Raw genomic sequence first — 56,382 nt, 5'->3', positions numbered from 1 at the left:
CACCAGGGCCCCCTCGTGGTTGGACTGGAAGAAGGAGACGGACGCGCCCAGCCGGTCCGCCTCCGCCCGGATCAGCGCCTTCAGGTCCTCATAGGTCTCATGGCCGTAGATCTCCGGCTGGCGGATTCCCAGCATGTTCATATTGGGGCCGTTAACTACCAGAATGTGCACAAAAATCCCTCCAGATAGCGGCGGCGGTGTCCTCCACCGTGCCGCTGTTGTCAATCTCCACGTCCCGGAATCGGGCGTACAGGGGCGCCCGCTCCCGCCACATGGCGGCCAGATCCGCCCCCTGGGACAGGGGCCGGCCCTCGGTGGGCAGCAGGCTGAGATCCCGCACCAGCTGATAGATGCGGCCGTTCTGATGGAGGGCCGCGTAGTTTTCCGCCGTCTTGATGATACCGCCGCCGGTGAGGAGGATGACGCCTGTGCGCTTCCCAGCCTCCTCCGCGGCGGCCCGCTCCCGGGCCCGGAAGCCGGACTCGCCTTCACGCTGGAAGATCTCCGGGATGGAACAGCCGGCGGTGGTTTCGATCATCTGGTCCAGATCCACGGCCTCCCGGCCGGTGAGGCGGGAGAGCGCCTCCCCCACCGTGGTCTTGCCACTGCCGGGCATGCCGATCAGGATGAGGTTGGTCATCTCCCGCCGGAGCTGAACCAAAATCCGCTCATTCTCACCGGCGGGAATGGACCTGTTGAAGAACCGCTCCTCTGCCGCCACCGCCTGGGCCACCAGCATGGGCAGTCCGTCAGAGCAGGGGATGCTCCGCGCCTCCGCCTGCAGCAGCAGGGCCGTGCGCCGGGGATTGTAGATGACGTCCAGCACCCCCTGACAGACCGGAAATACGGACAGGTCCACGGGAGACTGGCCGTTGCCGGGGTACATGCCCACCGGAGTGGCGTTCACCAGGATCTCCGCGTCAGCGTGGCGAGAGAGGTTGTCATAGTTGTCCGGACCGAAACGGGATACCACCACAACCTCCGCCGCGCCCCCCTGCCGGGCGGCGGTCTGGGCCGTCAGAGACGCCCCGCCGCTGCCCAAAATCACGACTTTTTTCCCTGACAGGGAGATACCCGCCCGGCAGGCCATATAGAGGAACCCGTCGATGTCCGTATTATAGCCCACCAGCTTGCCGTCTGCGCACCGGACGATGGTGTTGACGCTGCCGATGGCCTCCGCCGCCGGGTCGATCTCATCGCACAGGGGCATCACGTCCCGCTTGTAGGGGATGGTGACGTTCAGGCCGCCGATGTCCTTCCGGTGAAGAAAGGGAGCCAGTCCATCCGGCTCCAGCTCGAGAAGGCGGTAGGCGCCGTTGCCCAGGGCGGCATGGATGGGGACGGACCAGCTGTGGCCCAGCTTCCGGCCCAGCAGGCCGTAAATCCGCTCATCCATGGCTCAGACTTCCGCGTAGTTGCCCAAGAACTGGAACTCGGCACAGCTGCGCTCCATCTCCTCCAGCATGGCCAGGACGCTGGGATCCTGGACGGAGGCGTCCAGCTCCAGGAAGAAAACAAACTCAAAGTCACTTCCCGCCACGGGGCAGGACTCCAGCTTCGTCATGTTGATGTCCAGTGCCGCCAGCTTGGAGAGGATTTCATACAGGGCGCCGGGCCGGTTGTCAAAGGCGATAATCAGGCTGATCCGGTTGGCGCCGGCATAGATCACCGGATCCTTGGTGATGCAGATGAACCGGGTGTAGTTGTTGTCGCTGTCCTGGATGCTGTCGTTGAGGCAGGTCAGGCCGTACAACGCCGCGCAGGGGTGGGAGGAAATGGCGGCGGCGTGGCGGTCGCCCTTCTCCGCCACCATCTTGGCGGCCATGGCGGTGTTGTCGCAGGGGATGACACGGACGCCGTTGAGGCTGTTCAGGAACTTGCTGCACTGGCCGATGGCCTGCTCGTGGGAGTAGATCTCCGTGATGTCCTCCATCTTCACGCCGGGCAGCGTCAGCAACTCGTGCCGGATGCACAGCCGGGTGGACCGGACGATGGAGAGGTTGTGGTCCTGCAGCAGCTCGTACACCGCCCGGACGGAGCCGTTGGAGCTGTTCTCAATGGGCAGCACACCGAACCTGCACAGGCCGGACTCCACAGCGGACACCACAGCCTGGAAGGTCTTCACATACACGATGTTGCCCCGGGGCAGCAGCCGGTCACAGGCCACCTGGGAGTTGGCCCCCTCCACGCCCTGACAGGCCACCAGGCCCGTCTGGGGAAAGACCGAGGTACCGGCCTCCAGAGAGGCGCGGACTTGGGCGGCCACCTTGGTGGGGGCGGAGATCAGCTCTGCCTGCCGGGACCGGGCCAGCTCGAACAGGGTGGAGAACAGGTGGTAGGCATACCGCTCCCGCTCCCCGGATTTCTCCGTCACCTTGGCCAGGATGGCCCGCTCCCGTTCTTTGTTCAAAATGGGCAGATGGTGCGCATTCTTGTAGGCAGCCACCTCGTCGGACAGGTCCATGCGCTGCAGGAACAGGTCCAGCAGCTGCTCGTCCACTGCGTCGATCTTCTCTCGAATCTCAGAAAGTTCCATGATGTCCCTCCAATAATAAATCTAACAGCACGGCGGCAGTAACCGCCTCCACCACCGGGACCGCCCGGTGGGCAATGCAGGGGTCGTGCCGCCCGTGAATCACAAGCTCCGCATTCTCTCCGGCGGACAGGCTGACCGTCCGCTGGGGCTGGGCGATGGACGGTGTGGGCTTCATGGCCGTCCGCAGGACGATGGGCATTCCGCTGGTGATGCCCCCCAGAATGCCGCCCGCGTGGTTGGTCTCTGTCTGCACCCGGCCGTCCTCCATCACAAAGGGGTCGTTGTTTTCGGACCCCCGGGACCGGGCGGCGGCGAAGCCGTCCCCAAACTCCACGCCCTTCACGGCGGGAATGCCGAAGAGGGCGGCGGCCAGCCGGTTTTCCACGCCGCCGAACATGGGCTCCCCCAGTCCGGCGGGAAGGCCCGTGGCGGCACACTCAACGACGCCTCCCACAGAATCCAGATTTTTCCAGGCCTCCAGAATCAGCGCCTGCATCCGCTCCCCCGCCTGGTCGTCCAGCACCGGGAATGGCTTGGCAGCCACGGCGTCAAACAGCTCCTTCGTGGGCCGCAGGGGGAATAATGCATCCGCCACCGTCCCCACGGACTGGAGGTGGGCCCCTACGTATACGCCCCGGCGGGAGAGAATCTGCTTGGCGATGCCGCCGGCGATACACAGGGGCGCCGTCAGCCGGCCGGAGAAGTGGCCGCCGCCCCGCATGTCCGCCTGCCCGCCCCACTTGACAAATGCAGTGTAGTCTGCGTGGCCGGGCCGGGGCTTGTCCTGCAGGGCATCATAGTCCGATGAGTGCTGGTCTCCATTTTCGATGACCGCGCACAGAGGGGCTCCACAGGTGACGCCGTTTTCCAGGCCGGAGAGGAACACCGGCGCGTCGGCCTCCCTCCGGGCGGTGGAAAGGTGGCTCTTCCCCGGCTTCCGCCGGGCCAGGAAGGCGTTCAGCTCCTCCAGGTCGATGGCCTCCCCGGCGGGCAGGCCATCCACCACCACGCCGATGGCCCTTCCATGGGATTGGCCGAAGACAGAGATTTTCAGGAGACTGCCGAATTCAGAGGACATGGATATCACCTCCCAGGTTCTTGTACACCTCCCAGAAATCCGGGTAGGACTTCTGCACGCATTGGGCCCCCAGCACCGTGACGGGGCCGGTACAGGCGGTGGCGGCGATGGCGGCCGCCATGGCGATCCGGTGGTCGTTGGCGCAGTCCACCATGCCGCCGGTGAGCGTCCCGCCGTGGACTGTCAGAAAGTCCGGCCCCTCCTCCGCCCGTCCGCCCAGGGCGGTCAGCAGGGCGGCGGTGGTGGAAAGCCGGTCGCTCTCCTTCATCCGCAGCCGGGCAGCGTTCACAAACCGGGTGGTACCGGAGCGGGCCGCCGCCATCACCGCCAGAGGCGGCAGCAGGTCGGGGCATCCGGAGACATCGATCTCCGTGTCCCCCGGCCGGGCCAGCCGCCAGTAAAGTTCGCTGACTGCCTTGTCCCCCTGCGCAGAGTCGGGATTCAGGCCCCGGATGTCCACACGGCTGTCCAGGAAATCGGCGGCGTACCAGAACCCCGCCTGGGACCAGTCCGCCTCCGCCGTGGCCTCAAAGGACTGGTAGGTCTGGCCGCCAGGGACGAAGAGCGTGTTTTCGTCCAGCCACCGGCTGGTGACACCGGCAGCGGCCTGAGCCTGCCGGGTCATCTCCAGGTAGTCCCGGCTCTCCAGGGGTGTGGTGGACACCAGGGTAGAGTCTCCCTCCAGCAGGGGCATGACGAACAGCAGCCCTGTGAAGAACTGGCTGGATACGTTGCCGGGCAGGCGGTATGTCCCCGGGTCCAGGGCCAGGGTACCGTATCCCCGACCGCCGTTTACGGTGAGGACGTTGTCCGCCAGCTTCCAGGCGATGCCCTTCTCCCGGAACAGGTCCTCGTAGGGCTTCAGCGGGCGCTCCATCAGCCGGCCTCGGCCGGTGAAGGACGCCTCTCCCTGTATCAGCAGGCCCACGGGGATCAGGAAGCGCAGGGTAGAGCCCGATTCCCCGCAGTCCAGCAGGGCATAGGGAGGTGCGATGACGATGCCGTTTCCCAGTCCGTGGACCCGGAGGGTGCCATCCGGCAGATCCTCCATCCCGGCACACATGGCAGACAGGCACCGGCGGGTGGCCCGGATGTCCTGGGAGTCCGCCAGGCCGTGGATGACGCTGATCCCGCCGCTGAGAGCAGCGGCGATCAGCAATCGGTGGGCCTGAGACTTGCTGGAGGGCGGCGTCACGGCGCCGGAGAGTTTTTTCGGGGTGATTTGAAGGTCCATTTACGCCTCCAGTCCTGCCCGGATGATGGGCAGCAGGTCCGCTACCGGGACCTTCCGCAGCTCGCAATGGCCGATCTTCCGGGGGACCACCAGGGTGATATCCCCACCGGCGCGCTTCTTGTCGGAAAGGGCTGCCTCCGCCAGGGCTTCAGCAGAGTAGTCTGTCCCGGTGGGCAGGCCATTTTTAGAAAGGCAGGCGGTGATTCGCGCCGCCAGGGACTCCTCCGTCCAGCCCAGGGCCTCCGCAGCCCGGGCGATGACGGCCAGCCCCGCCGCCACGGCGTGGCCATGGGGGATAACATAGCCGCTGCACTTCTCGATGGCGTGGCCCACAGTATGGCCCAGGTTCAAAAGCTTCCGCTCCCCCTGCTCCTTCTCGTCCCGCTCCACCACGCCGGCCTTGTAGGCGACGCACCGGGCGATGACCTCGCCGGGGTCGGCGGTGAGGGTGCCGTCCTCAAACAGGGCGAACAGGGCTTCGTCAGAGAGCACGCCGGTCTTGACGGCCTCGGCGGCCCCGTCGGCAAACACGTCGGGGGGCAGGGTCTTCAGGCAGTCCGTGTCGCAGATCACGGCGGCAGGCTGGCAGAAGGCCCCGGCCAGGTTCTTCCCGGCGGTCAGGTCCACGGCGGTCTTACCCCCCACGGAGGAGTCCACCGCCGCCAGCAGGGTGGTGGGCAGCTGGACATACCGGATGCCCCGGAGGTACACGGCGGCAGCAAAGCCCGCCATGTCCCCAGTGACGCCGCCGCCCAGGGCGGCCACGCAGTCCGTGCGGGTCAGATGCTCCGACGCCAGGAACTCCAGCAGCTCTGTCAGGGTGGAGAGATTCTTGCGCCCCTCCCCGGAGGGGAAGATATGGGAGCAGACGGCAAAGCCCGCGTCCTCCAGAGCGGCGGTGACGGTGTCCAGGTACAGGGAGGCCACGGTGTCGTCGGCCAGAACGGCGATCCTCCGCTGTCCCAGCAGCGCGGCCAGATAGTCCCCGCACCGGCCAAGCAGGCCGCTGCCAATGCGCACATCATAGGGCGGCCGGACCCGGACGGGAATGGTTCGGATGGAGTCAAACATCGAAAAACTCCTTTTATAGAATCATGTCGCGCAGCGGCGCCGGAAATAGGTCAGTTGCCGCCGGCGGTGGCCTTCAGCTCCCGGCCCTCCTTCAGCAAATCGTGCAGCCGCTGAGTATCCTTGGCCCGCAAGGCGTTGCGGTAGTCCGTCAGGTGGCCGATCAGCTCTTCCAGCTCGGCGGTGAGGAAGTCCTCATCGTCCAGAAACAGCTCTGTCCACATGTCCTCATCCAGACGGGCCACCCGGGTCATATCCTGAAAGCTGCCGGCGGAAAAGCCTCGGCGCTTCTGGGCCTCCGGCGACTTCACATAGGCGCTGGAGACGATATGGGCCAGCTGGGAAGTAAAGGCGATGATGCGGTCGTGCTCCTCCGGCGTTGAGAAGGTGAGGCCCGCAAAGCCCAGGTCCAGAAAGAAGGCCTTCAGCGTCTCCAGCAGCCGCATGTCCGTCCGCTTGTCCGGCGTCAGGATCATAGATGCTCCCACGTACAGGTCCTCTGCGGAGGCGGTGAAGCCGCCCCGCTCCTTACCGGCCATGGGGTGGCCGCCGATATAGGAGAAGCCGCGTTCCTCTGCGATGGGGGCGATGGCCGCCACCACGGTCCGCTTCACGCCGCACAGGTCCACCAGAATGGCGGACTTGGCGATCTGCGGCGCGTGCTGCCGGACCCACTCGATGGCGGCGCCGGGCCGGATCGCCACCAGGATCAGATCCGCCTGGGGCAGGTTCTCCTCCGTCAGGGGGGCGTCGATGGCGCCGCACATCCGGGCCATGGTCATGGTCTCCGCGTTCAGGTCTATGCCCCAGACGGTGTGGCTGGTGCGGTTCTTGATGCTCTTGGCCATGGACCCGCCGATGAGGCCCAGGCCGACGATGGCAACATTCATGTCTTACTCCTCCACCGTCTTCATAAAGTCATGGAGCTTCAGCAGCTTCTTCGCCAGGCCGTCGAACACCTCCGGCTTCAGGGACTGGGGGCCATCGCACAGGGCATGGGCCGGGTCGTTGTGGACCTCGATCAGCAATCCGTCGGCACCGGTAGCCACGGCGCCCATGGCCAGGGGATCTACCAGCCAGCTCTTGCCGGTGGCATGGCTGGGATCGATGATGATGGGCAGGTGGGTCAGCTTCCGCAGCACGGGGATGCAGGCCAGATCCAGGGTGTTGCGGGTGTAGCTCTCAAAGGTGCGGATACCTCGCTCGCAGAGGATCACATTCTCATTGCCGCCGGCCATGACGTACTCGGCGCTCATCAGCCACTCCTCGTAGGTGGCGGACATGCCCCGTTTGATCATGACGGGTTTGTCCTGATGGCCTACGGCCTTGAGTAGGTCGAAGTTCTGCATGTTCCGGGCGCCGATCTGGATCACGTCCACATCCTTGAAGAGGGGCAGCTGGCTCAGGTCCATCAGCTCCGTCACGATGGGGAGGCCGGTCTCCTGCCGGGCCACCTTCAGGTACTCCAAACCCGTGGCCCCCAGGCCCTGGAAGGAGTAGGGGGAGGTCCGGGGCTTGAAGGCGCCCCCCCGCAGCATGGTGGCGCCGCTGGCCTTCACCGCTTTGGCAATGGCCACCACCTGCTCCTCGCTCTCCACAGAGCAGGGACCCGCCATCAGGGTCAGATTGCCGCCGCCGATCTGGGTGTTGCCCACCTGCACCACCGTGTCCTCCGGGTGGAACTTCCGGTTGGCATTCTTGTAGGGCTCCTGGACCCGTTTCACATCCTCCACGATGTCCAGGGCGGCAATCAGGTCGATGTCCAGCTGGCTGGTATCACCCACCAGTCCTAAGATGGTGTGGGCCTCGCCGATGCTGGTGTGGATGATGATCCCCTTTTCCTGGAGCCAGGCGATCAGGCTCTCCAGCTGGTGCCGGTTGGGGTTTTGTTTCAGAACGACGATCATACTGTATTCCTCCTAAAAATGATGGGGCTGGTACAAAAAAGACCCGCAGCCGGTTCGGCTGCGGGTCGTCATGCACTGATAGCCTTTTCCTGGCGTCAGACACGATCACACACATTTTCAGCCAAACCGAAATAAGCCTTACCATAAAAATAGGTAAAGCTAAAGTAACGGTATTCGGCAGAACGGGTGATGTTGGTCATGACTGGGTTCCTTTCCGAGTCCTTTGATAGTTTCAGGATAACACCAGAAAAAGCAAATGGAAATTGACAATGATTCCAAAGAATGCGCCGAAAGGGAAACCGCTGCTGTGCGCTTTTCCCAAAACAGGGTTCAGACAGCCGCTGCGGCGCTGGCAGGCAGGCAGCCGGCCATCAGCAGGGAGGTGGCCTTCAGGATGAACTGCACATCCTTGCGCATATCGGCCACGCCGGCCATGTACTGCCGGTGCAGCTCCTGAAGGGCGTCCGCCACGTCCTGACGGAACTTCTCCCGACGAAGGGCGCGGGTGGCCAGATACTCCTCCAGATAGGCCCGCAGGTCCGTCTCATACTGGTGGTGGCAGAGCATACTGTCGGGATAATTCTCGTTATGGGGATAGGTGAACGCATCCGCCAGATAGTGGGTCAGTTTGCCCAGGGTGTAATACTGCCAGATGGTCCAGCGCTGGCGGCGCTGGAGCCGGGAGATGCGGGAGTAGATGTAGTGCTGGGAGTTGGAGTAGTTATGCCCCCGGAACTTATAGGCCCGCAGGGAGCCCTTCAAATAGGTCAGGGGGTTGCAGTCCGGCTGAAAGGAGCCGAACAGGAAGGCGAGCTCGAATCGTCTGGCCTGAAATCCCTGGGTATTCTCCAGCAGGGTGGCGGCCAGCAGTTTGTGACTGCGTTTCTGCAAGATGCACCTCCATGGAAAAAATCAAGAACAACGCCAGTATAGCACGGCGAAGCGGCCGGGCGCAAGCAGAAAAAAACAAAATTTCTATTAACTCGTCCGCGGAAAAGAGGATTGTGCGGAAGCGGAATGTGCGGTACAATAGACGGGAAAGGGAACCGGCGGCCGCGGCCCCCACGGCGGGCTGTACAAACCGCCGGAGACACCGCCCCGCAGAGGGGCGCGGCAAAGGAGAATGACGATGACAGAACTGACACCCATCCGCCGGGGACGCTGCGCGGGAGCGGGCAACTGGCAGACCCAGTATCAGGCCCTGCAGATGACCGCCCGGGAGGCGGCGGAGCTGATCCGGGACGGGGACACGGCGGCCTTCGCCGCCATGTCCAACTGGCCCTGGGAGCTGGACGGGGCGCTGGCGGAGCGCCTGCTGGAGACCGGCGGCCATATCGCCATCTACGGGCACTTCATCCCCGCCGGGACCCGGCTGCTGACGCCGGAGCTGGCCGGACAGGTGACTTATGACTCCAACTTTTACGGCGTGGAGCGGGGCCTGGAGCCCATGGGCAACGTCCATTACGCCCCCTCCAACCTGAGTCAGACGCCCGCGTGGCTCCTGGCCCGGCGCCCCCGGGTGGCGGCGCTGACCTGCTCGCTCCCGGATGAGAACGGGTGGATGAGCCGCTCCCTGTGGGGCACGGCCCTGAGCCGGAAGGTGCTGGAGCAGTGCGAGCTGGTGCTGGCGGAGGTGAACCCCCGAATGCCCAATATTCCCAGTGATGGGGAGGCCCACACCCGCATCCATGTATCAGAGGTGGACGGGATCATCGAATCCAGCCGTCCTCTGGTAGAGACGCCCATCGCGGCGGGAAACGAGACGGACAGCCGCATCGCGGGCTACATCGCGGATCTGGTGCCAGACGGCGCCTGCATCCAGCTGGGACTGGGAGGGCTGGCCAATACTGTGGGCGAGTGTCTGGCCCATGCGGGAAAGCGGGATCTGGGCGTCCACACAGAGATCCTGAGCACCGGCGTCATGGAGCTGATGCGCCGGGGCGTGGTGAACAACAGCCGCAAACAGACCTGCCCGGGGCGGAGCGTATACGCCAACATGGTGGGCGGGCCGGAGCTGTGGGCCTTCGCCCATGAGAATCCCGCCTTCTGCCAGAAGGAGATCGACTGGGTGAACGATGCCCGGAACATCGCCCGGAACGACCATGTGGTCTCCATCAACAACGCCATGGAGATCGACCTCACCGGCCAGGTGAATGCCGAGAGTATCGGCCCCCGGCAGTACTCCGGCACCGGCGGACAGCTGGAGTGGGTGGTAGGCTCCCAGTGGTCCAAGGGCGGAAAGAGCATCCTGGCCCTCCGGTCCAGCTACCGGGACAAGGCGGGGGTCCTCCACTCCAAAATCGTGCCGCAGCTGGCCCCCGGCAGCGTGGTGACCACCCCCCGCACCTGCGTCCAGTATGTGGTGACGGAGTTCGGCGTGGCGGATCTGAAATACAAGAGCACCGTGGAGCGGGCCCGGGCGCTGATTGCCATCGCCCACCCGGACTTCCGCCGGGAGCTGGAGCGGCAAATGCCCCTCTGAGTCCCCCGGCCTCCTGCGGATGCTTGGATGACCTGGACAAGGTCCCGCTCTTTCCCGGCGGGGCCTTGTACTGTTTTGCCGAATTTTGCGGCGGCGGCAGAAAAAGGAGCCGGAAGGATTTGACATTCCCCGGCCGTCTCCGTAGAATAAAAAAGTTGAAAAGAATCCGCGCCCTTGTGTGAATACGGCGCAGAGTAACGCGGCGGGGGACCGCCGGGAGAGGCGGTTCACTTTGAAACTTCTAACGCAGATCGGCATCATCTTCGGCATCTGCTGGATCAGCACCTGTATTGAGCGGGTGTTGCCCTTCACCCTGCCTGCCAGCATCATCGGGATGCTGCTGCTTCTGGCGCTGCTGCTGGCACGCGTCATCAAGACAGAACACATCCGGGAGAAGTCGGACTACCTGCTGGGGAATCTCCCCTTCTTCTTCATCCCGGCCAGTGTCAGCATCATCAACTATGCAGATGTGTTACGGGAGAACCTGCTTGCCCTGGTGGTCGTCTGCGCGGTCTCGCTGATTGCCACCTTTGCCGCTACAGTGGGAGCGGTGCGGCTCACCTGCCGCCTGCTGGAGAGGGGGAAGCGGAGATGAGCGCGCTGTGGGAGTCCCCCTTTTTCGGGGTGACGCTGACGATCCTGGCTTACTGGGCAGGCTGCAAAATCCAGAAGCGGACCGGGCTTGTGATCTGCAACGGCCTGGTGCTGGCGGTGATGATGATTATCGCGGTGCTGGCGGTGTTTGACATTCCCTATGCAGCGTACAACGCCGGCGGCAGCCTCATCAACCTCTTTCTGGGGCCGGCCACGGTCTGCCTGGCAGTAACCATCTACGCCCAGATCGACCTGCTGAAAAAGAACCTGCTGCCCATCCTGGCGGGATGCGCGGCCGGGGCGGTGACTTCGGTCCTCAGCATCTGGGGCCTGTGCCGCCTGTTCGGCCTGGACCGGACACTGACCGTCTCCCTCCTGCCCAAGTCCGTCACCACACCCATCGCCACCGCCATTGCGGAGGGGCAGGGCGGCATTGTCTCCATCACCGTGGCGGCGGTGATCTTCACCGGCATCCTGGGCAACCTGTGCGCCCCCGCGCTGGCACGCCTCTTCCGGGTGAAGGATCCGGTGGCGGCAGGGCTGGCCATCGGCGCCTGCAGCCACGCCATGGGCACCGCCCGCGCCCTGGAGCTGGGGGAGACGGAGGGGGCCATGAGCGGCCTTGCCATCGGCCTCTGCGGCCTCGCCACCACTATTTTGGCGCTGTTCTTCGACGTGCTGGTGTAACAGATGAATCCAAGAGGGCCCCGGCCGATGGCCGGGGCCCTCTTGCGCACTTTATACGTAGAACAGCAGGTCGCTGTATACCGGGAAAGGCCAGGACTTGGAGGCAGTCAGCGTCTCCAGCTGGTCGGCGGCCTTCCGGGCCTCTGCCATGTCGGGGATCAGCACCTCATGGCAGTAGTTCATGGCCTTGATAGAGCCCACGGGGATAGCGGCCAGATCCGCCTCCAGCTTGGCGCAGTCCGCCTGCAGGGCGTCCGTCAGGGTGCCGATCTGCATGGCTGTGGAAGTCTCATACTGGTGGGGCACACCCATGGCGTCCTTGTGATAGGCCCGCTGGCACAGCTGGTCGGCGTAGTCGGACACCGCAGGCAGGATCTGGTGGCGGATCATGTCCGCCATAGTCTTGGCCTCAATGGTCAGGACCGTGGTGTAGTTCTCAATGTGGATCTCCGCCCGGGCCTCGATTTCCTCCTTGGTGTAGATGCCGTGCTTGACAAACAGATCCACGTTTTTGGGAGCGGTGTACATGGGCAGAGCGTCAGCGGTGGAGGTCAGGTTGGAAAGGCCGCGCTTTTTGGCCTCCTCCAGCCAGGCCTCGTCATAGCCGTTGCCGTTGAAGATGATCCGCTGATGCTCGGTGAATACCCGGCGGATCAGCTTGGGCAGGTCCGCCTGGAAGTCCCGGGATGCCTCCAGCTCGTCCGCGAACTGTTTCAGCTCCTCGGCCATGATGGTGTTCAGGGCGATATTGGGGCCGGAGATGGACTGGGATGCGCCCAGCATCCGGAACTCGAACTTGTTGCCGGTAAAGGCCATGGGGGAGGTGCGGTTCCGATCCGTGTTGTCCTGGCGGATGGCAGGCAGGGCGTCCACGCCGATCTCCAGCGTCCGCTTGCCGGTGCTCTGGAAGTCCGTGTCGTTGATGATGGAGTCCACCACAGCGGAGAGCTCGTCTCCCAGGAAGATGGAGAGCACGGCGGGCGGTGCCTCCTGGGCGCCCAGCCGGTGGTCGTTGCCGGGGAAGGCCACCGTGGCCCGCAGGAACTCCTGATAGTCGTCCACACCCTTGATGAAGGCCGCCAAAAACAGCAGGAACTGGGCGTTCTGCCGGGGGGTGGAGCCGGGCTTGAACAGATTTTTGCCCGTGTCGGTGGAGAGGGACCAGTTGTCGTGCTTGCCGGAGCCGTTGACGCCCGCGAAGGGCTTCTCATGGAGCAGGCACACCAGTCCGTGGCGGTCGGCCACCTTCTTCATCATCTCCATCACCAGCTGGTTCTGGTCGCAGGCGGCGTTGGCGTTGGTGTAGATCGGGGCCATCTCATGCTGGGAGGGGGCCACCTCGTTGTGCTTGGTTTTGCTGAGCACGCCCAGCTTCCACAGCTCCTCATCCAGATCCTTCATATAGGCGGCGACCCGGGGCCGGATGGCGCCATAGTAGTGGTCGTCCAGCTCCTGTCCCTTGGGGGGCTTTGCGCCGAACAGGGTCCGGCCGCACATCCGCAGGTCCTCCCGCTGGGCGTACTGGGCCTTGTCCACCAGGAAGTACTCCTGCTCCGGCCCCACCTGAACCACCACCCGTTTGGTCGTCGTGTCCCCGAACAGGCGCAGGATTCGCACCGCCTGGCGGCTGATCTCGTCCATGGACCGCAGAAGAGGCGTCTTCTTGTCCAGGGCCTCGCCGGAGTAGGAGCAGAAGATGGTGGGGATGCAGAGGCTGCCCTCCTTGATGAAGGCAAACGAGGTGGGATCCCAGGCGGTGTAGCCCCGGGCCTCAAAGGTGGCCCGCAGACCGCCGGAGGGGAAGGAGGAGGCATCCGGCTCACCCCGGACCAGCTCTTTTCCGGAGAATTCCATGAGGATCTTGCCGCCGCCGGCAGGGGCAATGAAGCTGTCGTGCTTCTCCGCCGTGACGCCGGTCATGGGCTGGAACCAGTGGGTGTAGTGGGTGGCGCCCTTTTCCACGGCCCACTGCTTCATGGCCTGGGCGATCTCATTGGCGGTGGAGATATCCAAAGACGTTCCGTCTGTAACGCACTTCTTCCACGCCTCATAGGACGCAGAGGACAGGCGCTCCTTCATGGTGTCCTCATTGAAGACCATGCTGCCGAACAGATCGGAGAGTTTCGTGGTGGTACTCATGCGTTTCATCCTCCTGTATTTATAAAATGTATCGTATCACATCAGATATGGAAAACTCAACAGGAAATGCGGATTTTCCGCCTCATTTGCCGCTCTCGCCGTCATCGGAGGGGCCCCGGGCACAGAGGCCGTCCGCGTCGCATCCCCCAGGACCGGTTGGGCATCCGGAAGTCCCGAAGCATCCAGTTCCGGCCGGAATGGTGTTGCCCGAAGATCTCCCGGTCCAGCAGGCTCACCTTGGTAAAGGGCGGACGACGGCCGCCCTTCCTCCGCAGCGTCTCAAAGTCAAAATACGTCCGGCCGAAGAGGGGCAGCAGCTCTTCCTTGGTACAGATCTTTTGAAAAAACCATGGCCCCGCACATGGGCAGAAGCGCCTCCCGGATGAATTTGCGCATCAGCCGCCGACTGCCCAAAGGGCAGGGTACTGGCGCAGAGCACTCTTTGCTATGGAGCGTATAACAAAGAACGCAGCTTTCTCCTAAAATCTTAGGATGAATAGCTGCGATCCGCGGTACCACCTAATTTGCTCCCATGATGGGATCCCTTTCAAAGCTCCAACAAGCCCGTGTGAGATAACGATCACAACTCGTCGCACTTACTAGCGGAGATCCGCGTTCGGAATGCAGCTGCAGAGTCTTCTTCCCGCGGACTCTTTGTACGGGCTTCCCACTGCCCCCGCTCACTGAACCGGAATTTCCACGATCCTTTTCTCCATCAATGCCTTCTGATGGTTGGATTTGGCCTCGATCTCGAAAGCGATGGTAGCAGTGTATCACCGCCAGCAGCGCACTGTCAACGTCAAAACCCACAAAATCGGCATTCCATTTCCGGCAGCCTTCCCGGCTCCTCCGCTCCGGGACAGCCGAAGGGGTTCCGCCTGAAAAGCGTTCCGGCGCCCCTCCCGCCGCAGGCACGGCGGGCAGGGCGCCCGGACGGTATGAAACGGTCAGAGACTGATCTCCGGGACTTCCCGGCTGGCGCCGGAGAGCAGGGGCCTCACCTGGGCCAGGAAGGCGTCCACCTGCTCCGGACAGCGGCCGATGTACAGCTTCGGGTCCAGCACGGCCTCCATCTCCGCCTCGGTCATGCCGAAGGCAGGCTCCGCCGCCAGGCGGGAGAGCAGGTCGCAGGGCTCCCCCTCCTTCATCCGGGCGGTGGCGGCCATGGAGCAGGTGCGGATGATCTCGTGGAGCGCCTGCCGGTCGCCGCCCCGCTTGACGCCCTCCATCATCAGGTTCTCCGTAGCAATGAAGGGCAGGTACTCCCGGCAGGTCCGGTCCACGATCTTCTCGTTGACGTGGAGCCCGTCGGTGACGTTCTGACTGAGACGCAGGATGGCGTCGGCGCAGAGGAAGCCCTCTGGCATGGAGATGCGGCGGTTGGCGGAGTCGTCCAGGGTCCGCTCCAACCACTGGACGGAGGCGGTCATGGGGGCGTTCATGGCGTCCGCCATCAGGTAGCGGCTGAGAGAGCAGATCCGCTCGGACCGCATGGGATTGCGCTTGTAGGCCATGGCAGAGGAGCCGATCTGGTTCTTCTCAAAGGGCTCCTCCACCTGCCGGTCGTGCTGGAGAAGGCGGATGTCGTTGGCCATGCGGTAGCAGCTCTGGGCAATGGCGGAGAGGCAGTTCAGGATGCGGCTGTCCGCCTTTCTGGGATAGGTCTGGCCACAGACGGCATAACACTGCTCAAAGCCGAATTCTGCGGCGATCTGCCGGTTCATCTCGTCAATCTTGGCGCCGTCTCCATCGAACAGGTCCATAAAGCTGGCCTCTGTGCCGGTGGTGCCCCGGCAGCCCAGGAACTTCATGTGGTCCAGGACGAAGTCCAGCTCCTCCAGGTCGGAGAGCAGGTCCTGCATCCAGAGGGTGGCCCGCTTGCCCACCGTCACCAGCTGGGCGGGCTGATAGTGGGTATAGCCCAGGGTGGGGGTGGCCTTGTATTGCTCTGCAAATTTACTGAGGTTCGCCACCACAGCCAGCAGCTCTCCCCGGAGATACCGCAGGCCCTCCCGGTAGATGATGAGATCCGCGTTGTCGGTGACATAGCAGCTGGTGGCCCCCAGGTGGATGATCCCCGCGGCGGAGGGGGCCGCCTTGCCGTAGGTGTAGACGTGGGCCATCACGTCGTGACGGACCTCCTTCTCCCGCGCCGAAGCCGTCTCATAGTCGATGTCGGTGATGTGGGCCTCCAGCTCCGCCACCTGCTCCGCGGTGACGGGCAGGCCCAGATTGTGCTCTGCCCGGGCCAGGGCCACCCACAGACGCCGCCAGGTCTGGAAACGCGTGTCCGGAGAAAACAGACACAGCATAAAATCAGAGGCGTATCGGGACGCCAGAGGGGATTCGTAACGATCTTTGGGCATAAGTGGGCCACCTTTCTTTTGTTTCAAAGTTTAGGAGGCACCGCAACAGGTGCCTCCAGAGGGTGCAGTCTGTTTCGCCGGAGGCGAAGCATTATGAAGTGGGAAGCGTGTTAAAGACTGTGAGCAGCCAGAGACAAAAATCCAGGCTGAACAGGGCCAACAGGAAGCACTCGACACCCGCGGAACGATCCTTCGATGCTTTTGAAATGATCCGGTAAAGGAGAAACGGCCAGCAGAGGGCACCTGCCAACGCGATCCACCCGAATACGGCAAACAGCATCGGATTTCCTCCTCACCGAATGATGATGGAATCTCTTTCCGGTCCCACAGACACATAGGTGATATGGCAGCCGATCTCCCGCTCCACGTATTCCACATAGTTCCGGGCCGCCTCCGGCAGGTCCTCCCACTTCCGGACGCCGGAGATGTCGCACTTCCAGCCGAGCATGGCGGTCATGACGGGCTTGGCGTCCGGCAGCACGGCGGGGAAGGGGAACGCGTCGGTCTCCTGCCCGTTCAGCTCATATCGGGCGCAGATGGGGATCTCATCCATGTAGCTGAGCACATCCAGCTTGGTCAGGGCGATGTCCGTGGCTCCCTGGCACTGGATGCCATAGCGGGTGGCCACGATGTCGATGGGACCCACCCGGCGGGGCCGGCCGGTCTTGGCGCCGTACTCACCGCCGGCCTCCCGCAGCTTCTCCGCCTCTTCACCGAACCACTCGCAGGTGAAGGGGCCCTCTCCCACGCAGGAGGAGTATGCCTTCACCACACCGATGATCTTGTCCAGCTTGGCGGTGGGCAGGCCGGAGCCCACAGGGGCATACGCCGCAATGGGGTTGGAGGAGGTGGTGTAGGGGTAAATGCCGTAGTCCAGATCCCGCAGGGAGCCCAGCTGGGCCTCAAACAGGATGTGCTTGCCCTCGGCCTGGGCCTGGCGCAGGAAGGCGCCGGTGTCGCAGATGAAGGGCTTGATCTTCTCGCCAAACTCCGTCACCCATGCCTTCAGGTCATCCATGGTGTAGGGCTTGGCGCCGTAGACCCGCTCCAGCGTCAGGTTCTTCCACTCCAGAATGCCCGCCAGATGGTCCCAGAGCTTTTCCGGGTACAGCAGCTCGCCGGCCATGATGGTCTTCTTCTGGTACTTGTCCGAATAGAACGGGGCGATGCCCTGCTTGGTGGAGCCGTACTTCTTGTCCGCCAGGCGGGCCTCCTCCAGGGAGTCCAGGTCCCGGTGCCAGGGCAGCAGCAGGGACGCCCGGTCGCTGATTTTCAGGTTCTCCGGCGTGATGGCCACGCCCTGGTCCATGACGTCGGACATCTCGGTCCACAGGCTCTCGCAATCCAGAGCCACGCCGTTGCCCAGGATGTTCACCACACCCTTGCGGAAGATGCCGGAGGGCAGCAGGTGCAGGGCAAACTTGCCGAACTCGTTCACCACGGTATGGCCGGCGTTGCCGCCGCCCTGATAGCGGACCACCACGTCGTAGTCCGCGGTCACCAGGTCTACCATGCGGCCCTTGCCCTCGTCTCCCCAGTTGATTCCCACGATGGCACAATTTGACATATCCAAAAACCTCCCGGTTTTGATTTACAGACACTCCGGTCAGGTCGACCTTTTCTCCAAAGATGCCCAACCTTAGTTATTATATCGGCTGATTTTCCATAAGTAAAGCCTGAACTTGTAATAATAAGCATTATTTTTTCTGATAAGGTCGACCTTTCAATTCTGGAAATGCCTCATCCCTGGGGAGCGGCGGGGATCCCCACATAGGCCACAGTCTCGTTGGGCTGAATCAGTTGCCCGCCGGAGGCGAAAGTGTCGAACAGCGCCTCCAGCGCCGCCCGAAAGGCTTCGTAATCCGCGTCTCCCTCCCGCAGGGCATAGGAGCTGGAAAAGCACCGCCGGAGGAATCGGTCCCGGTCCAGCGTCAGGGGATTGGGGAACCGCCGCTTTTCATACGCCCCGCCGAAAAAATCCCGGATGCGGGGGTCGTCCTCCCCCATCCCGCCGGTGAATCCGTGAAAGCTCGGACAGTGCTCCCGAAAGACCTGGGCCAAGGCCTGGTTCATCGGTGCAGACCCGCGGACGTTCCAGACGAGAACGGCCCGCCCGCCGGGACGCAGGATCCGGCGGCACTCCCGCGCAAAGGCAGGACCGTCGAACCAGTGGAAGGCCTGGGCCGCTGCGACCATGTCCACGGACCGGTCCGGCAGCCCGGTATCATGGTCCGTTCCATTTGAGGAGGAGAACCGGGGATCGCCGCCCAGAAGCGCCTCCGCCGCCCCCCGCATATCCGGATTCGGCTCCACGCCGCAGACGCGGAAGCCCGCTGCCAGCAGCTGGGCGGAGAGCTTGCCGGTGCCGGATCCGATGTCCGCCGCTGTATAGCGCTCCGGCGGCGCGTACAGCTCTCCCAGCCAGTCCAGGAATTCCTGGGCATAAGAAGGTCTGGCGGCCTGATAGTCCTGGTGCCGGCCATTGAAGCGGTCAAAGGTGTTGCGCATCTGGATCCCCTCCCTGCAAATTCTCCGCTGATTGTACCATGGGAGCTGGCCGCCTGCAAGATGCAGGGCGCGGCGGAAAAGCCTTGGTTCTCCACTTCCAAAACGGGACAGGGTGTGGTATACTATCACCGGATTTTGAACAACCAGAGAGAAAAGGGGAAGATCGTATGCCGGCCATCGGTTTTGACAATCAGAAGTACCTCACCACCCAGTCCGAGCAGATCAAAAAGCGCATCGCCCAGTTCGGCGGCAAGCTGTATCTGGAGTTCGGCGGCAAGCTGTTCGACGACTACCACGCCTCCCGGGTGCTGCCGGGATTCGAGCCGGACAGCAAGATCCGGATGCTCCAGCAGCTGCAGGACGACGTGGAGATCCTCATTGCCATCAACGCCGCAGACATCGAGAAAAACAAGGTCCGGGGGGACCTGGGCATCACCTATGACGACGACGTGCTGCGGCTGATCGACATCTTCCGGGGCATGGGCTTCTATGTGGGCGGTGTGGTGATGAGCCGGTACAGCGGCCAGGGGGCGGCGGACGCCTTTTTGAAGCGGTTGACCACCCTGGGCATCCGGTGCTACCGCCACTACCCCATCGCGGGCTACCCCTCCGACGTGCAGCACATTGTCAGCGACGAGGGCCTTGGAAAGAATGAGTATGTGGAGACCACGCACCCGCTGGTGGTGGTGACGGCGCCGGGCCCCGGCAGCGGCAAGATGGCCACCTGCCTCTCCCAGCTCTACCACGACTACAAGCGGGGCATCGCTGCGGGCTACGCCAAGTTCGAGACCTTCCCCATCTGGAACCTGCCCCTCAAGCATCCGGTGAATCTGGCCTACGAGGCGGCCACGGCGGATCTGAACGACGTGAACATGATTGACCCCTTCCATCTGGAGGCCTATGGCAAGACTGCCGTCAACTACAACCGGGATGTGGAGATCTTCCCGGTGCTGAACGCCATCTTTGAGAAGATCCAGGGCACGTCCCCCTACCAGTCCCCCACGGACATGGGAGTGAACATGGTTGGCAACTGTATCTGTGACGACGCGGTGTGCTGCGCCGCCAGCCGCATGGAGATCCTGCGGCGCTACTACACCGCCTGCGTGGAGCGGCTGCGGGGCAAAGCCGGGGACGAGCCGGTGCGGAAGCTGGAGCTGGTGATGCAACAGGCGAGCGTCACACCGGACATCTGCCCGGCGGTGTCCGCTGCCCTGCTGAAGGCGGAGACCACCGGCGGCCCTGCCGGCGCCATGGTGCTGCCAGACGGCCGGGTGGTCACCGGCAAGACCTCCGACACCCTGGGGGCGGCCTCCGCCCTGCTGCTGAACGCGCTGAAGGCCGTGGGCGGCATCGGTGACCAGTTCGAGCTGATCTCCGCCCAGGTGCTGGAGCCGGTGTGCCGGCTGAAGACCCAGTACCTGGGCCACAGGAATCCCCGGCTCCACACGGATGAAGTGCTGATGGCGCTCACCATCTCCGCCCTGACCAACCCCCTGGCGGAGCTGGCTCAGCAGCAGTTGCCCAAGCTCCGGGGCTGCGACGCCCACTTCACGGTGATCCTCAGCGAGGTGGACGAAAACCTTCTGCGCCGCCTGGGCATCAACGTCAGCTGCGAGGCCCGGTACGAGACGAAGAAGCTCTATCATAAGTAAAACAGGAATCAGATTTCCCGGGCCGCGGTCCATGTTACCTGAAACATGACCTCCAGCTCCATGAGATGGAGGTCGGAGCAGGCGTCCCAGAACTGCTCCGGCAGCTCCTGCTCTTCGGCAGGTAGTGCCTGGCGCAGCTCATCCATGCACTGTTCCACCCGTATAATAGCTCGCCGGTAATCCGGGCAGGAGAGAGATGCTGAAAATCGGCTCTCCAGAAGATTCCGGTAGATGGCAGACAAGATGTCGTTCATAATCATGCACCTCGAAGAACTTTATGTTCCCATTATACTAGGAACTTTAAGTTCCGTCAAGGAGAATATATGGAAAGATTTTCAGAGCGTTTGCAGGAATTGCGAAAAGAAAAAAATGCCACAAAAGAGGATCTGGCAGCCCATTTGGGAATTACTGTGCGGGCCTATCGCTATTATGAAGAGGGGAAGCGCTATCCTGATTTTCAAGGGCTGATTGCCCTGGCAGACTATTTTGGCGTCACTTTAGATGATCTGGTTGGCCGCACGGCCCCAGGGTTATAAAGACGGACGGGCTGCCCCGACAGGATACCCAGCAGCGGACCAGAGGAAGAGGTAATTCGGTAGCCACACCTGTGCCGCCAGCATTCCCGGCATGGGGCAGCAGCTGTACGCCCCGCAAAAAGAACAGCGCACCCGAACCTCAGACATGATTGGCGCAGATACCGATATGCCGCTTCCTGCCGGCGAGGAGAACCACTGCACCGGAGCGCATCCAAAAGCGGTCCTTTGGGGACGTGGCCGCACACGCCCCGTTGTGCAAGCCCTTCTTTGAGAACAGCGATCCCTTCACCGCTATCCGGCATCCGGCGGCACCCGCCCCCAGTATCGGGTGTATCTGCCCGGTTATCCCATAGCTGAATTTCCCGGGCAGCAGACTGCCGCCCTATTTCACGTAGAAAAGGAAGAATCATAACCCATGCAGGATCTCATTCAACAACTGGCATCTGAGCTGGACAAAGACCCCCGCCATGTGGAAAACGTGGTCCGCCTTCTGGACGAGGGCAACACCATTCCCTTCATCGCCCGCTACCGCAAGGAGCTTCACGGCGCCATGGACGACACCGCCCTGCGGAATCTGGAGGAGCGCCTCCAGTACCTGCGGAACCTGGCGGAACGCCGGGAGGCGGTGAAGCGGTCTATCGAGGAACAGGGCAAGCTGACGGAGGAACTCTCCGCCGCCATCGACGCCGCCCGGACGCTGGCGGAGGTGGAGGACCTGTACCGCCCCTACAAGCAGAAGCGCCGCACCCGGGCCACCATTGCCCGGGAAAAGGGCCTGGCGCCTTTGGCGGAGCTGCTGTTTGCCCAGGGGCCGGACTGCCCGGACCCGACGGCGGAGGCCGCCCGGTATGTGGATGCCGAAAAGGGCGTGGAGACGGTGGAGGACGCCCTCTCCGGCGCCTCCGACATCATCGCCGAGACCATCAGCGACGACGCCGCCCTCCGCAAGACCCTCCGCACCCTCCTGGAGCGGGAGGGAAAGCTCTGCTCCCAGGCGGCGGTGGAGGAGGACTCTGTCTACCGGCTGTACTACGACTTCTCCCAGGCCCTCTCCCGGCTTCAGGGTCACCAGATCCTAGCCGTCAACCGGGGGGAGAAGGAGGGCTTTCTGAAGGTCCGCGTGGAGCTGGACCGGGACCGGGCCCTCCAGGCCGTCCGGCGGCATGTGATCGTCCCCGGCAGCGCCGCAATGGAATTTATCAAGTCCGCGGCGGAGGACGCATACGACCGCCTGATCTTCCCCGCCCTGGAGCGGGAGGCTCGCTCCGACCTGACGGAACGGGCGGACGAGGGGGCCATCGGCCAGTTCGCCCTGAATCTGAAGCCCCTGCTGATGCAGCCCCCGGTGAAGGGCAGGGTCACCATGGGCCTGGACCCGGGGTACCGAATGGGCTGCAAGGTGGCGGTGGTGGACGGCACGGGCAAAGTGCTGGACACCGCCGTGGTATACCCCACCTACGGCGAGCGGCAGGAGAACGAGGCTATCGCCGCCCTGGCAAAGCTGATCCGAAAGCACGGCGTGGAGCACATCGCCATCGGCAATGGCACAGCCAGCCGGGAGACGGAGCAGATGGCGGTGAAGCTGATCCGGCAGGTGAATGAGGCCGGCGCCCATGTCAGCTACATGATCGTCAGCGAGGCCGGGGCCAGCGTGTACTCCGCCAGCCCCCTGGCGGCGGAGGAGTTCCCCCAGTACGACGTGAATCTCCGGTCTGCCGTGTCCATTGCCCGGCGCCTCCAGGACCCTCTGGCGGAGCTGGTGAAGATCGACCCCAAGGCCATCGGCGTGGGACAGTACCAGCACGACATGCCCCCCAAGCGGCTGGACGAGGCTTTGAACGGTGTGGTGGAGGACTGTGTGAACGCCGTGGGCGTGGACGTGAATACCGCCTCCCCCTCCCTGCTTCAGCGTGTGGCGGGGCTGAACGCGACCACGGCGAAAAATGTGGTGGCCTACCGGGAGGAAAACGGCCCCTTCACTTCCCGGAAGCAGATTTTGAAAGTGCCCAAGCTGGGGCCCAAGGCCTTTGAGCAGTGCGCCGGCTTCCTGCGGGTGCCGGAGAGCCGCTCCGTGCTGGACAACACCGCCGTCCACCCGGAGAGCTACGCCGCGGCGGAGAAATTGCTCTCCCTCACCGGCCACACCCTCACGGACGTGCGGGATGGGAAGCTGGGAGATCTGAACGCCCAGATCAGGACCTACGGCGAGGACCGGGCGGCGGCGGACTGCGGCGTGGGCGTGCCCACATTGCGGGACGTGGCGGCGGAGCTGATGAAGCCCGGCCGGGACATCCGGGACGAGCTGCCCAAGCCCATCCTCCGCACCGACGTGCTGGAGATGAAGGACCTGAAGCCCGGCATGGTGCTGACGGGCACGGTGCGGAATGTCATCGACTTCGGCGTGTTCGTGGACATCGGCGTCCACCAGGACGGGCTGGTCCACATCTCCCAGGTGTCCCAGAAGTTTATCAAACACCCCTCGGAGGTGGTGTCTGTGGGAGACATCGTCCAGGTGGTGGTGCTGGAGGTGGACGAGAAGAAAAAGCGCATCGGCCTCAGCATGAAGCAGGTGCCCAAGGCGTGAGGAGGGAAACAGCCATGATCCTGACCATCGACCGGGTGAACGACCTGCTGGACGACATGGCAGACAGTTTCCCGGCGGCGTTGTTCGACGGCCTCAACGGCGGGATCAACCTGCTGGAGGAGGCCAAGCCGGACCCGGAGTTCCCGGAGGGCGAGATGTATATCCTGGGGGAGTACTGCGACGACCTGCTGGGCCAGTATATCAACCTGTACTACGGCTCCTTTGCCGCCCTTGCAGAGCGGGAGGACTGGGGCCAGGAAACATGGGAGGACGAGCTATACACCACCCTGTCCCATGAGCTGACCCACCACATGGAGGGCCGGGGCGGCCTTCACGCCCTGGATGACCGGGACGCGGAAGAGCTGGAGGAATACCGCCGGGAGTACGGCGGAGAGATGTGATATAAAAGGACCGCCCCGTGCCTGCGGCACGGGGCGGTTTTGATATCCGGAGGGAGATCAGCCCTTGTCCTGCCGGATGATCCGGCGCAGGGCTTCGATGGCGGAGAGGATGGGCTTCTGGATGCTGTCGGTGGGATAGACGTCGGCGCTGTTGCGCTTGGAGACGGACCCGTCGAAATTGGTGGCTGATACCAGGATGGAGGCGGTGCGGATCCCCAGGCTGGAGCCCACAGAGAAGAGGATGGACTCCTCCATGGAGGTGCAGACGGCACCGCCCCGGACATAGCTCTGCCAGCGGCGGATCAGATCATCGGACACCGGCTTCGTCTCCGGCTCCGCCTGCGTGTAAAAGGAGTCCTTGGTGATGCTGACGCCCACCGTGGTGTGAAAGCCCAGAGACACAGAGCTCTCCTCCAGAGCCTTCAGCAGCTGGTAGCTGGGGACGGCAGGGAACTCCATGGGCAGGTAGTGGAGGCTGGTGCCGTCCATGCGGACACTGCCGCTGACCACCACGATGTCCCCGCACTGGACGTCGGCGCAGGTGGAGGCGCAGGTGCCCACCCGGATGAAGGTATCCGCCCCGCACTTATGGAGCTCCTCCACGCAGATGGCGGTGGAGGGCCCCCCGATACCGGTGGAGGTAACGGTGACCCGCTCTCCATCCAGCGTGCCCTCCCAGGTGGTGAACTCCCGCTTCCGGGTCACCATGCGGGGGTTGTCCAGGTGGGCGGCGATCAGCTCGCACCGGTCCGGATCCCCGGGGACGATGGCGTAGCGGCCCGCCTCTCCGGGGGCCAGATTCACATGGAGCATTTTGGCTGTTTCAGACATGGTTCTCATTCTCCTCATCATATCATTATTGGTGTGAAATCCGGATGGAGGCCGTTCCCCGCATCCTCAGCAGTCCGCTTCCGCCTGGATCTCCTGCCGGAACATCAGAAGAAAACTGACGGCCAGCAGCAGACAGCTGGCCCAGATGGCCCCTGTTCCCCAGAGCTGGGAGGCAACGCCGCCGAATCCGGCCCCCAGGGCAAAAATGAGGATGACGGCGAAGTAGCGGCCGGCCTTCCGCAGGGCGGTCCGGTCCCGGGTGTCCCAGTAGGCGCAGAAGGCGTCCACCCCGCTGCGGAGATTGCCGATGCACATGGTACTGGCGTATGCGCTGCCGTTGACCTTGCGGAACGCCTGGACCTGCATGGCGCAGGTGAAGGACACCAGCGCGTTGGCCGGCGCATCCCAGGACGATGGGAGGAATCCCACGCCCAGCAGCAGGCCGATCTCAGCCAGCACCACCATCTGCCGCCAGTGGAGCCGGGAAATCTCCTGACAGCGGCGGCGGACCATCTCCGCAGCAAAGACGCCCAGCGCAAAGGCCAGCAGCGGGATCAGATACCGGAGGACGCCGGCCAGATCCCCGGCAAAGGCCCGCTGGCTCATAAGAACGATGTTTCCCGTCTGGGCATTGGCGAAAACCTGTCCCCGGACGCAGTAGGTGTAAGCGTCCTGCAGCCCGCCGGACAGGGTCAGAAAAACCATGGTGGAAAATGCCTCGGACATCTGCCCATGGCGGAGGGCGGACCTGGCTCTGTACATCCCATCAGCTCTTTTCCTGAGAATTCCGTGAACAGTATAATATAGGCGCGGGAAAAAGACAAGCCTGGAGAGAAGCACCTCTCACATTCCCGGAGCAGTATCATCTGTCATAAGTGCTTTTAATGGAAGCGGTTACATTTCTGCCGATCTATACAAGGAATGTTAGAGCTTTTCTACACCTGTGTAAAATGTACATTAAATACAAAGAATCCCTTGCTTCCACCGCAAAAAAGTGTTAAAGTTGACTTGATCCAGGAAAACACTGGAAGCTTTACAACAAAAAAACTGTTATTTTCCTACGAAAAATATGAAAACGCTTACGTGAAAAGGGGCGTGACCGTGAATCCAACCATCTATGATGTCTCCAGACTGTCCGGAGTTTCCATCGCCACCGTGTCCCGCGCGTTCTCCAATCCGGAGCGGGTCCGGGAGGACACCCGCCGGAAGGTGTTTGAAGCAGCGGAAGTGCTCCACTACTCTCCAAATGCCATCGCCCGGGCCATGGCCCGCCAGCGAACGGACAAGATCGCCTTCCTGATCTGTAAGGAGGGGGCCACGATCCTGGACGAATTCTACGCCGGCATCTGCACCGGGATCATGCGGGAGACGAACCGAAGTGACTTTGAGTTGGTCATTTCCACCGCTGCGGACTGGGACACGGCCTCCAACACCTCCAAAAACAAACAGGTGGAGGGTGTGATCCTGGGCGGCAATGCCCGACCGGATATGATCGCAGAGCTCCAGAACCGGGATCTGGCCGTGGTACTGGTAAACAACCGCATCCAGGGACTGGACATTCCCTGCGTGGTGTCGGACGAATACGGCGGGGTCCGCCAGGCGCTGGAGCACCTGATCGGCCGGGGTCATCGGAACATCGCCATGCTGGCAGGGCGCTTCTCCCCCTATATACTGGGAGAGCGGTACCGGGCCTTTCTGGAAGTCACCCAGGCCCACGGCCTGCCGGCAGACACCCGGCACATCAAGCTGTGCGATCCCACGGTGGAGAGTGCCGCAGAGGCCTGCCTGGAGCTGCTGTCCCGGCAGGACCGGCCCACGGCCATCTTCGGCGGAAACGACGTGATGGCCGCCGGAGCCATGAAGGCCGCCCTCCGCCTGGGCCTGCGGGTGCCGGAAGACCTGGCGGTGACGGGACTGGACGACAGCTCCGCCTGCGGGATGCTGGAGCCGGAGCTCACCTCCGTCCACATCGACTGCCGCCGGATGGGGGAGTTGAGCGTGGCGCGGCTCCAGGCGCTGCTGGCAGGGGAGACGGACGTCCCCCAGGTCACGGTGGTGCCCACAGAGCTGCGGGTGCGCGGCTCCAGTTGACCCGTACTTTGGAAAAATACAGAATGCCGCGGGTGCGCGGCGGGAATTTTGCCATGCGCAAAAACGAGGAGGAGAGGATATGAAAGCGAGAAAAAGAGCCGGGACAGTGGGAAAAGTCCTGGGCTGCGCCCTGCTGTTGGTGATCGCCCTGTTTCCCATCTATTGGCTGGTGGCCATGGCCATCCGCCCTACATCGGAGATGCAGGGGCATATCTCCCTGATCCCGCAGTCCCTCACCATTGAGCATTTTATCAGCCTGTTTGTCAGCAAGGGCTTCGGCCAAGCCGCCATCAACAGCCTGCAGACCACGCTGAGCTCCCTGGTGCTGTCGCTGATCGTGGGAGTCTGCGCCGCCTATATCCTGGCCCGGCGGAGATTCCGCTTCGGGCTGAAGCGGCCAATGACCTATTGGGTGCTGCTGGTCCGCGTGCTGCCTCCGGTGGCCTTCACCATCCCCCTGTACACCATGTTCAGCAAGATCGGCCTGTTGAACACCAAGATCCCGGTGACGCTGGCCTGCGTGCTCATCAACGTGCCGCTGATTATCTGGTTCCTCATCAGCTTTTTCCAGGACCTGCCGGAGGAGGTGGAGGAGAGCGCCAAGGTGGACGGCGCCACAGAGTGGCAGCTCTTCCGCAAGATCGTCCTGCCCCTGGTGGCGCCGGGTATCGCCGCGGTAGCCATGCTGTCCTTCATGTACGCCTGGAATGAGTACACCTACACGGTCATCTTTACCCGCAGCCCCAGCAACTACACCGTGCCCCTGGCGCTGTCGGTGCTGAACACGGAGGACAACCTGACCAACTTTGGCCTGGTGGCCGCAGGCGGCGTGGTGTCTGTCATCCCCATCACCCTGTTTGTGATCTTTGCGCAGAACTACTTGATCTCCGGATTGTCAAGCGGTGCTGTCAAAGAGTAACAAAATACATCGCACTTCCGATCCCTGACACAACATCAAGCGGAAAAGAGTAGGAGGAAACGAAATGAAAAAACTGCTTACCCTGGTCCTGGCGCTGGCCATGACGCTGTCTCTGGCGGCCTGCGGCGGCGGTGGAGAGGACACGGCCGATGAAGGCAGCGAGGGCAGCACTTCCGGCGAGCCCACCAAGATGACCCTGATCCTGCGGGGCGGCGCCTACGGCGAGTCCCTGGAGGCCAGCCTGGCCCCCTTTGAAGCGGAGCACAACGTGGACATCGAAGTGATGCTCATGTCCTTCGACGACCTGCACACCGGCATCGCCCTGGATGCCGTCAACGAAGTTGGCACCTACGACCTGTGCATGGTGGACGGCTCCTGGATGGCCGAGTTCACTGAGAACGGCGTACTGGCCAACCTCAGCGAGATGGGATACAGCTTTGACGACGACATCATTCCCGCCACCACCACCATCTGCAAGGTGGGCGAGGACATCTACCTGGCTCCCTACTACGGCAACGTGACGGTCATGATGTACAACAAGCAGCTGCTGGCGGACGCCGGCTACGCCCCCGAGGATATCGACTCCTTCGCGGATCTGATGGACATCGCCCAGAAGACCAAGGCGGCCGACTCCAACAAGAACGGTTTCCTGATCCGCGGCGGCAGCGCCGACAACATCCTGTCCGACTTCCTGCCCCACCTGGTTGTCCACGGCGGCTGGGTCGTGGATGAGAACAACAACCCCACCGTTGACACTCCCGAGTTCAAGGCCGCCATGCAGGAGTACCTGGACCTGTACGCCCTGGGCAGCACCCTGGACAAGGACGACATCGTGGCTTCCGTGACCTCCGGCGAGACCGCCCTGGCCCAGATCTGGCCCGGCTGGTACACCCCCACTGCTGACGGTCCTGCCAACTACACCACCATCCCCACCAAGCTGACCGACGACTCCGCGCCTGTGGACGCCGTGGCCCTGCAGGGCGTGTGGTGCATCGGCATCCCCGACAACGCCCCCCACAAGGACCTGGCCCTGGAGCTGCTGGAGTACGTCATGAGCCCCGAGGTGCAGCTGGCCTCCATTGAGAACAACGGCGTGCCCTGCCGGTACAGCTGCCTGACCGATTCCACCGTGCTGGAGACCTATCCCCACCTGCAGACCGTCTGCGGCGCTCTGGAGACCGGCGTGTACCGCCCTGTGATCGAGGAGTGGACGGAGTTCACCAACATCCTGGGCACCGAGATGGACAACATCATCCAGGGCACCAAGACCATGGACGAGGCGCTGGCCTACGCCCAGGAGCAGCTGGAGCAGCTGATGGCCTGAACCCAGCCTCTCTAAAACAGAAATGACACGGCCGGCCGGGGCGCCGTCTGGCGCCCCGGCCGTTGTTCCAAAAGCCCCGGAGCCGGGCCCTGGGGCCACACCTCTCGAGTTTGTGAGGCCAATGTATGAAGAGAAACGAGATTGCAAAACTGAATAGCGCCCAGGCGGCCACAAACCGGTTCGGGATCGGAATGCTCACGCCCACCCTGATAGTCCTGCTGGTCATGACGGCCTATCCCCTGATTTTCACATTTGTATACAGCTTTACCGACTACAACTACCTGAAGGGCACGGAGAACGCCTCTTTTGTGCTGTTCGATAACTACGTCTCCCTCTTTAAAAACGGATATTTTCAGCAGGCGGTGTGGAACACCATCAAGTTCACTATCCTGGCGGTGGTACTGGAGATGGCCCTCGGCCTTCTGATCGCAGTATTTGTCAACTCCCTCAAGCGAGGGCAGAAGATTATGCGGACGCTGCTGCTCCTGCCCTATCTGCTGCCCGCCGTCACGGTGGCCCTCAGCTGGCGGATGATGCTCTCCGCCAACTACGGCATCATCAACCAGTTCCTGAAGGGACTGGGCCTGCCGGTGTTCAACTGGTTCATGGACACAAAAACGGCCTTCGGCACGATCCTGCTGATCGACGTGTGGCAGAACGTCCCCTTTGTGTTTCTGCTGCTGTACGCCTCCCTCCAGTCCGTGTCGGAGAACCAGTATGAGGCCGCCCGCATCGACGGCGCCGGCTTCTTCCAGCAGTTCTGGTACATCACCCTGCCCAACATCAAGGGCAGCCTGGCCCTGTGCGCCCTGCTGCGGACCATCGACACCTTCCGCCTGTTCGAGAAGGTGAACGTCCTCACCGGCGGTGGCCCGGCGGGCACCACCACGACCATCACCCAGTTCTTGTATACATACGGTATCAAGTCTCTGGACTTCGGCTTCGGCAGCGCCGGCGCCATCGTGATGACATTGCTGGTGCTGATCCTGTCCAGCTTCTACATCAAGCGGGCCATGGGTTGAGCGCCTATGGAAGAACTGAAGCTGACATTCGTCAACGTGGGCTATGGGGAGGCCGCCCTGCTGGAATGTCCCGACCCGGCCTTCCCCGGCGGCACCTTTGTCATGGTGATCGACGGCGGCAGCGCCGAAGCAGAAGAGTACCGGGACAGCGCCACCGGCCGTATCCCCTTGGACCAGTACCTCTCCCTGCGGGGCGTGGACCACATCGACCTGATGGCAGCCACCCATGTCCATGAGGACCACCTGTGCGGCCTGCTGCCCGCGGCGGAGAAGCTGCCTCCCGCGGCCCTCTGGCAGACGCTGCCCCCGGAGTTTTGCCGCTCCATGCGGACGCTGGACATTCCGGCGGAGGGCCTGACGCCCTCCCGGAGCAAGTTTCTCCGGGCCCTGAACGACTACCGCCGCCTCTGCCTGGGGCAGAGCTGCCCGCGCCACCGGCCTCTGGCCGGAATGGAGCTCCGGCTGTGCCGGGATCTCTTGGTTCGGGTGCTGGGCCCCTCCCGTGCACAGGCGGAGAAGCTGGCGTCCTCGTGCCGGGCACTGTATGAGGAGGCGGACCCGTCCGCTTTCTGGCAGCGCCTGGACCAGCTGGACGCGGCCATGAACAATTACAGCCTGATCCTCCTGCTGGAGTACCGGGGGACCCGGATCCTACTCCCCGGCGACACCAACTACATGGGCTATGGAGGGCTGGACCCCGCCTCCCTGCGGGCCGACCTCTTCAAGGTGGGCCACCACGGCCAGCGGGACGGTATTTCTGCAGAACAGATCCAGGCCATCGCTCCCCGGGCGGTGGTGTGCTGCGCATCCAGCGACCGCCGCTACAACAGCGCCGATCCGGCCATCCTGCAGATGATGGCGGACAGCGGCGCACGGCTGTACTTTTCCGACTGCCCGCCCGGTCCGGACGGCGCAGTCCCGCCCCCCCATCAGGCCCTGACGTTCACAGTAGGCGCCGGCGGCGCAATGGAGGGCACATACCTGTCCATCCCGGATTGAGTCCCCGGTCAAATACGACATATCCGTCCGCTCCGGCACTCCACATTCTGCCGGGAGCGGGACGAAAAAAGGAGGAGAACCCCGCCTGGCTCGCGGTGCGGCAGTGTGGAGACCTGCCACAGAGGCGGACCGGCCCCGGCCGGCCGTGAGGGAACAGCTGCGGAGGCGCTGTTTCCAGAGCCTGATATCATGGCAGAAGTTATTCTGAAAAACATCAAGAAGGTCTATCCCCACCAGGAACCCGCCAAGAAGAAAAAGGGCTCTGAGGAGAAGAAGACGAACCTCCAGATTACGGATGAGGGCGTGCTGGCAGTGCAGGAGTTCAGCCTGAACATTGCGGACAAGGAGTTCATCGTGCTGGTAGGTCCCTCCGGCTGCGGCAAGTCCACTACCCTGCGGATGGTCGCCGGCCTGGAGGAGATCAGCGGCGGCGAACTGTATATCGACGGCAAGCTGATGAACGATGTGGCACCCAAGGACCGGGATATCGCCATGGTGTTCCAGAACTACGCTCTGTACCCCCACATGACTGTGCGGGAGAACATGGCCTTCCCCCTGAAGCTGAAGAAGTACCCCAAGGAGGAGATCCGCAAGCGGGTGGATCAGGCGGCGGAGGTTCTGGGCATCACGGAGTATCTGGACCGCAAGCCCAAGGCCCTCTCCGGCGGCCAGCGCCAGCGGGTGGCCATTGGCCGGGCCATCGTGCGGGAGCCCAAGGTCCTGCTGATGGACGAGCCGCTCTCCAACCTGGACGCCAAGCTGCGCAACCAGATGCGGGCGGAGATCATCAAGCTGCGCCAGCGGATCGACACCACGTTCATCTACGTGACCCACGACCAGACAGAGGCCATGACACTGGGCGACCGGATCGTCATCATGAAGGACGGCGTCATCCAGCAGATCGGCACGCCCCAGGAGGTGTTCGACCATCCCACGAACCTGTTCGTGGCGGGCTTTATCGGCACGCCCCAGATGAACTTCTTTGATGCGGAGCTGGTGAAGGAAGACGGCCGCTATGCGGTGGTTCTGGAGAACGCCCGGGTGGAACTCTCCGAAGCCAAGCAGGCGAACCTGGCCCGGAAGCAGGTCCAGCCCGGCCCCATCACGCTGGGCGTCCGGCCGGAGCACATCTCCCTGGCCGGGGATGCGTCCCAGGCGGTGCGGGGCACTGTGGACGTGGCGGAGATGATGGGCTCTGCGGTCCATCTCCACGTGGACGCCTGCGGGCGGGACACCATCGTCATCCTCCAGACCATGGATCTCCAGGGGGCGGGGCATCCGATTCCCGCCACCGGCAGCGCCCTGCCGTTCACCTTCGGCGGGAACGTGGCCCATGTCTTCGACCGGGAGACCGGCCGGAATTTGGAGGTCTGATCCGCCGCCCTGCCGTGCCGGATGCACCACGGTCAAACTCTGCTGTAAAAGGAGACGCGCTTTTCAGCGCGTCTCCTTTTTTTAGTTTCAATCAGGGCGCGGCCAGCGGCACGGCAGTGGCTGCGGGACCGTGGAAGCACAGAAGGGGACCGGCCGTTTGGAGCCGTTCTCTGGCCGCCGAACGTCAAAAAACGGCGGCCTCTGGATATCGTTCTTTTTGGGCGGGAACGGTTCGGTCAAAATCCACATTTTCAGCACCGCCCTTCCAGTCGGCACGGGCGGCGGGCAGGTGTTTTCCCGGAAAGCGGATGCCTAGCGCAATGCAAATTCATTCACCCGCGTATTTTAGAGCATCGGAGGGCGGAGCCATCCCTCCGGACAGCGAAACCCGTCAAAAGGGACATCCCAAAAAGATGCCCCTTTTGATGGCAGGGCCGGTTGGAGTCGATATTGCCTCGTGAGTAAGATAAAATCGCCGCAAAGCAGCAGACCCAAACCGAAGCCCAGTGAAGTTGGTTCAGTTTGAAATCGAGAAGCAGCAGAACGAGCGCACGATAAGCTCTGCAATGAAATGAAAAAGCTCACCGCAAGCGATATAACGCTTGCGGCGAGCTGGTGCGGGTAACAGGACTTGAACCTGCACGGTTGCCCAATGGAACCTAAATCCATCGTGTCTGCCAATTCCACCATACCCGCAGAGATGATGCCGGGATAGTTGCAGTATATCACATCTCTTCCTCTTGAACAATAGGAAAATCTACGATACAATGAAATGCAGTCTGTTCAAAACCATTGAAAAGAGGAAGCGTACCATGATGACCCCACGCGTTGCTGCCATTCATGACATGTCCGGCTTCGGCCGGTGTTCTCTCACTGTGGCCATTCCTATTCTCTCCGCCATGGGGGTCCAGTGCTGCCCCCTGCCCACGGCATTTCTCTCCACCCATACCGGCGGGTTCGAGGGGTTCACCTTTCTGGACATGACCGACGAAATGTCCAAGGTGGCGGACCACTGGGCCAGCTTGGGCCTGACATTCCAGGCTGTATACAGCGGCTTCCTGGGCAGTGAGCGGCAGATCGGCGTGGTGGAGGACTTTATCTGCCGGTTCCGGGGACCGGACACCGTGGTGGTGGTGGACCCGGTGATGGGGGACTACGGCCGGGTCTACCAGACCTACACCGCCGCCATGTGCAGCGGCATGGCCCGGCTGGCGGAGCTGGCGGACGTCATCACCCCCAACCTGACGGAGGCAGCTCTGCTGCTGGGCCAGCCCTATGAGACGCTGCCCGCCGGCGAGGCGGGCCTCCGGGAGATCACGGAGCGGCTGAGCCTGGGAGGGCGGCGGTCTGTGGTGCTGACGGGCGCCTCTCTGGCCCCCGGCCGGACCGGCGCCGTCTGCTTCGACGCCCGCACCGGGAAGACGGAGGCCGTTCAGACCGCCTATGTGGCCCATGAGTTCCACGGCACCGGGGACGTGTTCTCCAGCGTCCTCACCGGGGCCCTGGTGCGGGGGGAGTCCCTCTCCTCCGCCGCCGGAGAGGCGGCGGCGTTCGTCCGTGCCTGCGCGGAGCGGACCGCGGCGGAAGACCTGCCTATGCGGGAGGGCGTAGATTTTGAACCCCTGCTGGGTCTGCTGATTCCCGGAAAGGAGACCGTATGACCGAATTCCCCTCTCTGCGGCGGCTGAACGTATCCTATACGCTGGTCCACGTGGTCTACTGGGCCATGTTTGCCATCTTCGCGGGCTACCAGACCTCTCTGCTGCTGGGGCGGGGCTTTACCAGCGGGGAGGCGGGGATCTTTGCCTCCATTCGCTGCTTTGCCGGCATTTTGGCTCAGCCGTTGCTGGGAGGCTGGGCGGACCGCCACCCGGAGGTGCCGATCAAACGCCTGCTGAACGCCTGTCTGGTGCTGGCCCTGGGGGTGAATGTGGTATTCTACACCACCCGCCCCGGCTTCTGGGGCACCGCCCTGATCTTCCTGACCCTGGGCATTCTGGAGCTGAACGCCTATCCTCTGCTGGACTCCATGGCGGTACAGTTCATCGCCGCCGGGGTGGACATGTCGTACAGCCTCAGCCGTGGGCTGGGGTCTCTGTCCTATGCCCTGGCCTGCGTTGCGTGCGGCCAGCAGGCGGTGCGCTTCGGAACAGAAAGCCTGCTGCTGACCCACATGGCGCTGCTGGTGCTGATGATCGCGGTGGTGGCCCTGTACCCTGCCTTTCCCAAAGATGCCTTGCAGGCCCAGGGCGGGGGAGAGCGGCCCCACTCCATATTGTACATTCTGAAAAGCAGCCGCCCCTTCACCCTGACGCTGGTGAGCCTGTTCTTCACCCTGGCGGCCATTATGCCCATCGTCAGCTTCATGGTGAACCTCGTCTCAGACCGGGGCGGCGACGAGGGGCACCTGGGTCTGGCACTGTTTCTGATGGGGGCGTCGGAGCTGCCCGCGGCGCTGCTGTTCACGCCGCTGTTCCGCCGCTTCGGCGCGGCGGGGACCCTGCGGATGTCCATCTGCTTCATGGCGGTGAAGCCCCTGCTGTTCCTGCTGGCCCCCGGCCTCTCCGGACTCCTGCTGGTGCAGCCCGTCCAGCTGCTGGGGTACGGGCTGTTCACCCCCGCCTCGGTCTACTACGCCAACGCAAACGTCTTCCCGGTGGACCAGGTGAAGGGCCAGTCCATTATGATGATCGCCTCCAACGGCCTGGGGGCCATGTTCGGCAACTTCCTGGCGGGGTACGCCATCGACTGGGGCGGCGCCGACGCCATGCTGGGGATGTGCCTGGTCTTTGGCGTCATCGGCGTGCTGTTCATGCTGGCGGCAGGGCGGAGCAAGACATAAAAAGAGCGGCACGGCGGTTGCCGTGCCGTTTTCTATATGGCGAGAAACTCTGGAAAGCCCTTGATTTTCCATTCTCCATCGGTTAAACTGAATGCGGAAGCATAAATTGCGGCAGGGCATAGCGGGCGGCCACCCGCTATGTCCCTGTGATGAGTGTCATGACCACTCAACACAACAGTCATCTGACTGCACCGTATTTCCCATTATACCGGCGGGGTGCGCTTTTTTCAAGTGCGAACCGGGGAGTGGGCGTTGTGTTGCGCTTTGATCCAGAAGATCAGGCGGTGTTGAGTCCTGCGCTCAACACCGCCTTTGTGTTTCCGGCAGACACCGGGGACGGGTATCCGTCCCCGGGAACGTCTGTTGGACCGGATCTTTCCGGATTTTTTACTTGACCTTCCCCTGGGGGGAAGGTGTATCCTGGCACTGTCATCTCGCCGGAGCGTCCGGCACAAACGCCCTGTGGGGCGGGAAAGGAACTGTTATGAACGTACTTCACACTCGCTGGAGAGCCCTGGTTCTGGCCCTCCTCCTGGCCGTGAGCCTGGCGGTCCCCGCCGCGGCGGCGGAAACCGAGACCGCCGCGGAGGACCTGCAAACCCTGGCGGACACCGCTGCCTCTTACGCCGCCCAGTACGGCGGCGCGCAAAGCCTGCAATACGCGCTGTGGCAGGATGGGGAGATCGTTCTCACCGGCCAGACCGGCACCTTCTCCCGGTCCGAAAATCGCCTGATGACCGGGGACGAGCTGTACGGCATCGGATCCGTCAGCAAGATCTACACCACCGTGGCGGTGATGCAGCTGGCGGAGGACGGCAAGGTGTCTCTGGACGCCCCGGTGACCCAGTATCTGCCGGACTTCAAAATGGCGGACGAGCGTTACAAGGACATCACCGTTCGGATGCTGCTGAACCACTCCTCCGGCATCCTGGGCACCGGCCTCTCTGACGCCATGCTGTTCGGCGAGGCCAGCACACGCGCCCATGACACCCTGCTGGAGAAGCTCTCCACCCAGCGGCTGGCGGCGGACCCCGGCGCCTTCAGCGTCTACTGCAACGACGGCTTCTCCCTGGCGGAGCTGGTGGTGGAGGCCATCACTGACATGGACTTCATGGACTATGTGGACGAACATATCCTGGCCCCTCTGGACCTGGACCGCACCTTTGCTCCCGGCGGGGACTTTGACGCCAACGATTTGGCCCCCATCTACCGGGGCACCGACCCCCGCGCCCTGCCCCAGGATGCCCTGAACGCCATCGGTGCCGGAGGCATCTATGCCACGGCTTCCGATCTGGCGTCCTTCGGCGGCGCCCTGACCGGCACGGAGCTGCTGCGCCAGTCCTCTCTGGACGCCATGGCCTATCCGGAGTACAGCCGGGGCCTGTGGCCCGAAAGCGGAGAGCCGGACTCCCTGGCCTACGGCCTGGGCTGGGACAACATGGAGTGGTATCCCTTCTGCCAAAGCGACATCCAGGCCCTGGTGAAAGGCGGTGACACCCTGTACTACCACGCCGGCCTGGTGGTCCTGCCGGAGTATGACATGGCCGCGGCTGTGGTCAGCTCCGGCGGCGTGTCCACCTATGACCAGCTGGCCGCCAATCAGATCCTCATCGCCGCTCTGGCGGAGGAGGGCGTCACCGTGGACCAGACTGTAAAGGCCCTGCCCGCGGCGGAGTCCGCCGCCATGCCCGCGGAACAGCTGGAAAACGCCGGGTACTACGGCTCCACCTCCGCCCAGTATCAGGTGGATATCCAGGCCGACGGCACTTTGACCATGTCCTACCTGAACTATCCCACCTCGATCCCCGCCCAGACCTTCACCTATTGCAGCGACGGCTCCTTCCGGGATTCCACCGGGTTGTCCTACATCTCCTTTGTGAAAGAGCGCAACGGCCAGACCTATCTGTACCAGCAGGCCGTCTCCCCTCTGCCGGGCCTGGGGGCGCTGCCCATCGCCAACTACGCCGCCGTGAAGCTGCCGGAGAACGATCTCTCTCCTGAGGTAGCCGCCGCCTGGGACAGCATCGCCACCTTGGGTATCCTGCCCATGAACGAGCCATACAACTCCCAGACCTTCCTGGCGCTGGCGGACGCCGCCGCGGTCGCGGAGGTTCCGGAAACGATCCCCGGCTATATCGGCGCCGCCCGGATCGCGGACGAGACCACCGCCCGCTCTGAGATCCAGGTGCCCGGCGTGGGCAGCCGGGACGGCGTGGACTACCAGCTGGAGGAGCGGGACGGCGTCCTCTGGATCAACGCCAAGGGCAGCCTCTACATGGACGCGGCCGCAGCGCCCACGCTGTTCACTGGCTCCGGCGCCTCCTACACCACCATTCAGGCGGATGGCTATGCCCGCTGGTATCAGGTCGGCGATGCCGCCGGCAAGACCATGACCGTGCAGGTGCCGGAGAATTCCGGTTTCTGGGTGTATGACGGAAACGGCCAGGTGACTGCCTCCTCCGTCCTGTGGGGCGACACCACCGTCACCTTGCCGGAGGATGGAACGATTGTCTTTGCCGGTGATCCCGGCGCCCGCTTCCACCTGCGCTTCCAGGGATAACGTCTCCAGGACATGAAAAACGCGCCGCTTCTGCGGCGCGTTTTTTCAGTTCAGCGGTCCGAATGAGACCAGGCCCGAGGCTGGTTGTAGGGGCGGTACGTGGATGTGAGCACATTTTCAAAGATCGGCGCGTCGGGCACCTCCACCCGTCTGAGGATCTGCTCGCCCGCAGCCTGCCCCAGGTCCTCCACCGGCTGGATGATGGAGTCCATCTGATTGGCGTACAGGGCGTACACATCGGAGTCATAGTCCACAAAGCTCACCAGGTCGATGTCCTGGGCCAGCTGGATGCCCTTCTGGTGGAGATAGATGATGGTCTCCGAGGCCATCAGCCCCTGACAGACGATGATGGCGTCGCACTTGCGCTCCAGCAGCTGGTCCAGACAGGCGCAGGCGCTGTTCTCCAGGGAGTCGCCATATTGGATTAAATGCTCATCCTCCGGCAGGCCACAGTCCGCCACAGCCTGCCGATAGGCGGAGATCCGCTCCTGCGTGCTGGAGAGGCGGGGGAGGCCGCCGATGATGCCGATCCGCTGGTCGCCCTTTCCCGCCAGCCGGCATACACTGCGGTAGATGGGCTGGAAGTTGGACACGCAGACGGAGGAGTACTTCTTTGTCTCAAAGATCCGGTCCACCAGCACCACCGGAAATCCTGCGGGGATCAGGGCGTCGAACCGCTGGAAATCGTCCATGGTGCTGGCCACCAGCAGCCCGTCCACCAGTCCCGCCGTCAGCAGGCGGATATTGGTCTCCTCCCGGTCCATATTCTCCCGGGTATTGGCGATGATGAGCTGGTAGCCGTTGGCGGAGAGATATTTTTCCACAGACTCAATCATGGTTGCGAAGAATTTATTGGCGATATCGGGCACAATAAAGCCGATGATCTTTTTCTTTCCCGTGCGGAAACTGCGGGCGGAAGCGTCCGGTGTGTATCCCAGCTCCTCGATGGCCCGGTAGACCTTCTCCTTCGTCTCGTTGGACACATACCGGGTATTGTTGATGGTGTGGGACACGGTGGCGGTGGACACTCCCGCCAGCTTCGCCACATCGCTGATGGTCACCTTCATGGGACAGCCTCCTTGCGCAATGGTTTATTGGTTTACGCAAATAATTAGCCACTTCAGTATAGGACAGCTTTCCCTCCGCGTCAAGCCCCTTTTCCCCCTGTTTCGTGTAAAAATTGTGAAATATGCCCTTTTTCTTATGGATTATCCACAACCTGCCGCAGAAAATGTTATCTGAATTGACAGTTGCAAAAAGGTCGACCGTATGATAATATACTTGTGCGATTATTAGAAAACGTTTACGCAAACGTTTTGACGGCGCGCCGCCGGTGCGTCTGATTTTGTGAAAGGAGTCTTTCCGATATGAAAACCAAGATTGGCATCAATGGCTTCGGCCGCATTGGCCGCCTCGTCTTCCGCGCCGCCCTGACTCATGACGATGTAGAGGTCGTCGGCCTGAACGATCCCTTCATGAACCCCGAGTATATGGCCTACATGCTGAAGTATGACAGCGTGCATGGCAAGTTCCCCGGCGAGGTCTCCGCCGAGGACGGCGCCCTGGTGGTCAACGGCAAGAAGTATCCTGTCTTTACCGCTATGGAGGTCAAGGACATTCCCTGGGCTTCCGTGGGTGCGGAGTATATTTGCGAGTGCACCGGCAAGCACCTGACCAAGGAGCTGTGCCAGGGTCACATTGACGCTGGCGCCAAGCACGTGGTCATGGGCGCCCCTTCCAAGGACGATACGCCCATGTTCGTCATGGGCGTCAACAACAGCAAGTACACCTCTGATATGACGTTCGTATCCAACGCCTCCTGCACCACCAACTGCCTGGCCCCCATCGCCAAGGTGCTGAATGACAAGTTCGGCATCGTGGAGGGCCTGATGACCACCGTCCACTCCGTCACCCCCACCCAGAAGCTGCTGGACGGCGCCTCCCTGAAGGACTGGCGCGGCGGCCGTGCCGCCACCGGCAACATCATCCCCTCCTCCACCGGCGCCGCCAAGGCCGTGGGCAAGGTCATCCCCGAGCTGAACGGCAAGCTGACCGGCATGTCCATGCGCGTCCCCACTCTGGACGTCTCCGTGGTGGACCTGACCGCCAAGCTGGCGAAGCCCGCCTCCTATGAGGAGATCTGCAAGGCCATGAAGGAGGCCTCTGAGGGTGAGCTGAAGGGCGTGCTGGGCTACACCGACGAGCCCGTTGTGTCCTCCGACTTCCTGGGCGATTCCCGCACCTCTATCTTCGATGCGGATGCCGGCATCGCTCTGACCGACACCTTCGTGAAGGTCGTCTCCTGGTACGACAATGAGTGCGGCTATTCCAACAAGATGGTGGAGCTGATTCGCTATATGTCCTCTGTGGACCACAAGTAAGATCGACGCAGAAGCTCCCGGGCCATTTGGCCCGGGAGCTTTTTTCACATTCCGCAGAGGAAAGGGCCCGCAGCACGCGGCAGGGGAGGGGCCGCCCGGTGTTCTGCCGCTTTCCCAGCCCTTCAGGGCAGAAAAATTCATGCGGTGTGAACGCACATAAGAATGGGGCGCTCCGCCAGATCCCGGCAGCTTTATGCATCCGGCCCACGGGCCGGACCGGGTCACCGTACCGCCGGAGACGGCACACAGTCTGTTTCGGTGCTTCTGCGCAGCAAAAAAGCGCCCTCCGGCGCCCCAACAGGCTTTCAGCTTCCGCATCCCTGCTTTTTGCCGGATGCCCTCTATACAGCACAACCCCCCGCTCGCTCCAACGACGAACGGGGGGCCTACTTCTGGATCGGAGTTTCCAATATGCATTACCTCTTGCTTTCTTGAGATACCGTCCGGATGCTGGGGAAACAGGGGAACTCAGGGGTTTGCCAATCCATAAAACATCGGTACACGCAGACGTCTGCTCTGGTTGCTACCAAAACTCGATTCTCGTGTGGCTCATCATCGTGAGGTGTGTTTCGTCTTTGGGTTCTTCCGGAGTTTCGCGTTTTGAGGAATTCCTCGATTCCGAACGGTGCAGGGATGATTGGGAATCTCTGAGCTAACTAGCCCATGGGACTCACTCCTTTCCTGTGTCTATAATGTACAATAGATTTCTTTTACTGTCAAGTGCTTTTGTGTATTTTTACACTTTCCATAAATCGAAATCAATTACCGTGAGCAAAATGCACAAAGGTGCGGGCAAAGCCGCTCAACTCCGCAGCTGGCACAAAAACGCCCCGGGGGAGAGAGCTGCATCCCGAAGGAACGCCAGGCGCAGCGCCTCCAGGTTCTCTTCACTGTGCTCCACTTCACAGCAAAGGCGGCGGACAGCCTCCCAAAGGCCACATACTGCCGTCAGGCGCTGTGCCGTCAGGACCATCAGCACGCAGAACTGCGCCTGCCCCAGCAGGTCGCCGTCGTTGACCGCCTTCAGGAGATACCGGAATGCAAAGTATGTGCCCAGCCGCTCCAGCAGCGTCTCCGGCACGGCGACGGGCGGCGCCTCCTCCGCCCTGCGCAGGAGCTCCCGCCAGTCCCCGTCCAGGGCCTCCAGCTTGGACAGCACCCGCAGGGCGTGTGGAAACAGGCCAGGCCCGGGCGGTACCGCCGTCTCCTGCTTCTTCCAGTCCGCTGCCAGAGCCGCAAGGTCCTCTGTCCGGTCCTCATCCAGCAGGATTTGCGCCTCCGCAGCCAGGAGCAAAAATGCCTCCAGCCGCTCCTGCAGGGGACGAGGCCGATCCGCCAGCTCCCGAAGCATCCGCTCCCGCAGGGGCAGGAGCCCGCAGAGCCACGGGTCTCCCGGTTCCTCCGGCTCCGCCGTCTCCCGTTCCAGGAAGGACAGCGGGTCGGTGGAGCCAAGCAGCAGGTCACAGGCTGCCGGGCAGGAGGCACAGAGGCTGACCTCCCGAAAGGGGCCGTACTCCTCAATGAACCGGGGGTGGGTCCGGCAGGTCAGGGACGTGGCCTCGGCTCCCAATATCCGGTGGATCTCGCACAGATTCTCCCGGTTCAGAAAGGGGCACCGGCCGCCCCGGAGGGGGAAGCAGAAATCCCCCTCCTCGTCCGTCTGGAGCGCCTCCCGCAGCCGCTCCCCCAGGGAGCCGGGGGTCTCCTGATAGCGGCGGGCGGTCTCCTCGTCCACCACCACCTCCCACTTTTCGCAGCAGGTGTGGGGGCAGGCCCCCGCCAGACAGTGAAACGCCTCATAATAATCCGGCACTCGGGTCAGCATGGCGCTCTCCTCCTCAGTCAGTCTGCTCCATCTGCTGAAGCAGGTGGAAATGGTTTTTTTGAAACGTCAGCACACCCTCGTCCCGGAGCTTTCCAAGCGCGGTAGACATGGCGCTGCGGTCCACCGCCAGATAGTCTGCCAGCTGTTGGCGGTCCAGCGGGATATCAAACTCCGGCCCTCCGGCCTGCATGGCCTGGGCGGACAGATAACTGAGCAGCTTGTCCCGGGTGGTGCGGCGGGCCATGTGGCCGATCTTCCGGGTGAGGGTCAGATTCCGCCCCGCCAGAATGGTCAGCAGGTTCCGGGTGAATTCCGCGGCGCCCGGCCGGGCACAGGACAGCGCCTGTACGCTGTTGAGAAACAGCACCTCCGCATCCGCTGCCGCCAGCACGGCCACCTCCAGCGGCTCACCGCCCAGACAGGCATAGGCCTCCGCAAACACCTCTCCGGACCGGGCGAGGCCCACAATGGTGCGGCTCCCCCAGAAATCCTCCTTGACGATATGCAGCGTCCCGGAGAGGACCAGCCCCAGCCGGTCCGCCCGCTCTCCCCGCCGCAGGACCACTTCACCCCGGCCACAGCGGCGCTTCCGTGCGCCCAGGCCCTCCAGCAGCGCAGGCAGCGCCTCCTGCGGAATCCCGCGGAACAACGGCGTCCGGAGAAGAAGCGCGGTAGAAACTTCCATACCATTTCCTCCATTCCGTTGTAAAAACAACATACTTTTTTGTCCCATTGTACGATACTAGGTCTCAGAAAGCAAGCAAAACGTTTGAAACCCCAAAAAGGAGACACACTATGGTAAGAAGGATCATCGAGATCGATCAGGAGAAATGCAACGGCTGCGGCGCCTGTGCCGCAGCCTGTCACGAGGGTGCCATCGGCATGGTGGACGGCAAGGCGGTCCTGCTGCGGGACGACTACTGCGACGGTCTGGGAGACTGCCTGCCCACCTGCCCCACCGGAGCCATCACGTTTGTGGAGCGGGAGGCCGCAGCCTATGATGAAGCAGCTGTCCTGGCAAAGAAGGCGGAGGCCCTGAAAGGCACCGCGCCGCGGCAGGCGCCGCCCTCCGGCGGCTGTCCCGGTAGTATGGCCCAGACCCTCCGTCCGGCGGTGGCTCAGGCCGTTTCCGCGCCGCAGGACGGCGCGGTGTCCCACCTGGCCCAGTGGCCGGTGCAGATCAAGCTGGTGCCTGTGGAGGCCCCCTGGTTCAACGGTGCCCGGCTGCTGATCGCGGCGGACTGCACGGCTTATGCCCGGGCGGACTTCCACCAGCGGTTCATGCGGGGCCGCATCACGCTGATCGGCTGCCCCAAGCTGGATGAGGGAGACTATGCCGAAAAGCTGACGGAGATCCTTCGCCGCAACGATATCCGGGAGCTGACCATCGTGCGGATGGATGTCCCCTGCTGCGGCGGTATGCAGCGGGCAGCGGAGACGGCCCTGCGGCAGAGCGGCAAGTTCATTCCCTGGCAGGTGGTGACACTGGGCCGGGATGGAAATATTCTGGAATAATAGGAGTGACCAATATGAACGCAACAGTAAATGAGAACTGCATCGGCTGCGGCCTGTGCGCCGGCACCTGCCCGGAGGTATTCCACATGGGCGACGACGGGCTGGCCCACGGCAGCGGCATCCCGGAGGGCCAGCTGGAGGCGGCCCAGGAGGCCCGGGACGGCTGCCCGGTCAGCGCCATCAGCATCGAAGCATGAAAGCAGGCCCTGTCCACATGGACAGGGCCTGCTTTCATGCCGGTCTTGCGGTGCAGGTCCCAGTATACCGTTAAAACAGCCCGGTCTGGGAATGCGCCCGCGGTGAAGTCGCACAGCCTGTAATTCCCGGCCGGGTCTTCCAGCTGAATTTCCCCTTCTTGTGAAAAGGCGAATCGAAAACCGACGGTTTTCTGAAACCGGCCTCCGGGAGCTGTGCGTTTCCCTTGCAGCCCCAATCCCTGTGCCCCGTTGTGATAGGACGGCACCAAGCGGAAGCCCGAATTACCGCACCAGCGAATGGGCTGCGGGCAGCCCTGCGGCGGGGCTGCCCCTGCTGGCCGCAGAAGGAAAGGGGGGGCGCACCGGAAGGCAAGTTCCCCACCCCCGCGGGGACTGGGTCGCCGCGCCCAGGCAGAAGCAGGCCGGGCCTCAAGAGGCCCGGCCTGCTTTAACGGATTTCCCGCCTTTGGACTGTGCGCACTGCCCGGGGCAGCTCACAGGTTGGTGTCCAGCACGCCGCTAAACGCCTGGGGCGGCATCACGCCCACCTTCCGGTCAAATTCCTGGCCGTTCTTCAGGAACACCACCGTGGGGATGCTCATGACTCCGAACCGCCGGGCCAGATCCGGCTCCTCATCCACGTTCACCTTGCCCACAAGGACCTTACCCTCGTACTGGTCTGCCAGGGACTCGATCACCGGAGAGAGCATCTTGCAGGGGCCGCACCAGTCGGCCCAGAAGTCCACCATCGCCAAGGGGGCCGCCGCCACGGCGGCGTCAAATTCCGCAGTCTTGAAATGCTTGATTCCCATACGTCATGTCTCCTTTATACACTCAAATTTGATGTTGTACGTTCAGCTCTGTTTTTCCCGGCGCTCCTGAGCCGCCGCCCAGGCCGCCGCACTCTGCCCGGCGATCAGCCCATCTCCCGCGGCCTTGGAGACCTGAAGGGGACCGCCGGTGCAGTCTCCCGCGGCAAACAGGCCGGGGAGATTGGTGGCCATACGCCGGTCCACCGTCACATAGCCCTGTTCCACCGCCAGCCCCGGGAACAGCTCCGTGGGGGCCATGGTGGGCCGCAGGATGAACACGCCCTCCGCCGGAATGGTCCGGCCGTCGCAGGTGACGGACTCCACCCGGCCGTCGCCCCGGATCTCGCACTGCTTGGGGCGGTCGAAATAGGTCACGGAGCAGCCGATTTTCTGGAGAAACTCCGCCTCCTGCCGGGCGGTGTCGGTGTATCCCACCACCGCCACCGGCTTGCCCCGGTAGAGCATCCCGTCGCAGGTGGCGCAGTAGCTGACGCCCCGGCCCAGAAGCTCCGCCTCGCCGGCAAACTTCTTCCCGCGGGCCACGCCCGCCGCCAGCACCACAGCCCTGGCGTTGTACATATCCGGCCCCACGCTGACATACCAGGCGTCCGGCATCTGCACGGCGTTCAGCACCTTGCCCGCCAGAAACTCCACCCCCGCCTGCTCCGCGTGGCGGCGCATGGCGGCCAGCATCTCCGCGCCGGACAGGCCGGGCAGGCCCAGGTAGTTGTCCACCTTCTCCGCCCGCCAGAGAGGATTTTCCTCCAGGGGATTAGAGACCACCAGGGCGCTGCGCCCCCGTGCCCGGACGTTGATGGACGCGGACAGCCCCGCGGGGCCGCCGCCGATCACCAGCACATCATAGGACATAGGAGTCCGCCTCCTCTCCTAGCAGGTCGGCCACCAGGGAGGCCACCTCCCGGGACGCCACCTGATAGTATACCTCATTTCCGGACCGTTCCGCCGTCACCACATTGGCCGCCCGCAGCTTCTGCAGATGCTGGGAGATGCAGGACTGGGACATGCCGGTGGACGCCTCCATGCAGCCCACATTGTGGCACCCGGAAATCAGCAGGCCGTGGACGATCTGCAGCCGGATGGGGTTGGACAGGGCCTTCAGCAGCGATGCCCGCTCCTCATAGTCGATCTGCTCTTCCACGATTCCACCGCCTCTCTCTTGGATTCTGGTATTAGATTATCAGAATATTCTCATTTTAGAAGTGGTTTATGCAACACTTTTGGAATTTTTTGCAGGGCCGGCCTCCCGGCTCGTCCGGGCAAGAGACCGTTGCTTTTGCACCGGAAGTCTGCTACACTGAATACGGTATATACGCAAGCTGAGAGCCGGCAGAGCGTACGCTCCACCGGCTCCCTATTCAAAAAAGCGGCGGCGCCCCGCCCAGGGGCGGACGCTGCGCGGAAGTGCAGACTGGGGGGCGGCCTGCCGCTCGGGGTATCCTATGCGCCGGGTTCTTCCCGCGCCACAGGGCCCGGCAGCCCGATTCCGTCCGGTCTGCCGCCGGAATGAAAGAAAAGAGGGGCTTTCCATGATAAAAATCGCACCGTCCATCCTCTCCGCGGATTTTGCCAATCTGGAGCGGGATATCCAGCGCATCTCCACCGCCGATTACGTCCATGTGGATGTGATGGACGGCATGTTCGTCCCCAACATTACCATCGGTATCCCGGTGGTGAAATCCATCCGCCCCACCACGGCGCTGCCCCTGGATGTTCACCTGATGATCGTGGAGCCGGGCCGGTATGTGGAGCAGTTCTGCGACGCCGGCGCCGACCTGGTGACGGTCCATGTGGAGTCCGACACGGAGGAAAAGCTCCACGACGCCATTGCCAGGATCCACGCCAAGGGCAAGCGGGCCGGTGTGGTGCTGAAGCCGAAAACGCCTGCGGAGACGGTCCTGCCCTTCCTGAATGAGGTGGAACTGGTGCTGGTGATGACGGTGGAGCCGGGCTTCGGCGGCCAGAAATTCATGGCGGATATGATGCCCAAGGTCTCCGCCATCCGCCGCTGGATCGATGAGAAGAACCCCGGCTGCGAGCTGGAGGTGGACGGCGGCGTGGATCCCGTCACCTGCAAGACCTGCATCGCCGCCGGCGCCAATGTGCTGGTGGCCGGCAGCGCCGTCTACAAGGCTGACGATATCCCCGCCCGCATCGCGGAGCTGCGGGGCTGAGGGCGCGCGCCATGCGGAATCTGCACGATCTGCCCAGGGTCCGGCTGGGCGTGTTTCCCACCCCGTTTTACCGGCTGGACCGGCTGAGCGAGCAGTACGGCCGGGGCATCTGGATCAAGCGGGATGACCTGTGCGGCGTGGCCCTGGGCGGCAGCAAGGTCCGCAAGCTGGAATTCGTTCTGGCGGAGGCCCTGGACCAGGGGTGCGACACGGTATTCACCACCGGCGGCGCCCAGTCCAACCACGCGGCCCTCACCGCCGCCTGCGCCGCGCGGCTCGGGATGAAGTGCATCCTGCTGCTGAAGCGCCGGGGCGTCACGGAGCACCGGGGCAATCTGGTGCTGGACGAGCTCTTCGGCGCCGAGGTGCGTCTGCTGGACATGGATTCCTATGACGAGATCTATGCAGAGATGCACCGGATCGGCGGCACGCTGGAGCAGGCGGGGCACAAGTGCTGCTATATTCCCGTGGGCGCCTCCACGGCCCTCGGCGCCGTGGGCTACGTGAGCGGCGCCCGGGAGATCGCCGTCCAGGCTATGGCTGCGGGCGTGCGGCTGGGACACATCGTCTCCGCCACCGGCTCCGGCGGCACGGCCGCTGGGCTGCTGCTGGGAGCCGGGTTGTTTCTGCCCGGTGTGAAGGTCACCGGCATCGCCGTGGACAGCGGCCCCTTCGACAAGATCGTCCCCCGCCTGGCAGGGGAGGCCGCAGCACTGCTGGAGTACCCCTTCCAGCCGGAAGAGAATGCATTTCAGATGGTGGAGCACATGGGCCCCGGCTATGCCCTGCCGAATCCGGAGGATACCCCCTATATCGAGGAGCTGGCCCGGACGGAGGGCATCCTGCTGGATCCGGTCTACACCGGGAAGGCCTTTGCCGGCATGATGCAGCTGCTGCGCCGGGGAGCTTTTGATGGGCAGGACGACCTGCTGTTCGTCCACACCGGCGGCACGGCGGCCCTGTTCGCCATCGATCTGCCCCGGTGATCGCCTCTTTTTCCCATACCCGGCCGGAGACCGGATACGAACCCTTTGAAGGAGCATCAGACCATGGAATATTTCCCCGCACCTCTTGAAAAACTGGTGGAGCAGTTTGCCCGCCTGCCGGGCATCGGCGGCAAGTCTGCCCAGCGGCTGGCCTTTTACGTGCTGGGCCTGCCGGAGGCGGAGGCCAAGGAGTTCGCCGACGCCATCCTGGACGCCAAGAAAAGCGTCACCTGCTGCCCGGTGTGCCAAAACTTCACCGCCGGGGGGCTGTGTCCCATCTGCGCCTCCCCCAAGCGGGATGGCTCCGTTATCTGCGTGGTGGCGGATCCCCGGGACGTGGCCGCCATAGAGCGGGCCAGGGAGTACAACGGCCGGTATCACGTGCTCCACGGCGTCATCTCTCCCATGAACCACGTGGGGCCGGACGACCTGGCCATCAAATCCCTGGTGGAGCGGGTGGCCAGCGGCGAGGTGAAGGAAGTCATCATGGCCACCAATCCGGACACGGAGGGGGAGGCCACAGCCATGTATATCGCCAGGCTCTTAAAGCCCTTTGACGTGCGGGTGACCCGCCTGGCCTACGGCATTCCCGTGGGCGGACATCTGGAGTTCGCCGACGACGCCACGCTGATGCGGGCCCTAGAGGGCCGCCGGGAGATCTGAGCGCCCCGCCCCCTAAATAAAAACGCCGGATGGAAACCCATCCGGCGTTCGTTTTTTCATTTCTCCTTGGGCAAAATCAGGTTCAGCAGCACCGCCATGATAGTTGCGATCACCACGGGAGACTGTCCGAACACCATGGTGAACGCCTCCGGGAACTGGCTGAGGGCCTCGGAGGCCTGGGAAATCCCCACGCCCAGAGCAGCAGAGAGACCCACAATGGTGGTGTTCCGGGCCGTCAGGTCCTGGGAGGCGATGAGCTTCATGCCCGTCATGGCAATGGTGGAAAACACCGTCACTGTGGCGCCCCCCAGCACGCACTGGGGAATGGTGGTCAGCAGCGCTGCAAATTTGGGGGAGATGCCCGCCAGCAGCAGGAATCCCCCGGCAATGGCGAACACCGTCCGGTTCACCACCTTGTTGGTGGTGACGATGCCCACATTTTGGGAGTAGGTAGCCGTGGGCAGGCCGCCCATCAGCGCCGTCAGGATATTGCTGGTGCCATAGGCGATGATACCGCCCTGGAGCTCCTGGTCCGTGGGATCCCGGTCCAGGCCGCCCACGGTGGTGGCGGTGAAGTCGCCGATGGCCTGGATGGAGTTGATGGCAAACAACAGCCCGATGGCCACACAGGAGGCTGGATCGAACTTCAGACCGAAGTGCAGGGGCTCCGGCAGGGCGAACCAGGCAGCATTTCCCACGTCGGCAAAGCTGACCATGCCGAAGCAGAGCGCCACCGCATAGCCGAACAGCATCCCGATCAGGATAGAAGCCAGCTTGCAGATGCCCTTGGCCTTGTGGTTCAGCACCAGCACGGCAGTCAGCGTCAGGGCCGCGATCAGCCAGTTCTGCCAGGAGCCGTAGACCAGCGCCTCCGTCAGCCCCTGTTGCGCCACCACGGATTCATAGGTGTTGCCGGTGCCGCCGGCCATGTAGTTGATGGCGGTAGGGTAGAGGGAGAGGCCAATGGTGAACACCACCGTGCCGGTGATGACCGGCGGGAACAGCCGGCGGATCTTCTTGACGAACACGCCCACCAGCACAGCCACGATGCCGCCCACGATCATGGCGCCAGCAATGGCCGCCACTCCGCCGCCGGAGGCGGCGATGGCCTGCATACTGGGAACATAGGCAAAGCTGACACCCAGGATCACCGGCAGGCCAGAGCCGAACCGCCCGCCGATGGGATACAGCTGGAGGAATGTGCACACGGCGGACATCACCAGGGATGCCTGGATCAGCAGCACCTGCTCCTCCTGGCTGAGGCCGATGGCTCCGGCGATGATGATAGGCGGGGTGACACACCCCACGATCATGGCCACCAGATGCTGCAGGGCCAGGGAGAGCGAGGTGCCGAGGGGCGGAATTCCCCGGGGCTGAAACAGCAGCTCCCGGCGGTCAAAGCGAGACTCCATGGGCAGGACTCCTTTCGGGCGGAAACTCCGCGCGTTCTGTGGTGCGGAAGTCGGGGCTTGAGGCTTCTGCTCTTATGATACCATGGATTCCCCCAAAAGCAAACAAAATTTTTGGTAACCTGAAAAAATAATTGGTTGTTTCGACAAAAGGGCGCCCCGGCTTTGACCGGGGCGCCCTTTTAATCAGTCTGCGATGGTGGGTACCGCGTCCGCGGGGATAGGGCAGGTGTAGCCTGCCGCCGTCCGGCGCTGAAACTCCGTCTTTGCCTCCTCCAGCAGGGCCGGGTCCGTCAGCAGGTCAATGGCGGCCGCCGCCAGGACCTTGCCGGCATGGAGGGCCGCCTTGTGGCCGATGTCTGTCCGGCCGCAGGAGACATTCTGCCAGCTATGGCCGGGGCAGCCGTTGGGCCAGGCGGCCACGTGGATCTGTGCAGTAGGGCACTGCCAGCTGACGTCGCCCACATCCGTGGAGCCGGGCTGGAAGGCGTCCCCCTGGTACAGGGGCAGCAGAAAGCGGTTCATGGCGTGGCCGGCCTGGGCCCGCCTGGCCTGGGCATCCGCCGCGTAGTCCAGATCATACTGGCTGCCCACGCCCGGCGCCCGGTCACTGCCGGAATAGGTCCCGGCCAGGCTGTCGGCAAAGGCCAGCTCCTCCGGCGTGTAACTGGGGACCCCCAGGGCCTCGAAATTTCGGTAGAGGACCCGCTCCAGGGCGTGGTTCGTGACGGTGTCCGCCAGGCCGTCGATGAATTTCTTCTCCACCGTAGTCTCAGTCATCAGAGCTGCGCCCTGGGCGATCTTGTCCACCCGGGCCTGCAGCTCCACGGCCTCCGCCACATGATTGGACCGGACCATGTACAGCACGCTGGCCCTGGGCTGGACCACGTTGGGACTCCGGCCGCCGGCATCGGTGATGGCGTAGTGGACCCGAGCCTTGTCACTCATGTGCTCCCGCAGGAACTGGACGCCCACGTTCATCAGCTCCACCGCGTCCAGGGCGCTGCGACCACGGTCCGGGTCTCCGGCGGCATGGGCCGCCACGCCGGTGAAGTGGTACTGGGTTTGGATGCAGGAGTTGGAGGAGCCTGTAAGCACCTCGTTGGCGTCGTCCGGGTGCCAGGTGAGGGCCGCATCCAGACCGTACCATAGCCCATCCCGGGCCATAAATGCCTTGGCGGCGCCGCCCTCCTCGCCGGGGCAGCCATACAGTACCACGGTGCCGGGGATCTTGGCGGCCTCGAGATACGCCTTCACTCCCAGAGCGGCAGCCATGGCCCCGGCGCCCAGCAGGTTATGCCCGCACCCGTGGCCGCAGCCGCCGGAGACCAGCTCCTCCCGCGTCAGGCTGCCGCCCTTCTGGGACAGGCCGGAGAGCGCGTCATATTCCGCCAGCAGGCCGATGATGGGCCGCCCGCTGCCGTAGGAGGCGGAGAAGGCGGTGGGGATGTTGCAGATGCCCCGCTCCACCTTGAAGCCCTCCTGCTCCAGCACTCGGCAGTACAGGTCGGCAGACTGCTCCTCCTGGAGAGACAACTCCGCAAAGGACCAGATCTCATCTGCCACCTGGGCTACCAGATCTGCTTTTTTTTCGATGGCGGCGACGGCCGCCTGCTTTTCTGCTGTCATGGGGATGCTCCTTTCTGCGCCGGATGCCCCGGCCCGTTAAAAAGGGCGCGCACAGATGTGCGCGCCCCGCAGTTGCCCGGTCCCGCCGCCCAGCGGGCGGCACTGGGCTCAGGCTGCCTTACAGCACCTTGCTGAGGAAGTCCTGGAGCCGGGGGTGCTGGGGATTTCCGAAAATGTCGGCGGGGGAGCCCTCCTCCAGCAGCTTGCCGTCTGCCATGAAGAGGACCCGGTTGCCCACCTCCCGGGCAAAGCCCATCTCGTGGGTGACCACCACCATAGTCATGCCCTCCTGGGCCAGCTCCTTCATGACCTCCAGCACCTCGCCCACCATCTCCGGGTCCAGGGCGGAGGTGGGCTCGTCAAAGAGCATAACCTCCGGCTCCATCATCAATGCCCGAACGATGGCAATCCGCTGCTTCTGGCCGCCGGAGAGCTGGATGGGATAGGCGCGGGCACGGTCCTGCAGGCCTACTCGGTCCAACAGGGCCAGGGCCTTTTTCTCCGCCTCGCCCCGGTCCATGTGCTTCACCTGGATGGGGGCTAGAGTCATGTTGTCCATGATGGTCATGTGAGGGAACAGGTTGAAGTGCTGGAACACCATGCCCATCTTCTGGCGGTGCTGGTCGATGTCCACCTTTACCGTTTTGCCCTCCGCATTTTTTATCTTCTTTTTTGTGATATCCACCCCATTGAAGAGGATAGATCCTCCGGTAGGCTCCTCCAGCAGGTTCAGGCTGCGGAGGAACGTGGACTTGCCGGAGCCGGAGGGGCCGATGACCACCATCACGTCGCCCTGGTCAATGTCCACCGTGACGCCGTCCAAGGCCTTGATGGCGCCCCGGTTGTAGTATTTCTTCAGGTCCTTGACCTGGATCAGCTTATCTCCGGTCGCCACGGCTCATTCTCCTTTCGAAGTAAGCGATGATCTTGCTGGTGGGGAAGCACAGGCAGAAATATAGAGCCGTTGCAACCAGCAGGGGCTCCATGATGAGGAACGTGGCACCCCGGATATTGTTGACAGCGCCCATGATATCCTGCACACCGATGGTGTATGTAATGGCGGACTCCTTGATGATGACCACGAACTCGTTGGCAATGGCGGGTAAAATATTCTTCACTGCCTGTGGCAGGATAATGAACCGCAGGTTCTGCCGCTGAGACAGGCCCAGAGAACGGGCTGCCTCTGTCTGGCCGCCGTCAATGGACTGAATGCCGGACCGGATGATCTCACACAGATAGGCGCCGGAGTTCATACCCAGAGCCACTACACCCGGAATAAATCGCTGGGACTCAATAAAACCAAAAATACTAAATTTTGGCAGCTGAATGACAGAAAAAACACCTAGATAGATAATCAGGATCTGCACCATCATGGGGGTAGAGCGGATGACCTCCACATAGGCGGTGGCAATAAAACTCAAGGGATTGAATTTGCTCAGCGTCAGTAGAAATCCACCGTCCCGCAGGTGGCCGTCCCGATTCAGGCCAAGGGCGCGGAAGGGGCGGAAGTTGCTCATGCGCATCAGCGCCAGCAGAAGCGCCAGGATAAAGCCGATCAGCACCGTAAACAGTGCCAGCAGAACGGTGATGGCAAGGCCCTCCGCAAACATTCCGGCATAGGGCTTCAGCCGGGCAAAGTTTTCCAATTGTATCAGTTGACCCATATATGCTCCTTTCCAGACCAGCAACCCCAGCCTCTGCAAAGCGGCCAATTCCTCCCCTGGGCAACCAGGGGAGGAATTGAGCGGTCCGATCGTATTTCAGTCTCAGCCGGCGACAATCTCGCCGTCCACCAGAATGCCGGTATTGCCGGCAGCCAGGGTGGTGGCCTCTTCCACAAACTGATCCATAGAACCATCCTCGATGGCGGCGGCGATGGCGCGGTTCACACCTTCCAGCAGGGCGGCATTACCCTTCGTGACGCCCACGGAAGAGCCAGCCACATCATAGGGGACCTCCAGCGCCAGGCACAGCTCGGGGTAGTTCACCTGATAGCTCATGGCAGGCAGCGTCTCGATATATGCGCCGTCAATCTTACCGGCCACCAGCTCGGCCACGATATCCGTCACCTTGGCCAGAGATACAATGTTGGCCTCGGGGCTGTGTTCTTCCGCCAGATTATACTGGATGGAGCCGGTCTGGGCGGCAATGGAGTACTCAGGGTTATTGGTGTCTTCCAGCGTGGGGAACTTGTCCTTGTTGGACTCCAGGCACACAAAGGACTGGCCGCCCATGTAGTAGATGTCGGAGAAGTCCATGATGCCCTCACGCTCCGGGTCGGGAGACAGGCCCGCCATGCCCAGATCCGCATGCTTGGTCTGCAGCTCGGTGAGCACGCCGTTGAAGTCCATGGGGTTCACCACCAGCTCCAGGCCCAGGTAATCCGCAATATACTGGGACAGGGCGATGTCAAAGCCCGCCAGCTGGGCATTGCCGCTCTCGTCGATGGAATAGAACTCATAGGGGGCGAAGTCCGGGCTGGTGGCGACGATGAGCTTCCCGCCCTCCACAGTGGTGATGGCGGCCTTCAGCTCGTCGTCAGTCATGGAGGCGTAATCCGCAGTCTCTTCCGTACCGGAGCCCTCGCCGTCGGTGGCATCATCCGCAGTGTCGTCGCTGCCGCCGCAGGCCGTGACGGACAGCGCCATGGCCAGCGTCAGAATCAATGCAAGAAACTTCTTCATGGTATCGCAATCTCCCTTTTTCATGCTCCCGCGGTCGCGGGGCGGTTTTCTCTGAATTTCCAAGGGAGGAAGCACCTCCCTCCGGAACATGCCTTACCTTATCACGTTCCCTCCCTCTTGTCAATAGATTTTCGTGCAAAAATGAATATTTATTTGTCCCCGTTGGTGGAGCGCTCTATTTTATCCGGTTCAATCCCGGAAAAACAGCCGAAAATTTGTGAATATTTCCAGCATCGATGTATATTGCAAATGAATAAAAGAGTGAATATTCAGATCCGACCGCAAGAGGGCGGGGAGGCCGCTTTTCCGGCCTCCCCGCCTTGGGAGCCTGATTCACTTTTTCAGCACCGCGTCCCCGAAGGGTGCCATCTCCAGCCGCACGAAAAAGCCCTGGTCGTGCTGGCACACAGGGCAGACCTTGGGGGCTGCCGTCCCCTCAAAGATATAACCGCAGTTCAGGCACATCCAGGCGCACTGGACATCGGAGACAAACAGCTTTCCCTGTTCCAGCAGATCCGCCAGCCTGCCGAAGCGGTTGCCATGGGCCCGCTCGATCTCTGCGATCTTGTGGAAGGAAGCCGCCACAGCGGAAAAGCCCTCCTGCTGGGCCACGTCGCCGAAGGTCTTGTATACCGGGTCGTGCTCCTCATACTCGTTGTGCTGCGCCTTGCGGAGCAGCTCCTTCACATCGTTCGTCAGGTCCACGGGATAGGTGCCGTCGATGGCCACGGTCTGGCCCGCCAGCTCTTTCATGTGGTTGTAAAAAATCTCCGCGTGCTCCTTCTCCTGGTCCGCAGTGAAGCGGAACACCGCCTCCACCACATGCAGCTTCTGCTGGCGGCAGACGGAGGCGGCAAAGGTGTAGCGGTTCCGGGCCTGGCTTTCGCCCGCAAAGGCCCGCATGAGGTTTTTCAGGGTCTCGCTGTTCTTCAGATCCACAGACATACGGATTCCTCCTGTTTTCGGTGAGATAGGGGTATTTTCCCTCCGACAGGGGACGGCTATACCTGAATGATAAAAAACAGGCCCTGCGTCTGGTAGACACAGAGCCTGTCCGCTTTCCGTCATGCCTCGGGGAGATGGTATTTCTTCCGGTCGCGCCGCAGGTCCTCGCCGAAGGCGCCGCCGGCCTTCACCTCCTGCAGATAGGCGTGGCGGCCGGGGCCGCCGGAGCACTCCTCAATGACGCTGACGGCGATGTTGGAGCAGTGATCGGACGCCCGCTCGATGTTGGTCAGCAGGTCGCTGAGCACAAAGCCCAGCTGGATGGTGCACTGGCCCGCCTGGAGCCGCTGGATATGGCGGCTTCGGATCTCCTCAATCAGCTGGTCAATGGTCTCCTCCAGGGGTTCCACCCGGCGGGCGGTCTCCACGTCCGCTGCCTGGAAGCTGCGGATGGTCAGGTCCAGGATGTCATCCAGCGCGGAGAGCAGCACCTGCAGCTCTTCCCGGGCGCTGTCAGAGAACCGGAGCTCCTTGTCGTGGAGCTCCTGGGCGGACTCCTGGATGTTCACGGCATGGTCGCCGATCCGCTCGAAGTCCCCGATGGCGTGGAGCAAGCGGGAAACCGTGCGCATATCCTGCATGGACAGCCCGTGCTGGGAGATCTCCACCAGGTAGCTGCTGAGCCGGTCCTCGTAAATGTCCAGCTTGTCCTCGTTCTGCAGGATCTGGGTCTCCCGCTCCCGGCTGTACTGGGAGAGCTGGTCCGTCGCCAGGCAGATGTTCTCCCGGGCGGCTTGTCCCATGCGGCCTGCCATGGCGACGCTTTCGCTGACTGCCGCGCCGGGGGTCCGCAGCAGCAGGGGATCCAGGAAGGCGAAGCTCTCGCGGGTGTCCTCGGTCCGCACCAGTCTCCGCGCCAGCTTTTCCAGCTGGCGGGAGAAGGGCAGGAGCAGGATCGTGGTGAACACGTTAAAGGCGGTGTGGCAGAAGGCGATGCCCACGGCCCCCACGGCCTGATTCAGGAAGGTGAAGTGGAGGATCATGTCGCCGCCGTAGAAGAGGATCAGGCACACGGCGGTGCCGATGACGTTGAAGGAGATGTGGACCACCGCCACTCGCTTGGCGTTGCGGTTGACGCCGATGGAGCTGATGAGGGCGGTGACGCAGGTGCCGATGTTCTGCCCCATAATGATGGGGATGGCCATGCCGTAGGTGATGGAGCCGGTCATGGCCAGGGCCTGCAGAATGGCGACAGAGGCAGCGGATGACTGGATAATCCCGGTGAACACCGCGCCCACCAACACACCCAGCAGGGGATTTTCAAAGGCGGTGAGCAGCCCGGCAAACTGGGGCATCTCCGCCAGAGGGCTGACGGCGCCGCTCATCAGCTCCATGCCGTACATCAAAATG

The 56,382-nt window shown here is 62.9% G+C and carries 52 protein-coding genes and 1 tRNA gene (2 of these 53 running past the window's edge); 22 read left to right on the top strand and 31 right to left on the bottom strand.

Translation table 11 applies throughout. The annotated features are described in order from the left end of the window. From aroQ to DN611_RS00490, 9 genes are all read right to left on the bottom strand, one after another. Positions 1-171: the 5' end (the start) of a type II 3-dehydroquinate dehydratase gene (gene aroQ / locus DN611_RS00530; protein ID WP_025545245.1), read on the bottom strand. 264 nt of this gene lie to the left of the window's left edge; 171 of the gene's 435 nt are visible here — the first part of the coding sequence; the start codon lies at positions 169-171; its stop codon lies beyond the left edge, outside the window. Next, positions 152-1,396, bottom strand: a complete 1,245-nt coding sequence (locus DN611_RS00525; RefSeq protein WP_021748006.1) for a shikimate kinase — start codon at positions 1,394-1,396, stop codon at positions 152-154. The genes aroQ and DN611_RS00525 overlap by 20 nt, the downstream gene beginning before the upstream one ends. A 3-nt stretch (positions 1,397-1,399) precedes the next feature. Further along, positions 1,400-2,536 carry a bifunctional chorismate mutase/prephenate dehydratase gene (locus DN611_RS00520; protein ID WP_021748005.1) on the bottom strand — a complete coding sequence of 379 codons (1,137 nt, stop codon included), beginning with the start codon at positions 2,534-2,536 and terminating at the stop codon, positions 1,400-1,402. Beyond that, a complete protein-coding gene (aroC, locus tag DN611_RS00515; RefSeq protein WP_119310407.1) occupies positions 2,523-3,614 on the bottom strand; it encodes a chorismate synthase in 1,092 nt (363 codons plus the stop codon). Before aroC ends, DN611_RS00520 begins: the two co-directional genes overlap by 14 nt. Continuing rightward, positions 3,604-4,848, bottom strand: coding sequence for a 3-phosphoshikimate 1-carboxyvinyltransferase (locus DN611_RS00510; protein WP_119310406.1), 1,245 nt, complete (start codon positions 4,846-4,848; stop codon positions 3,604-3,606). Before DN611_RS00510 ends, aroC begins: the two co-directional genes overlap by 11 nt. Further along, entirely contained in the window at positions 4,849-5,919 is a 1,071-nt protein-coding gene (aroB, locus tag DN611_RS00505; RefSeq protein ID WP_021748002.1) for a 3-dehydroquinate synthase, read from the bottom strand. Positions 5,920-5,969: 50 nt separating this feature from the next. Then, positions 5,970-6,806 carry a prephenate dehydrogenase gene (locus DN611_RS00500; RefSeq protein ID WP_021748001.1) on the bottom strand — a complete coding sequence of 279 codons (837 nt, stop codon included), beginning with the start codon at positions 6,804-6,806 and terminating at the stop codon, positions 5,970-5,972. A gap of 3 nt (positions 6,807-6,809) precedes the next feature. After that, positions 6,810-7,823, bottom strand: coding sequence for a 3-deoxy-7-phosphoheptulonate synthase (gene aroF, locus DN611_RS00495; RefSeq protein WP_119310405.1), 1,014 nt, complete (start codon positions 7,821-7,823; stop codon positions 6,810-6,812). Positions 7,824-8,153: 330 nt separating this feature from the next. Beyond that, positions 8,154-8,714 (bottom strand): zinc dependent phospholipase C family protein, encoded by a 561-nt coding sequence (locus tag DN611_RS00490; RefSeq protein WP_021747999.1) that lies wholly within the window; start codon positions 8,712-8,714, stop codon positions 8,154-8,156. Positions 8,715-8,952: 238 nt separating this feature from the next. Between DN611_RS00490 and DN611_RS00485 the strand changes: the two genes are divergently transcribed. The 3 genes from DN611_RS00485 to DN611_RS00475 all read left to right on the top strand — a co-directional run bounded on the left by DN611_RS00485 (position 8,953) and on the right by DN611_RS00475 (position 11,586). Then, positions 8,953-10,305, top strand: a complete 1,353-nt coding sequence (locus DN611_RS00485; RefSeq protein WP_051320017.1) for an acetyl-CoA hydrolase/transferase family protein — start codon at positions 8,953-8,955, stop codon at positions 10,303-10,305. A 232-nt stretch (positions 10,306-10,537) separates the two neighbouring features. Then, the gene (locus DN611_RS00480; protein WP_119310404.1) at positions 10,538-10,900 is read left to right on the top strand and encodes a CidA/LrgA family protein; all 363 of its coding nucleotides are present in this window, start codon (positions 10,538-10,540) and stop codon (positions 10,898-10,900) included. After that, positions 10,897-11,586 (top strand): LrgB family protein, encoded by a 690-nt coding sequence (locus tag DN611_RS00475; RefSeq protein ID WP_021747996.1) that lies wholly within the window; start codon positions 10,897-10,899, stop codon positions 11,584-11,586. The genes DN611_RS00480 and DN611_RS00475 overlap by 4 nt, the downstream gene beginning before the upstream one ends. Positions 11,587-11,637: 51 nt before the next feature. On the opposite strand, the gene DN611_RS00470 is transcribed toward DN611_RS00475, so the two are convergent. From DN611_RS00470 to DN611_RS00450, 5 genes are all read right to left on the bottom strand, one after another. Beyond that, on the bottom strand, positions 11,638-13,725 hold the full coding sequence (locus tag DN611_RS00470; RefSeq protein ID WP_119310403.1) for a glutamine synthetase III family protein: 2,088 nt from the start codon (positions 13,723-13,725) through the stop codon (positions 11,638-11,640). A gap of 947 nt (positions 13,726-14,672) precedes the next feature. Beyond that, positions 14,673-16,091, bottom strand: a complete 1,419-nt coding sequence (gene purB / locus DN611_RS00465) for an adenylosuccinate lyase (protein ID WP_119310402.1) — start codon at positions 16,089-16,091, stop codon at positions 14,673-14,675. 91 nt (positions 16,092-16,182) lie between these two features. Then, the gene (locus DN611_RS00460; RefSeq protein WP_021750974.1) at positions 16,183-16,371 is read right to left on the bottom strand and encodes a hypothetical protein; all 189 of its coding nucleotides are present in this window, start codon (positions 16,369-16,371) and stop codon (positions 16,183-16,185) included. A gap of 12 nt (positions 16,372-16,383) precedes the next feature. After that, on the bottom strand, positions 16,384-17,658 hold the full coding sequence (locus DN611_RS00455; RefSeq protein WP_119310401.1) for an adenylosuccinate synthase: 1,275 nt from the start codon (positions 17,656-17,658) through the stop codon (positions 16,384-16,386). A gap of 173 nt (positions 17,659-17,831) precedes the next feature. Then, positions 17,832-18,599: a class I SAM-dependent methyltransferase gene (locus tag DN611_RS00450; RefSeq protein ID WP_119310400.1), complete on the bottom strand. Its 768-nt coding sequence runs from the start codon at positions 18,597-18,599 to the stop codon at positions 17,832-17,834. 167 nt (positions 18,600-18,766) lie between these two features. Here DN611_RS00450 and DN611_RS00445 point away from each other — a divergent pair, with 167 nt between their 5' ends. After that, positions 18,767-20,251 carry a DUF1846 domain-containing protein gene (locus tag DN611_RS00445; RefSeq protein ID WP_119310399.1) on the top strand — a complete coding sequence of 495 codons (1,485 nt, stop codon included), beginning with the start codon at positions 18,767-18,769 and terminating at the stop codon, positions 20,249-20,251. Positions 20,252-20,259: 8 nt separating this feature from the next. Here DN611_RS00445 and DN611_RS00440 read toward each other — a convergent pair whose 3' ends face one another. After that, complete coding sequence (locus tag DN611_RS00440; RefSeq protein WP_119310398.1) at positions 20,260-20,505, bottom strand: DUF6809 family protein; 246 nt, start codon at positions 20,503-20,505, stop codon at positions 20,260-20,262. Positions 20,506-20,574: 69 nt separating this feature from the next. On the opposite strand from DN611_RS00440, the gene DN611_RS00435 reads away from it, so the two are divergent. The 3 genes from DN611_RS00435 (at position 20,575) to DN611_RS00425 (ending at position 23,772) form a co-directional block, all read left to right on the top strand. Continuing rightward, the gene (locus DN611_RS00435; protein ID WP_119310397.1) at positions 20,575-20,787 is read left to right on the top strand and encodes a helix-turn-helix domain-containing protein; all 213 of its coding nucleotides are present in this window, start codon (positions 20,575-20,577) and stop codon (positions 20,785-20,787) included. 415 nt (positions 20,788-21,202) lie between these two features. After that, on the top strand, positions 21,203-23,371 hold the full coding sequence (locus tag DN611_RS00430) for a Tex family protein (protein ID WP_119310396.1): 2,169 nt from the start codon (positions 21,203-21,205) through the stop codon (positions 23,369-23,371). A gap of 14 nt (positions 23,372-23,385) precedes the next feature. Next, entirely contained in the window at positions 23,386-23,772 is a 387-nt protein-coding gene (locus DN611_RS00425) for a metallopeptidase family protein (protein WP_119310395.1), read from the top strand. A 57-nt stretch (positions 23,773-23,829) separates the two neighbouring features. Here DN611_RS00425 and DN611_RS00420 read toward each other — a convergent pair whose 3' ends face one another. Both DN611_RS00420 and DN611_RS00415 read right to left on the bottom strand, forming a co-directional pair. Next, the gene (locus DN611_RS00420) at positions 23,830-24,603 is read right to left on the bottom strand and encodes a nucleoside phosphorylase (RefSeq protein WP_119310394.1); all 774 of its coding nucleotides are present in this window, start codon (positions 24,601-24,603) and stop codon (positions 23,830-23,832) included. Positions 24,604-24,669: 66 nt separating this feature from the next. Next, a complete protein-coding gene (locus DN611_RS00415; RefSeq protein ID WP_021750982.1) occupies positions 24,670-25,365 on the bottom strand; it encodes a YoaK family protein in 696 nt (231 codons plus the stop codon). A gap of 339 nt (positions 25,366-25,704) precedes the next feature. Between DN611_RS00415 and DN611_RS00410 the strand changes: the two genes are divergently transcribed. The 6 genes from DN611_RS00410 (at position 25,705) to DN611_RS00385 (ending at position 32,332) form a co-directional block, all read left to right on the top strand. Next, positions 25,705-26,694 (top strand): LacI family DNA-binding transcriptional regulator, encoded by a 990-nt coding sequence (locus DN611_RS00410; RefSeq protein ID WP_036628089.1) that lies wholly within the window; start codon positions 25,705-25,707, stop codon positions 26,692-26,694. A gap of 79 nt (positions 26,695-26,773) precedes the next feature. Next, positions 26,774-27,613, top strand: a complete 840-nt coding sequence (locus tag DN611_RS00405) for a carbohydrate ABC transporter permease (protein ID WP_119310392.1) — start codon at positions 26,774-26,776, stop codon at positions 27,611-27,613. 64 nt (positions 27,614-27,677) lie between these two features. Beyond that, positions 27,678-28,937, top strand: a complete 1,260-nt coding sequence (locus DN611_RS00400) for an extracellular solute-binding protein (protein WP_021750985.1) — start codon at positions 27,678-27,680, stop codon at positions 28,935-28,937. A 125-nt stretch (positions 28,938-29,062) separates the two neighbouring features. After that, on the top strand, positions 29,063-29,959 hold the full coding sequence (locus DN611_RS00395) for a carbohydrate ABC transporter permease (protein ID WP_021750986.1): 897 nt from the start codon (positions 29,063-29,065) through the stop codon (positions 29,957-29,959). Positions 29,960-29,965: 6 nt separating this feature from the next. Beyond that, entirely contained in the window at positions 29,966-30,958 is a 993-nt protein-coding gene (locus DN611_RS00390; protein ID WP_119310391.1) for a ComEC/Rec2 family competence protein, read from the top strand. 189 nt (positions 30,959-31,147) lie between these two features. Continuing rightward, the gene (locus DN611_RS00385) at positions 31,148-32,332 is read left to right on the top strand and encodes an ABC transporter ATP-binding protein (protein WP_021750988.1); all 1,185 of its coding nucleotides are present in this window, start codon (positions 31,148-31,150) and stop codon (positions 32,330-32,332) included. A gap of 613 nt (positions 32,333-32,945) precedes the next feature. On the opposite strand, the gene DN611_RS00380 is transcribed toward DN611_RS00385, so the two are convergent. Next, positions 32,946-33,028 (bottom strand) — tRNA-Leu (locus DN611_RS00380). A 116-nt stretch (positions 33,029-33,144) separates the two neighbouring features. On the opposite strand from DN611_RS00380, the gene DN611_RS00375 reads away from it, so the two are divergent. The 3 genes from DN611_RS00375 (at position 33,145) to DN611_RS00365 (ending at position 37,734) form a co-directional block, all read left to right on the top strand. Continuing rightward, a complete protein-coding gene (locus DN611_RS00375) occupies positions 33,145-33,993 on the top strand; it encodes a pyridoxamine kinase (RefSeq protein WP_119311866.1) in 849 nt (282 codons plus the stop codon). Beyond that, complete coding sequence (locus DN611_RS00370) at positions 33,990-35,174, top strand: MFS transporter (RefSeq protein WP_119310390.1); 1,185 nt, start codon at positions 33,990-33,992, stop codon at positions 35,172-35,174. Before DN611_RS00375 ends, DN611_RS00370 begins: the two co-directional genes overlap by 4 nt. Positions 35,175-35,658: 484 nt before the next feature. Beyond that, positions 35,659-37,734, top strand: coding sequence for a serine hydrolase domain-containing protein (locus DN611_RS00365; RefSeq protein WP_119310389.1), 2,076 nt, complete (start codon positions 35,659-35,661; stop codon positions 37,732-37,734). Positions 37,735-37,784: 50 nt separating this feature from the next. On the opposite strand, the gene DN611_RS00360 is transcribed toward DN611_RS00365, so the two are convergent. After that, positions 37,785-38,801: a LacI family DNA-binding transcriptional regulator gene (locus DN611_RS00360; protein ID WP_021750995.1), complete on the bottom strand. Its 1,017-nt coding sequence runs from the start codon at positions 38,799-38,801 to the stop codon at positions 37,785-37,787. 300 nt (positions 38,802-39,101) lie between these two features. Between DN611_RS00360 and gap the strand changes: the two genes are divergently transcribed. Next, positions 39,102-40,115, top strand: coding sequence for a type I glyceraldehyde-3-phosphate dehydrogenase (gap, locus tag DN611_RS00355; protein ID WP_021750997.1), 1,014 nt, complete (start codon positions 39,102-39,104; stop codon positions 40,113-40,115). 802 nt (positions 40,116-40,917) lie between these two features. Here gap and fliB read toward each other — a convergent pair. Together fliB and DN611_RS00345 are read right to left on the bottom strand one after the other, a co-directional pair. Beyond that, positions 40,918-41,940, bottom strand: coding sequence for a flagellin lysine-N-methylase (gene fliB / locus DN611_RS00350; RefSeq protein WP_119310388.1), 1,023 nt, complete (start codon positions 41,938-41,940; stop codon positions 40,918-40,920). 13 nt (positions 41,941-41,953) lie between these two features. Beyond that, positions 41,954-42,625: a Crp/Fnr family transcriptional regulator gene (locus DN611_RS00345; RefSeq protein ID WP_021750999.1), complete on the bottom strand. Its 672-nt coding sequence runs from the start codon at positions 42,623-42,625 to the stop codon at positions 41,954-41,956. Positions 42,626-42,735: 110 nt separating this feature from the next. On the opposite strand from DN611_RS00345, the gene DN611_RS00340 reads away from it, so the two are divergent. Together DN611_RS00340 and DN611_RS00335 are read left to right on the top strand one after the other, a co-directional pair. Beyond that, positions 42,736-43,455 carry an ATP-binding protein gene (locus DN611_RS00340; protein ID WP_119310387.1) on the top strand — a complete coding sequence of 240 codons (720 nt, stop codon included), beginning with the start codon at positions 42,736-42,738 and terminating at the stop codon, positions 43,453-43,455. 14 nt (positions 43,456-43,469) lie between these two features. Next, positions 43,470-43,652 carry a ferredoxin gene (locus tag DN611_RS00335; RefSeq protein WP_021751001.1) on the top strand — a complete coding sequence of 61 codons (183 nt, stop codon included), beginning with the start codon at positions 43,470-43,472 and terminating at the stop codon, positions 43,650-43,652. Positions 43,653-44,146: 494 nt separating this feature from the next. On the opposite strand, the gene trxA is transcribed toward DN611_RS00335, so the two are convergent. From trxA to DN611_RS00320, 3 genes are read right to left on the bottom strand one after another with little or no spacing between them, the layout of a single operon-like run. Beyond that, the gene (trxA, locus tag DN611_RS00330) at positions 44,147-44,464 is read right to left on the bottom strand and encodes a thioredoxin (RefSeq protein WP_021751002.1); all 318 of its coding nucleotides are present in this window, start codon (positions 44,462-44,464) and stop codon (positions 44,147-44,149) included. 42 nt (positions 44,465-44,506) lie between these two features. Further along, positions 44,507-45,334 carry an NAD(P)/FAD-dependent oxidoreductase gene (locus tag DN611_RS00325; protein WP_021751003.1) on the bottom strand — a complete coding sequence of 276 codons (828 nt, stop codon included), beginning with the start codon at positions 45,332-45,334 and terminating at the stop codon, positions 44,507-44,509. Further along, positions 45,324-45,623 (bottom strand): ArsR/SmtB family transcription factor, encoded by a 300-nt coding sequence (locus tag DN611_RS00320; protein WP_021751004.1) that lies wholly within the window; start codon positions 45,621-45,623, stop codon positions 45,324-45,326. Before DN611_RS00320 ends, DN611_RS00325 begins: the two co-directional genes overlap by 11 nt. Positions 45,624-46,011: 388 nt before the next feature. Between DN611_RS00320 and rpe the strand changes: the two genes are divergently transcribed. The 3 genes from rpe (at position 46,012) to recR (ending at position 48,305) form a co-directional block, all read left to right on the top strand. After that, positions 46,012-46,656 carry a ribulose-phosphate 3-epimerase gene (gene rpe, locus DN611_RS00315; RefSeq protein ID WP_021751005.1) on the top strand — a complete coding sequence of 215 codons (645 nt, stop codon included), beginning with the start codon at positions 46,012-46,014 and terminating at the stop codon, positions 46,654-46,656. A gap of 11 nt (positions 46,657-46,667) precedes the next feature. Beyond that, entirely contained in the window at positions 46,668-47,642 is a 975-nt protein-coding gene (locus DN611_RS00310; protein WP_119310386.1) for a D-cysteine desulfhydrase family protein, read from the top strand. 63 nt (positions 47,643-47,705) lie between these two features. Next, positions 47,706-48,305 (top strand): recombination mediator RecR, encoded by a 600-nt coding sequence (gene recR / locus DN611_RS00305; protein ID WP_119310385.1) that lies wholly within the window; start codon positions 47,706-47,708, stop codon positions 48,303-48,305. A 56-nt stretch (positions 48,306-48,361) separates the two neighbouring features. Here recR and DN611_RS00300 read toward each other — a convergent pair whose 3' ends face one another. From DN611_RS00300 to DN611_RS00270, 7 genes are all read right to left on the bottom strand, one after another. Next, positions 48,362-49,717: a uracil-xanthine permease family protein gene (locus DN611_RS00300; protein WP_021751008.1), complete on the bottom strand. Its 1,356-nt coding sequence runs from the start codon at positions 49,715-49,717 to the stop codon at positions 48,362-48,364. 183 nt (positions 49,718-49,900) lie between these two features. Beyond that, positions 49,901-51,343, bottom strand: a complete 1,443-nt coding sequence (locus tag DN611_RS00295; protein WP_119310384.1) for a M20 family metallopeptidase — start codon at positions 51,341-51,343, stop codon at positions 49,901-49,903. Positions 51,344-51,461: 118 nt separating this feature from the next. After that, positions 51,462-52,220 carry an amino acid ABC transporter ATP-binding protein gene (locus tag DN611_RS00290; protein ID WP_174233007.1) on the bottom strand — a complete coding sequence of 253 codons (759 nt, stop codon included), beginning with the start codon at positions 52,218-52,220 and terminating at the stop codon, positions 51,462-51,464. A gap of 1 nt (position 52,221) precedes the next feature. Beyond that, positions 52,222-53,007 carry an amino acid ABC transporter permease gene (locus DN611_RS00285; protein WP_119310382.1) on the bottom strand — a complete coding sequence of 262 codons (786 nt, stop codon included), beginning with the start codon at positions 53,005-53,007 and terminating at the stop codon, positions 52,222-52,224. 102 nt (positions 53,008-53,109) lie between these two features. Further along, on the bottom strand, positions 53,110-54,027 hold the full coding sequence (locus DN611_RS00280) for a transporter substrate-binding domain-containing protein (protein WP_119310381.1): 918 nt from the start codon (positions 54,025-54,027) through the stop codon (positions 53,110-53,112). Between the two features lie 333 nt (positions 54,028-54,360). Continuing rightward, positions 54,361-54,972 carry a rubrerythrin gene (gene rbr / locus DN611_RS00275; protein WP_025544888.1) on the bottom strand — a complete coding sequence of 204 codons (612 nt, stop codon included), beginning with the start codon at positions 54,970-54,972 and terminating at the stop codon, positions 54,361-54,363. A gap of 119 nt (positions 54,973-55,091) precedes the next feature. Then, positions 55,092-56,382 carry the 3' portion of a Na/Pi cotransporter family protein gene (locus DN611_RS00270; protein ID WP_021751015.1) on the bottom strand. The gene runs 458 nt beyond the window's last position, so only the last 1,291 of its 1,749 coding nucleotides appear in the window; its start codon lies beyond the right edge, outside the window — the gene reads right to left on this strand; its stop codon occupies positions 55,092-55,094.

Origin of the sequence: Oscillibacter sp. PEA192 (assembly GCF_003574015.1) — a bacterium.
GTDB lineage: Bacteria > Bacillota > Clostridia > Oscillospirales > Oscillospiraceae > Oscillibacter > Oscillibacter welbionis.
The sequence above is the reverse complement of the archived record's forward strand: the minus strand, read 5'-3'. Positions and strand labels throughout refer to the sequence as shown.

Coding starts and splice junctions, on each gene's coding strand:
- DN611_RS00525 (WP_021748006.1), bottom strand. CDS start 1,396: ATGGATGAGCGGATTTACGGCCTGCTGGGCCGGAAGCTGGGCCACAGC.
- DN611_RS00520 (WP_021748005.1), bottom strand. CDS start 2,536: ATGGAACTTTCTGAGATTCGAGAGAAGATCGACGCAGTGGACGAGCAG.
- aroC (WP_119310407.1), bottom strand. CDS start 3,614: ATGTCCTCTGAATTCGGCAGTCTCCTGAAAATCTCTGTCTTCGGCCAA.
- DN611_RS00510 (WP_119310406.1), bottom strand. CDS start 4,848: ATGGACCTTCAAATCACCCCGAAAAAACTCTCCGGCGCCGTGACGCCG.
- aroB (WP_021748002.1), bottom strand. CDS start 5,919: ATGTTTGACTCCATCCGAACCATTCCCGTCCGGGTCCGGCCGCCCTAT.
- DN611_RS00500 (WP_021748001.1), bottom strand. CDS start 6,806: ATGAATGTTGCCATCGTCGGCCTGGGCCTCATCGGCGGGTCCATGGCC.
- aroF (WP_119310405.1), bottom strand. CDS start 7,823: ATGATCGTCGTTCTGAAACAAAACCCCAACCGGCACCAGCTGGAGAGC.
- DN611_RS00485 (WP_051320017.1), top strand. CDS start 8,953: ATGACAGAACTGACACCCATCCGCCGGGGACGCTGCGCGGGAGCGGGC.
- DN611_RS00475 (WP_021747996.1), top strand. CDS start 10,897: ATGAGCGCGCTGTGGGAGTCCCCCTTTTTCGGGGTGACGCTGACGATC.
- DN611_RS00470 (WP_119310403.1), bottom strand. CDS start 13,725: ATGAGTACCACCACGAAACTCTCCGATCTGTTCGGCAGCATGGTCTTC.
- purB (WP_119310402.1), bottom strand. CDS start 16,091: ATGCCCAAAGATCGTTACGAATCCCCTCTGGCGTCCCGATACGCCTCT.
- DN611_RS00460 (WP_021750974.1), bottom strand. CDS start 16,371: ATGCTGTTTGCCGTATTCGGGTGGATCGCGTTGGCAGGTGCCCTCTGC.
- DN611_RS00455 (WP_119310401.1), bottom strand. CDS start 17,658: ATGTCAAATTGTGCCATCGTGGGAATCAACTGGGGAGACGAGGGCAAG.
- DN611_RS00450 (WP_119310400.1), bottom strand. CDS start 18,599: ATGCGCAACACCTTTGACCGCTTCAATGGCCGGCACCAGGACTATCAG.
- DN611_RS00445 (WP_119310399.1), top strand. CDS start 18,767: ATGCCGGCCATCGGTTTTGACAATCAGAAGTACCTCACCACCCAGTCC.
- DN611_RS00440 (WP_119310398.1), bottom strand. CDS start 20,505: ATGAACGACATCTTGTCTGCCATCTACCGGAATCTTCTGGAGAGCCGA.
- DN611_RS00435 (WP_119310397.1), top strand. CDS start 20,575: ATGGAAAGATTTTCAGAGCGTTTGCAGGAATTGCGAAAAGAAAAAAAT.
- DN611_RS00430 (WP_119310396.1), top strand. CDS start 21,203: ATGCAGGATCTCATTCAACAACTGGCATCTGAGCTGGACAAAGACCCC.
- DN611_RS00425 (WP_119310395.1), top strand. CDS start 23,386: ATGATCCTGACCATCGACCGGGTGAACGACCTGCTGGACGACATGGCA.
- DN611_RS00420 (WP_119310394.1), bottom strand. CDS start 24,603: ATGTCTGAAACAGCCAAAATGCTCCATGTGAATCTGGCCCCCGGAGAG.
- DN611_RS00415 (WP_021750982.1), bottom strand. CDS start 25,365: ATGTACAGAGCCAGGTCCGCCCTCCGCCATGGGCAGATGTCCGAGGCA.
- DN611_RS00405 (WP_119310392.1), top strand. CDS start 26,774: ATGAAAGCGAGAAAAAGAGCCGGGACAGTGGGAAAAGTCCTGGGCTGC.
- DN611_RS00400 (WP_021750985.1), top strand. CDS start 27,678: ATGAAAAAACTGCTTACCCTGGTCCTGGCGCTGGCCATGACGCTGTCT.
- DN611_RS00395 (WP_021750986.1), top strand. CDS start 29,063: ATGAAGAGAAACGAGATTGCAAAACTGAATAGCGCCCAGGCGGCCACA.
- DN611_RS00390 (WP_119310391.1), top strand. CDS start 29,966: ATGGAAGAACTGAAGCTGACATTCGTCAACGTGGGCTATGGGGAGGCC.
- DN611_RS00385 (WP_021750988.1), top strand. CDS start 31,148: ATGGCAGAAGTTATTCTGAAAAACATCAAGAAGGTCTATCCCCACCAG.
- DN611_RS00375 (WP_119311866.1), top strand. CDS start 33,145: ATGATGACCCCACGCGTTGCTGCCATTCATGACATGTCCGGCTTCGGC.
- DN611_RS00370 (WP_119310390.1), top strand. CDS start 33,990: ATGACCGAATTCCCCTCTCTGCGGCGGCTGAACGTATCCTATACGCTG.
- DN611_RS00365 (WP_119310389.1), top strand. CDS start 35,659: ATGAACGTACTTCACACTCGCTGGAGAGCCCTGGTTCTGGCCCTCCTC.
- DN611_RS00360 (WP_021750995.1), bottom strand. CDS start 38,801: ATGAAGGTGACCATCAGCGATGTGGCGAAGCTGGCGGGAGTGTCCACC.
- gap (WP_021750997.1), top strand. CDS start 39,102: ATGAAAACCAAGATTGGCATCAATGGCTTCGGCCGCATTGGCCGCCTC.
- fliB (WP_119310388.1), bottom strand. CDS start 41,940: ATGCTGACCCGAGTGCCGGATTATTATGAGGCGTTTCACTGTCTGGCG.
- DN611_RS00345 (WP_021750999.1), bottom strand. CDS start 42,625: ATGGAAGTTTCTACCGCGCTTCTTCTCCGGACGCCGTTGTTCCGCGGG.
- DN611_RS00340 (WP_119310387.1), top strand. CDS start 42,736: ATGGTAAGAAGGATCATCGAGATCGATCAGGAGAAATGCAACGGCTGC.
- DN611_RS00335 (WP_021751001.1), top strand. CDS start 43,470: ATGAACGCAACAGTAAATGAGAACTGCATCGGCTGCGGCCTGTGCGCC.
- trxA (WP_021751002.1), bottom strand. CDS start 44,464: ATGGGAATCAAGCATTTCAAGACTGCGGAATTTGACGCCGCCGTGGCG.
- DN611_RS00325 (WP_021751003.1), bottom strand. CDS start 45,334: ATGTCCTATGATGTGCTGGTGATCGGCGGCGGCCCCGCGGGGCTGTCC.
- rpe (WP_021751005.1), top strand. CDS start 46,012: ATGATAAAAATCGCACCGTCCATCCTCTCCGCGGATTTTGCCAATCTG.
- DN611_RS00310 (WP_119310386.1), top strand. CDS start 46,668: ATGCGGAATCTGCACGATCTGCCCAGGGTCCGGCTGGGCGTGTTTCCC.
- recR (WP_119310385.1), top strand. CDS start 47,706: ATGGAATATTTCCCCGCACCTCTTGAAAAACTGGTGGAGCAGTTTGCC.
- DN611_RS00300 (WP_021751008.1), bottom strand. CDS start 49,717: ATGGAGTCTCGCTTTGACCGCCGGGAGCTGCTGTTTCAGCCCCGGGGA.
- DN611_RS00295 (WP_119310384.1), bottom strand. CDS start 51,343: ATGACAGCAGAAAAGCAGGCGGCCGTCGCCGCCATCGAAAAAAAAGCA.
- DN611_RS00285 (WP_119310382.1), bottom strand. CDS start 53,007: ATGGGTCAACTGATACAATTGGAAAACTTTGCCCGGCTGAAGCCCTAT.
- DN611_RS00280 (WP_119310381.1), bottom strand. CDS start 54,027: ATGAAGAAGTTTCTTGCATTGATTCTGACGCTGGCCATGGCGCTGTCC.
- rbr (WP_025544888.1), bottom strand. CDS start 54,972: ATGTCTGTGGATCTGAAGAACAGCGAGACCCTGAAAAACCTCATGCGG.